The organism is Minwuia sp. (assembly GCF_048007105.1).
GTDB lineage: Bacteria > Pseudomonadota > Alphaproteobacteria > Minwuiales > Minwuiaceae > Minwuia.
This window is the reverse complement of record NZ_CP180352.1, coordinates 167,232-222,739: the sequence shown is the minus strand read 5'-3', so window position 1 is coordinate 222,739 and position 55,508 is coordinate 167,232. Positions and strand designations below refer to the sequence as shown.

Sequence of the window (55,508 nt, the reverse complement as noted above, 5' to 3'; positions counted from 1 at the left end):
CGCTCGGGATCGTAGTGATCGGTCAGCGGGAAATGCGGCGCGCCGTATCCGAAGGCCTCGCGCACGGCGATGCGTTCGGCGTCCAGCGCGTCGGTAACGGACCGGATGGCCGGCTGGGTGCCCTCGTTGTGGATGTCCCAGTGGTCGAAATGCTGGATCGGCCCCGCATTCATCAGGATCAGCGGTGGATGGATGATCGGTCCCGCATTCATCAGAGCGCCGTCCAACCCGTCGGTCAGCCGCTCTATGGCCGGATAGGCGGCCTCGAAGATCCCGAAGCCGTCATTGGCCCGGTCATAGGGGTAGACCCCGGTCGGCAGTCGGGTCGCCCGGGTGACGATGGCGACCTGCCGTTCGCCCTGCTTCCGGGTCAGATAGGGCAGGGTGCCGCTCTCCCCCAGCACCAGCGCGGCGCGGCAACCGCGGGACCTGACTGTCTCCGAGACCAGAAACGTCCCGAAACTGCCGGGCGGCAAGAGGATCGCCTGGCCGTCGGACAGGTGCGGCGCCATCGCGGCGGCGATGTCGGCCTGCGCCTGCGCCGGTCCCGGCATCAGGATCATCCCGGCGCCGGAAACCGCCTTACCGATTTCCGCGGTTGCGGCCACGGCCACGTCCCGTGTGCCCTCCGCGTCGGTCAGTTGGATCGAGCCGGCGTCGAGGACCGGCTTCAGCGCCGCGGCGTCGCGCCGCCACAGCACGGTCTCGTGGCCTTTCTCGGCCAGGTCCGCGGCGGCGGCGTAGGCGCCGTGCCCGCCGCCGAGGACGGCGATCCTCAACGGAACATGGGCGGCGGCGTGAAACCGCCCAGCAGCTGTTCCAGTTGCCTGGCGACGTGCAGCGCGGTCCGGTCCTCCAGGAAATTGGCGACGATCTGCATGCCGACCGGCAGGCCCTCGCTGGTCTGGCCGATGGGGATGACGGTCGCGGGCAGGTAGACGCCGCAGGTCATGCCGCACCAGATGATCATGTCGACATAGTCGCGCGTCTTGCCGTTGATCTCGACGGTGCGGCCCTGGAAGTCCCGGGACTGATCGTGCGGGATCGCGGCGCGGGGCATGACCGGGCAGAGCAGCACGTCCCAGTCGCCGAAGAACTGCCGCCAGGCCTCGCGAAGCTGTGCCCGCTTCTCGTTCCAGACCTGCCAGCCGGCATGGTCGATCACCGCGCCGCGGGAGAAGATCGCGTGATGGCTCCTGTCGTCCTCGGCAGGCGGCGCCTTCCGCAGCCGTTCGCGCAATCCTTCAGGCAGGCCGCCGCCGAGTTCTGCGGCCAGCAGCATGTAGTAGATCTCGTGGCTTTCGGTCATGTCGATGACCGGCCTTGCGGTGTCGCTCACCCGTGCGCCCTGTTCGGCCAGCCGCTGTCCCGCTGCGGTGATCAGATCGGCGATCTCGGTGTCGGTCTCGCAGGCGGGATCATCTGCCCAGACCGCGACGCGGTAGTCCTTCAGCGCCTCGTGGCGGGGGCCGGCCAGATCCAGCCGCCAGCCGGGGCCGTCGAATTCGTCCGGGCCTGCCATCACGTCCAGCGCCAGTTCCAGATCGGCGACCGTGCGCGCCAGCGGCCCGGCGACGCCGATATCCGCGCCGGTCAGATGGCCGGGCGGTCCGGGAATGTGGCCCCGGATCGGCACGATGCCGAAGCTCGGCTTGTGACCCGCGACGCCGCAGAAATGGGCCGGGTTGCGGATCGAGCCGCCGATGTCGGAACCGAGCTCCAGCGCACTGAAGCCGCTCGCCACGGCCGCCGCCGATCCGCCCGACGATCCGCCAGGCGCACGGGATGTGTCCCAGGGGTTGTTGGTCGTGCCGAAGACGTCGTTGTAGGTCTGCAGGTCGCCGGCCCAGATCGGCGTGTTGGTCTTTCCGTAGACGATGGCGCCGGCCTCGATCAGCCGCTCGACGGACGTGGCGTGCCGGTTCGGCCGGTGCTCGGCCAGTTCCGGTGCGCCGGCAGTGCAGGCCATGCCGACCACTTCGAACGTGTCCTTCACCGTCATCGGCAGGCCGTGCAGCGGGCCCCAGCTCTCGCCGCGCGCCGCCGCCTCGTCGGCCGCCCTCGCCCTCGCCCGTGCCGCGTCTGCGTCCAGCGCAACGACGGCATTGATGGCGCCGTTGTGGGCCTCGATCCGCTCCAGGCAGGTGTCGAGCACCGCTTCGGAACTGGTCTTGCCGCTGGCGATCTCCGATACGAGATCGACCGCGCTCTTCCACGCTGTATCGGCCATGCTTTCCTCCCCCGCAGGACACGGTTAAACCCTTGTGTCCGCCAAGCATGACGCCCGTCCGCCGCCCTGTCCATGCGAGGGAGAAGCATGACGCACCGACTGAAAGCCGAGATCTGGGTCTCCGCCTACATGAGGACGGTCAGGCTGCAGGGCGGTTTCGCCTATCTGGCCCGGCGCGGGTCGGAAGAGGCCGGCAGCGTGCTGCTGAAGGTCGAGCGGCCGGGCCGGATGACGATGGTTCTGTCGCCCGGCTACGGCATGGACGGCGAGCGGATGTGGATGCGCGCGACCGGCCCGGAGCCGGTATCGGAGACGGCGGCGGATGACTATATTCGCCGCCGCGTGTCGACCGACCCGGATCTCTGGGTGGTCGAGGTGGAGGATCAGCAGGGCCGGCATTTTCTCGCCGAGCCCGTCGAAGGGGAGAGCGAGAATTGAGCGTCAAGGCCGTGATCTGGGACTTCGGGGGCGTGTTCACGACCAGCCCCTTCGACCGCTTCACCGAGTTCGAGGCGTCGCGGGGCCTGCCGAAGGACTTCATCCGCGGCATCAACGCCACCAACCCGGACACCAACGCCTGGGCGCGTTTCGAGCGTTCCGAGATTTCCATCGACGAGTTCGACGGGGCCTTCGCCGCCGAGTCCTCAGCCAAGGGGCATGAGGTCCGCGGCAAGGACATCGTCGCGCTGCTGGGCGGTACCGTACGGCCCGAGATGGTGGAAGCGCTGGACCGGATACTCGCCGCCGGATTCCGCTGCGCCGTTATCACCAACAATGTCCGTGCGGGCCATGGCCCCGGCATCTCCGCCGACAGCAAGACCGCGGACGAGGTCGCGAAGGTGATGGCGCGGATGGAACTGGTGGTCGAAAGCTCGAAGCTGAAGCTGCGCAAGCCGGATCCGAAGATCTACCAGCATGCCTGCGACGAACTCGGCATCGCGCCGTCGGATGCGGTCTATCTCGACGATCTCGGCATCAACCTGAAGCCGGCGAAAGCGCTCGGCATGCAGACCATCAAGGTCGTGTCCGCCGATCAGGCGCTCACCGATCTGGAGAAGATCCTGGGTCTGCAACTGAGGGGGTAGCTTGAGGGTTCACTCCTGCGTCATGCCGGCTCCCGAGCCGGCATCCGGTCAAAAAAAGGCCTGGCGGCGAAGCCGCTCCGGACCCCGGCTCAAGGCCGGGGTGACGTGGTTGGCTGACGTCGATCAGTAAATCGTCTTCGCCATGTGGTCCGGATAGTTCCGGTCGTACTCGGCGCCGTCGAACGGCGCGGACTTGATCAGCGCCTGCAGCATCTGCCCCGCCGTCGGCACCTCGTCGCGCGGCACCCGGCTGGCCGGGTCCCAGAGCTTCGAACGCGCCAGCGCCTTCTGGCACTGGAAATAGACCGTCTCGACATGCAGCCGGACGACGCAGCGCGGCAGCTTGCCGTGGATCGCGTAGCGCTCCAGCAGTTCCGGGTCCACCACCAGATCGGCGGTGCCGTTGATCCGGAGCGTCTCGCCGATGCCGGGGATCATGAAGATCATCGAGGCGCGCGGGTCGCGGACAATGTTCCGCAGCGAATCCGCCCGGTTGTTGCCGCGCCGGTCCGGCAGGTGCAGCGTCTTCGGGTCGGCGATACGGACGAACTCGCCCGGCGGGTCGCCGCGCGGCGAGACGTCAACGCCCTCCGGCCCGACCGTCGCCAGCATGCAGAAGGGCGAGCGATCGATGAAGGCGGCGTATTCGGGGATCAGGTGATCGGCTTCCTTGGCCTTCGAGCGAAGCTCGATCTCGCCGTAGATCGCTTCCAGCTTGTCCATCGTGTCGATGAGTTGCATCGCCGCCTCCCGCGGTTGAAAGTGCCGGACAGCCGCGCAAGATCGGGCGGGGCCAGCAGGGGAGGCATATCATGGCGAAGGTCGAGTTTCACTTCGATTTCGGAAGTCCGAACGCCTATCTCAGCCACCGGGTGATCCCGGAGATCGAGAAGCGCACAGGTGCGGTCTTCGATTACGTTCCGGTTCTGCTGGGCGGTGTCTTCAAGCTGACCAACAACAAGTCGCCCATGGAGTGGAACAAGGGCGTCCTCAACAAGTCCGAATACGGCCAGATCGAGATGCGCCGCTTCATCGAGAAGCACCGCATCGTGGGCTTCCGCTGGAACGAGAATTTCCCCGTCAACACCGTGCTGATCATGCGCGGCGCGCTGGTCGCCGATCGCGCCGGCGTCATGGCCGGCTATGTCGAAGCCGTCTTCCGCGGCATGTGGGAGAAGTCCCTGAAGATGGACGACCCAGAGGTCGTCGCCGGCGAACTGAATGCGGCCGGCCTGGACGGCGAGGCCATCGTGCAGGGCGTCCAGGATCCGGCGATCAAGCAGAAGCTGATGGACAACACCCAGGCCTCGGTCGACCGCGGCAACTTCGGCAGCCCGACCTTTTTCGTCGGCGACGAGATGTTCTTCGGCAAGGACAAGCTGACCGATGTCGAAGAAGAGATCGTCAGGGCAGGCTAGTTGCCCGAGCCCCGGGGCATTACGCTGACGCGGAAGGCCGGAAATGGGGGGGCAGACCGGAAAATGGTTGCGATCAGGAAGATCCAGACGGATATCGTCGACAGGTTCGAACTGACGGAACTGAAGACTTTCCGGAATGCCGACGGTCTGATTTACGCCATCGTCGCTCACAACAAGCAGATGGGGTTGGTGTCGGACTCGTGGTTCGGCGCCTATGGCCCGATCGGGAACTTCAAGGCGGTACTCGAGACCATGGCTGCGGCCATCGAGCATGACGGCTACACGCTCTGGCTGGCCGATCTCCGCTATCTCTCGCAGAGCTTCTTCGAGGCCGAAGCCTATCTCACCGACGATGTGGTGCCCCGCATCCTGGCCGGGGGCCTGCAGCGCGAGGCGGTCGTCACCGCCGAACTGGACAGTCTTCCCGAGGGCTATGACGTGTTCGGGTCCGCGAACCAGGCCCTGCAACGTATTGCCGACGGACGTATCCGTGGGTTCACAGACATCGGGATTGCCCGTCGCTGGCTGCTGGCGGGCGAATTGCCGGGCTAACGGGGACGGTCCCGCGTGGCGGCATCTTCCGGAGAGGCCGCTTGATATGGTACACATGCGAACCAATTTTCGCATTCAGGTCCATCTGGCATCGGGGAGAGAGAACATGCCGACGGGTATCCGGGACAAGGTCGCCATTCTGGGCATGGGCTGTTCGAAGTTCGGCGAGCGCTGGGACTGCGACGCCGAGGATCTGATGATCGAGGCATATGAAGAGTGTCTCGCTGATGCGGGCATCGAGACCAACCAGATCGACGCCGCGTGGTTCTCCACCGCCATCGAGGAGATCCATGTCGGCAAGTCCGCGGTCCCGCTCGCGGTGGCGCTGCGACTGCCCTACATCCCGGTCACCCGCGTGGAGAACTACTGCGCCTCCGGCACCGAAGCCTTCCGCGGCGCGGTCTACGCCGTCGCCTCCGGCGCGGCCGACATCGCGCTGGCCGTCGGCGTCGAGAAGCTGAAGGACACCGGCTATGGCGGCCTGCCGCAGAACATGGCCGGCGCGGTCTCTGCGATGACCTGGGCCAACGCCTCGGCGCCGGGCTCCTTCGCGCAGCTCGCCACCGCCTACAAGAAGAAGCACGGCGTCTCCGACGACGATCTGAAGCGCGCCATGGCCCAGGTGTCGGTGAAGAGCCACGCCAACGGCGCCAAGAACCCGAAGGCCCACCTGCAGAAGGCCGTCGACACCGACACCGTTCTCAATGCCCCGATGATCGCCGAGCCGCTGGGCCTCTATGACTGCTGCGGCGTCTCGGACGGCTCCGCGGCCGCCATCGTCTGCACCACCGAGATCGCGAAGAAGCTCGGCCAGCAAGGACATGGTGACGGTGAAGGCGCTCCAGCTTGCGGTCTCGAACGGTCTGGAAGCTACCCACAACAGCTGGGATGGCAGCTACTTCATGACCACCCGCCACGCGGCGAAACGCGCCTACGAGGAAGCCGGCATCACCAACCCGCGCGAGCAGGTCTCGATGTTCGAATGCCATGACTGCTTCTCGATCACCGAGCTGGTGACGGCGGAAGACCTCTACATCTCGAAGGAAGGCGAAGCCTGGAAGGACTTCCTGGACGGCTTCTTCGATGCGGATGGCGGCGTGCCGGCGCAGATCGACGGCGGGCTGAAGTGCTTCGGCCACCCGATCGGCGCGTCAGGGCTCAGGATGCTCTACGAGATGTACAACCAGATGCTCGGCCGTGCCGGCGCCCGGCAGCTGGACAACCCCACCGTCGGCCTGACCCACAACCTGGGCGGCTTCCCGCACCAGAACGTGTCGTCCATCGCCATCGTCGGCCTGCACGGCGGGAAGTAGGAAGCATGCCCGACGACAAGCGGCGCGGTGTCGATCCCGATCTGGATCCCGATCTGATCCGGGAGGCGCGCGCCGCCGGCGTTCGCGTCATCGGCCGGTCCGCGGACGAGATCCGCGCCGCGATCCCGCTTGCCCGTCAATGGCGGGAGGAGAATGCGGCGGCGATCGACTCCTGGAACGACTGGGTCGAGAAGAACGGACTGCCACTGGAAAAGCACCGCCCGTTCTGATGCGGCAATACGCTGTCTACCGGCTGTCCGGAAGTCCATGGCCTGTTCTCGTTCTTCAATCCGACCATATTCGGCGCATGGACACGGTCGTGGTTGCGCCATTGATCGCAAGTTCGGAGCAGGTGTTTCCCGTCGGCCGTCTCCATCCGCGATTCGTTGTCGGAGCTCGGGAGTTCGTCCTCGCGGTCCAGATGCTATCACCTGTCCGCAAATCGGAACTCGGCGAAGAGATCGCGGATCTGACAGATCATTTTGCCGACATCTCGAACGCGCTCGACATGCTGTTTCACGGGTTCTGAACGGGTCGTGGATCAGGCCGCGTCGGCGTTCCGGGCGGCGACCAGCTTGCCGGAGGTCATCTTCAGCCGTTCGGTGAGGATCAGCGACAGGTTGAACAGCACCCGGCAGGCGACCTCGGGCATCTTCGCCATGGAGGCTTTCATCGTGTCCTGGGTCACGACCAGCACCTCGGTTGGCTCCCGTGCGATGACGTCGGCGGCGCGGGGTTCCTGGTTCAGGTAGGCCATCTCGCCGAAGATGCCGCCCTTGCCGAAACGCGAGAGCACGAGCCCGTTGTCGGAAACCTCGACCGAGCCGCGCAGGATGACGAACATCTCGTTGCCGATATCGCCCTTGTTGACGATGTGCTCGCCCGCATCGCAGTTGATCACGGTCGCCAGCTTCAGGAAGCGCATGGCGTCCTTGTGGTCCAGCGCGAACAGCAGCGGGATGCTGTGGTGCGGGGTCTGGTCGAGACGCCGTGTGAGGAAGCTCCACAGCGCCTCCTCATCCATCGCCGCGGGCTGAACGGCGTCACAGGCATCGGCGAAGGTGCGGCGGAACCAGTTGACCCGTTCGGAATCCGGCTGCGCGTTGCCGCGAACCCGATGGAAGGGTGAACTCACCCGTGCCAGATGCTCGACATCGCCGGTCGGCAGCACCATCGGCACGCGGAAGCCGAAGTCAGCATCCTGGAAATTGGAAGCGTAGCGTCGGTAGCCCAGCCGTTCGAACACGGCCACCTCGCCGGTGCCGGCATTGGTGAAGTCGAAGGCGCTGCCCTTGGCGCAGGCGATCTTGTAGGCCGCCGTCATCAGCAGGCTGGCGGCCTTCGCGTCGACCAGCTTCGTGTCGACCACCAGATAGTCGGTGAGCGAGACCGTCAGATCCGGCAACTCGAAGAAGGGATCGAGGCCGTAGCGTTCGCGGATATAGGCAGGCAGCTTCGACAGCGGGGCGACGATGACGCGCAGCGCGGCGGCGATCTTGCCGCCGGACTTCAGATAGACCGCCATGCCGACCTTGTCGGCGGGGTCCGTGAGTGTGCCTGCCGCGGCGTCGGCGCTGGCGAAGCTTCGCTGGCCACCGGACGCGAGCACGCGATAGCGGAAGCGGTAGATCTCCTCCCGCTCCTCGGGGCTGTTCGCGATCAGGACTTCGAGATTCGGGGCACTGGACATGCCGCAAGGGTAGGCGGCAGGGCTGAAGATCGGGTTAAGGCCCGAATCCGGCGGCGCGGCTCCTAGTCGAGGCGGAACGCGGGCATCCGGGCGCGAATCCCGCGCTGCGCCTCGAGGCGTTCGATGGCCCTGCCCAGCGGGTCCGACCAGCCCAGCAGCGTCTCGGCCTGCAGCACGCCGAAATCGGCGGCATGCAGCAGGCGCTGCGCGGTCGAGAGTTCTCGGGTATTCGACGACTGACAACCTGTCGGCCGATGGTTCGTCCAGCAGCAGCGCCAGTTCCGCGAGCGCCGCATCGATGCCGCCGGTCCGGTCGACGAGACCGAGACCGAGCGCCTGGCGGCCGGTCCAGATCCGGCCCTGCGCCGCCGCTTCCACCTGCGCCGCGGTCAGCTTGCGGTTCTCGGCCACGGCCCCCGTGAAGGCGTCGTAGATCGCGTCGATCCGGCGTGCGAGAAGGGCGCGCTGTTCCTCGCTGTAGCCCGTGAGCGGCGAGTTGATGGTCGCATTGCGGCCGCTCTGCACTGTCTCGATGCGGATGCCGTTGTCGGCCAGCAGCTCCTCGACGACCACCTTGCCGCCGATGACGCCGATCGACCCGGTGATGGTCGAGGGGTGGGCCACGATGCGGTCCGCGGTCATGGCGATCATGTAGCCGCCCGAGCCGGCGACCGATCCCATGGAGACGACCACGGGCTTCTCGATGGCAGCGATGGTCTGGGCGATGGCGTCGGAGGGCGCATAGCCGCCGCCGGGGCTGTCGACCCGCAGCAGGATGGCGTCGATCTCGTCATCCTCGGCGGCAAAGCGCAGCGTTTCGACAAGCGAGACCGCGGCGATCCGGCCGGTCTCGAGCGGACTGGCGTAGCCGTCGCCGATCTCGCCGCTGGCGGCGATCAGCGCCACCCGCCGGCCGCCGGCGTCGGCCCTGTCCAGCGCCACGGGCAGGTATTCGGCGGCGCTCACATGGGCCATGTCGAGCAGTTCGGTGAGCACCGCCCGGTGGGCCAGCCGGTCGATCAGTCCCAGCTCCAGCGCGATTTCGGGAGACCAGAAGGCCTTCTGCAACGCGGCCTCGAGCGCCTCGGGCGATCCGAGCGCCGGGCGGAGATCGACGATCTCCTCCAGCGCGGCGCGGCGGACATCGTCGACGAACTGTGTCAGCGCCACGCGCAGCTCGGGCGACATCTCCTCTTCCGCGATGACGTCGGCGGCGGACTTGAAGCGCTTGCGGCGCTCCAGTTGCGGTTCGATGCCCAGATCTTCGGCCAGCTCGCCGGCGTAGGGCATCTGCATCGCCACGCCGCCGACCGAGAAATCACCCGCGGCCGGCATCCAGATCTCGTCGAAGGCCGCCGCGAGCCGGTACCGGCTCAGGTCCCAGTTTGTCGAGAAGGCGTAGGACGCCTTGCCCGCGGCCCGCCAGACCCGCATGGCCTGGGCCAGTTGCTCGGCATGGGCATGGGGAATCTCGGCTGCCGACAGATCGATCATCAGGGCCTGGATGCGTTCGTCGCCCGCGGCGCGCCGGATCACTTCGCTCATCCGATAGAGCGACAGGCCCTTGCCGCGGACCAGGCTGAGCAAACGTCCGCTCGCCGGCTTTTCCTCCAGCCGCTCCTCGAAGCTGAGGTCCAGCGCCGCCGTCGACGGCACGTCGGGATCGCGGTCCCAGGGCGCGGCGAAGATCAGCAGAAGCACCAGGGCGATGAAGCCGAAACCGACCAGCAGCGCGAAGTACTTCAGCGCGAACCAGATGATGCGCAGGGCTCTCAGAATGGTGTCCGGTCCTCGTGTCTCACCGCGCGGGCGCGCAGCAGGTGATCGGCCAGGACGCAGGCCATCATGGCCTCCCCGACCGGCACCGCACGGATACCGACGCAGGGATCGTGGCGCCCCTTGGTGACGATTTCGGTATCGTTGCCATGGCGGTCAACCGTGGCGCGTGGCTGCAGAATGGACGAGGTGGGCTTGACCGCGAAGCGGCAGACGATGTTCTGCCCGGTCGTGATGCCGCCCAGAATGCCGCCGGCATGGTTCGACAGGAACTCGGGGCCGTCCGCGCCCATGCGCATCTCGTCGGCATTGGCCTCGCCGGTCAGAGCGGCGGCGTTGAAGCCCTCGCCGATCTCGACGCCCTTGACCGCATTGATGGTCATCATCGCCTGGGCCAGGTCAGAATCCAGCTTGCCATAGATCGGCGCACCCAGACCCGCGGGCACGCCTTCGGCGACAACCTCGATGACCGCGCCGACGGAACTGCCCTTCTTGCGGATGCCGTCGAGATAATCTTCCCAGCGGCTGGCCGTCTGCGGATCGGGACACCAGAAGGGGTTGCGGTCGACCACGTCCCAGTCCCAGGCGGCGCGGTCGATGGCGATCTCGCCGACCTGAACCAGCGCGCCGCGGATTCTGATGCCGTCGCCGAGAATCCCGCGCGCCACGGCGCCCGCGGCCACCCGGCTGGCGGTCTCCCGCGCCGACGATCGCCCGCCGCCGCGATAGTCGCGGATGCCGTATTTCTTCTCGTAGACATAGTCGGCGTGGCCGGGCCGGAACTTGTCCTTGATGTCGGAATAGTCCTTCGAGCGCTGATCGACGTTCTCGATCATCAGCTGGATCGGCGTGCCGGTCGTCTTCCCCTCGAACACGCCCGACATGATCCGGACCTGATCCGGTTCCTTGCGCTGGGTGGTGAACCGGCTCTGGCCGGGTTTGCGGCGGTCCAGGAAGGTCTGGATCGCGGCTTCGTCGAGCGGGATCAGCGACGGGCAGCCGTCCACCGTGCAGCCGATGGCGGGGCCGTGACTCTCGCCCCAGGTCGTGACCCGAAACAGATGACCGAAACTGTTGTGCGACACGGCCCGTGAACCGGTCTAGATCGCGCCGATGTCCGGTGCGTCGGCCGCCTTCATGCCGATCACGTGGTAGCCGGAATCGACATGCAGCACCTCGCCGGTAACACCCTCGCCGAGATCGCTGAGCAGATAGAGTGCGGAATTGCCGACCTGCTGGATGGTCACGTTCCGGCGCAGCGGCGAGTTCAACTCGTTCCACTTCAGGATGTAGCGGAAATCGCCGATCCCGGAGGCGGCCAGCGTCTTGATCGGGCCGGCGGACAGCGCGTTGACGCGAATCCCCTTCTGACCGAGATCGACGGCCAGATAGCGCACGCTCGCTTCCAGCGCGGCCTTGGCGACGCCCATGACGTTGTAGTGCGGCATCACCCGCTCGGCGCCGTAGTAGGTCAGGGTCAGCAGGCTGCCGCCGTCGCTCATCAGCGGTTCGGCCAGCTTCGACAGGGCCGTGAAGGAGAAGCAGGAGATGTTCATCGAGTGGCGGAAATTGTCGACCGTGGTGTCGACATAGCGGCCCTTCAGTTGCTCCTTGTCGGCATAGGCGATGGCATGAACCAGGAAGTCGAGCTTGCCCCAGCGGCTGCCGACCTCGTCGAACACCGCCTTCATGGAATCGTGGTCGGTCACGTCGCACGGCAGGATGATGTCGCTGCCGATGGACTCCGCCAGCGGCACCACACGCTTCTTCAGCGCGTCGCCCTGGAAGGTGAAGCCCAGTTCGGCGCCGGCGTCGGAAGCGGCCTTCGCGATGCCCCAGGCGATCGACCGGTCATTGGCGACGCCCATGATCAGGCCCTTCTTGCCGGCCATCAGCCCGCTCGTGTCACTCATGCGTACTCCCCCGGTTGGACGCTGCGTCCGGACCGTTTCGTCCTATATTGCAGAACTAACGCTTTGCCAAAGGCGTATGGACTGCGCAAGTCTCGTACCCGCGCCCGGCGCTTTTGCAGGAGGTTATAAGCGGTGGACCGTGAAAAGGCCATGCGATTGGCCCGCGCGAGGCTGCGCGATCTGGCGTCGCTCGGCCGCTTCGTGGGCAAGAGTTTCGTCGAGCATCGTCTGACGGAGGTCGCCGCGTCGCTGACCTTCACCTCGCTGCTGGCGCTGGTGCCGCTGATGACGATCAGCTTCCTGATCATCTCGGCCGTGCCGCAGTTCAGCGCCATGGAAGGCGAGCTGGAAAGTTTCATCTTCGGCAATTTCGTGCCCCATGCCGGGGAGACCCTGCGCGAGTATCTCGGCACCTTCCGAGGCAATGCGGGGCAACTCTCGGCCATCGGCACGATCTTCCTCGGCGTCACGTCCGTCATGCTGCTGCTGACCATCGAACGGGCGCTGAACCGGATCTTCCTGGTCAGGCGGCAGCGGCCGATCGCCATGCGCCTGCTGGCGTTCTGGGCCCTGCTGACCCTCGGTCCTGTGCTGTTCCTGGTCAGCATCTCCATCACCAGCACCGTCTTCGCCATGGCTCAGACCGGCGGGCAGGAAATCAGCGCCGCGCTCAAATTCGTGGGGCGGGTGGTGCCCTTCCTGCTCGGGCTGGCCGGCTACTGCGTGCTCTACACGGTGATGCCCTACCGCCGCGTGCGCCTGCAGGACGCGCTGATCGGCGCCGGCATCGCAGCCTTCCTGTTCGAGGCGCTGAAGTCGCTCTTCGGGCTCTACATCACGATGTTCCCGACCTACCAGGCGATCTATGGCGCCATTTCGGTGCTGCCGATCCTGCTGCTCTGGATCTACCTCTCCTGGATCATCACCCTGGGCGGGGCCGGCATCGTTGCGGCGCTGCCGGAATGGCGCGGCAATGCGGGCGTCATGGTGACCCGGGCACCGCGCGCGGGCCGGCTGGCGCTGGCCATCGAAGCGCTGAGACTGCTGAAGCAGGCGCATCCGAAGGGCGAGGACGTGCGTCCCACGGCACTGATGCACCGTATCAAGGCATCCCCTTCGGTTCTGGAAGACATCATGGCGCTGCTGGAGGACGCCGGCTTCGTCAAGGAAACCCGCCGCCACCGCTGGGTGATCGCGCGGGAGACCCGGGACCTCACGCTCTACGACCTGATGCTGGCGCTCAACCTGCAGATCCGGCAGCCGCTGATCCGCGGCGGGCCGGTGCCGGGGCTGGAGGACGTCATCGACAATGCCATCGATTCCGAGCGGCACATCTTCGGCGTCAAGCTGGACGAGGTGCTGAACAACACCGGCGGCGCGACGCCGGTCGTGCCGGAAAGCGCGGCGGTGGCCGATGCCGTCGGGTCGGCACGCCGCTTGCCGGGCGCCATCGCCGCCGTCGGTTCAGAGCCGGCCGAGCGCGACGAGAAGCAGAAGCGGCAGGCTTAGGAACGACACCGCGGTCGAGATGAGCACCGAACCGGCGACGGCGCCGGGACGCTGTTCGTAGGTCGCCGCGAACAGGTAGTTGAAGACAGCGACCGGCATCGCCGACTGGATGATGACCACGCCGCGGGCCGCACCTTCCAACCCCAGCAGTTCTGCCACGGCCAGCCCGACCCCGACGCCGCCGAACAGTCTCAGCGCCGCAACGATGGCTCCTTCGCGCAGGCTGCGGGCTTCCAGCGAAGCCAGTGAAACCCCGAGTGCAATCAGCATCAGCGGGATGGCGATGCCGCCCAGCACGTTCAGCGTGTTCCCGATCCACCCGGGCAACTCGATCCCGGCAACCAGCAGCAGGCCGCCGGCAATGCTCGCATGAATGACGGGTGTGCGTGCGATCGCCCTGAGCGAGAGCGGCCGGACACGGTCGCGATGCCGATGGTGAAGTGATAGCCGGCGATGACCGCGAAGGCGGCGATGGCCAGCGACAGGCCTTCCTGTCCGAAGGCGAACAGGCAGAGCGGCAAACCCATATTGCCCGCATTCGCCATCATCACCGGGGTCAGGAAGGCGCGGGCCGACATGCCGAGGGCCTTCAGCACCAGCAGGCCGACACCCGCGAATCCGGCGAGCGTCAACGCGGTCGCGCCCAGCATCTCGACGAAGGCGCCGGGCGTCACCTCCAGTTGCGCCAGGGTCGACAGGATCAGCGCCGGCGTGCCGACATTGGTCGCGATGGCGGTCACCGTCGCGGTATCGAAGGGCAGCTTCAGCCGTCCCCATGCCAGCCCGATCCCGGCGATCAGGAAGACGGGCGCGATGATCGCGAACAGTTCGGCGGTCATGCGCCGATGGCTATTTCTGCGGTTCCGGCGGCGTGATCTTCAGCCGGTTGATCCGGTTCCGCCGCCGCTCCAGCACCTCGAAAGTGAAGCTGTGGAAGCGGAAGATCTGTCCCGGATCGGGCAGGGTCTGGGCCTCGTAGACGACCAGGCCGGCAACGGTCGCGGCTTCCTCGTCCGGCAGGTGCCAGTCGAAGCGCCGGTTCAGGTCGCGGATCGTGACCGACCCCTCGACCTCGAAGGAGCCGTCCGGCAGCGCCTTGATGCCCGGCGTCGCCGTGTCGAACTCGTCGGAGATGTCGCCGACGATTTCCTCCAGGATGTCCTCGAGCGTGACGATGCCCTGCAGGTCGCCATACTCGTCGATGACCAGCGCGAAATGGGCCTGGCGGCGGCGGAAGGCGTTGAGCTGTTCGCGCAAGGTCGTCGTCTCCGGCACGAACCAGGGCTCGCGGGCGACCTCCTCGACGTCGATGCGGGCCGCATCGCCGCCGTTTCGGGCCAGTTCGCGGGCCAGATCCTTGGCGTGCAGGATGCCGATCACCTCCTCGCGTTCGCCGCGGAAAAGCGGGATGCGGGTGTGGCTGCTGGCGAGCGCGCTGGCGACGATCTGCTCGGGCGGATCGTCGGCATTCAGCATGACCACACGGCGGCGGTGCTGCATCACCTCGGACAGGTCGACATCGTCCAGTTCCAGGATCGAGCCGAGCATGTCCTTCGCGGTCTTGCGCACGGTCCCGTCGCGGGCATGCAGCTCGATCGTGCCCTTCAGTTCGTCCTCGACCGAGATGTCGTTGGCCGGCGTGTCGTAGGCGCCGAAGATCTTCAGCGTCGTGCGGACGACGGCCTGGATGGCGTTCACCGCAGGCGACAGCACCGGAACCAGAAAGCCGATGATCGGCGCGACGGCCAGCGCCATACGGTCGGGATTGCGGATGGCGAAAGTCTTGGGCAGCACCTCGGCGAAGATCAGCACCAGCAGCGTCATCACCAGGGTGGCGATGGCGACGGCGGCGTCGCCGACCAGGGCGATCAGCACCGTCGTAGCCAGCGAGGACGCCAGGATGTTGACCAGGTTGTTGCCGAGCAGGATCGAGCCGATCAGCCGCTCCTGTTGCTCGACCAGCTGGCTGACTTTCGCCGCCCGCTTGTTGCCGAGCCGCTCCAGATGATGCATCCGGGCCCGCGATGCCGCGGTCAGTGCGGTCTCGGAGCCGGAGAAGAACGCCGACAGCACGAGCAGAAGCAGAATCGCGCCGAGGGAGATGATGAGGGTCCATTCCATGGGTCAGGCAGCCTTGCCGGATAGATAGTCGAGTACGTCGGCGGCGGCGATGTCCCGGGTAACGAACGCTTCCCCGATCCGCCGCGCCATTATGAAGGTGAGCCGGCCGTCGCGGACTTTCTTGTCCTGGGCCATGTGATCCAGCAGCCGCTCCGCCGGGACGCCGGCGAGACCGCGGTCGGCGGGTACGGTCGGCAGGCCGACGGCGCGGAAATGCCGCCGGACGCGCTCCGCATCCTGTCCGGGGCAGAGGCCCAGCCGGACGGACATCTCGAAGGCCTGCATCATGCCGATGGCGACGGCTTCGCCATGCAACAGCGAACCGTCATAGCCGGCCTCCGCCTCCAGCGCATGGCCGAAGGTGTGGCCGAGATTGAGCAGTGCCCGGACGCCGTTCTCATGCTCGTCGGCGGCAACGATCCGGGCCTTGGCCTCGCAGCTTCGCGCCACCGCCTCGATGCGCGCCGCGCGGTCGCCGTCGATCACGGCCCGGCCATTGGCCTCCAGCCACTCGAAGAAGGGCTGGTCGCCCAGCAGGCCGTACTTGACCACCTCGGCATAGCCGGCCAGCACCTCGCGCGGCGGCAGCGTGTCCAGCGCGGCGACGTCGGCCAGCACCAGCCGGGGCTGATGGAAGGCGCCGATCAGGTTCTTGCCCTGGGGCACGTTGATCGCCGTCTTGCCGCCGACCGAGCTGTCCACCTGGGACAGCAGCGTGGTCGGCACCTGGATGAAATCGACGCCCCGGCGCAGGACGGATGCGGCGAAGCCCGCGAGGTCGCCGATCACCCCGCCGCCCAGCGCCACCACCATGTCGTCACGCCCGACCTTCGCGTCGATCAGCGCGCCGGTGAGCCTCTCCAGTTGGACGAAGCTCTTCGTCGCTTCGCCGGGCGGCAGGACGATCTCCGAACACTGGATATTCGCGGTGGCGCACCCGCTCCGGAACAGTTCCAGATGCTTGGCCGCGACGTTCTCGTCGGTCACGACGGCCACGCGGGGCCGCGTCAGCACCGTCCGCATGTGCCTGCCGGCCGCCGCCAGCAGATCGGCGCCGATGAGGATGTCGTAGCTGCGCTCGCCCAGCCCGACACGAACCGTCCGGTTCATTTGTCCGTCACTCCCAGGACTTCCATGATCCGGTCGACGACCTGATCGTGCGAATCGACGCCGCTCTCCACGGTGTAGTCCGCCTCGGCGTAGACCGGATAACGTGCGTCCATCAGTTGTTGCAGTGTCGTTGCCGCGTCGCCGCCCTTCAGCAGCGGACGGTCTGTGCGCTTGGCGCATCGGCGGACCAGCGTGTCCAGATCCGCCTTCAGCCAGACCGACAGGGCGTGGCCGCGGATCAGCGCGCGCGTGGCCTCGTTCATGAAGGCGCCGCCGCCGGTGGCGATCACGATGCCGCTGTCGGCCATCAGCCGGGAGATCACTCGGCGCTCGCCGTCGCGGAAATGCTGCTCGCCATAGGTTTCGAAAATCTCGGGTATGGTCATGCCCGCGGCGCGTTCGATCTCGTCGTCGGCGTCCACGAACCGCCGGCCGAGGCGCTGCGCCAGCCGACGTCCAACGGTGCTCTTGCCCGCCCCCATCAGTCCGACCAGCACGATCGACCGTTCCGGATCAGCGTCCCGGCTGTTCTGCGCGGCTTGAACCGGCATGACCGGTACCGTTTCCTCCACTCTATTGGCGCCGCTGCAATTGCGGCGCGCGGCCGGCGTCGATATGCTGACGGCCTGGCAAACAACAAAAACTGGTCCTTACGCCCGGCCCGGTAGCCGGTCGGCGAACAGCCAAGGGCCATAACGTCTAGACCGATGACGGCCCAAGGGAAACATCTAGCACAAAATGCGTCGCATACTCCTCGTCATGATCGCCATCATCGTCCTGCTGGTCGCCGGTGGCGTCGCCTTCGTCGCCGTGACGGACATCCCCGCTCCGACACATGAAGTCCGCAAGGTCCTGCCGGATGAAAATTTCGAGAAATAGCCGCCTCGCGGCGGCCCTGGCGGCGCTGCTGTGCGCCCTGCCGGTAGTGGCGGGCGCACAGAATCAGGGACCGCGCATTCTCCGGCCCCAGGTGCAGGAGCCGCAACCCGAGCAGCCGCGCCGCTTCGGCGACATCGAGGTCAACCGCCTCGAGGCGCCCGGCCGGGTCGCTGCGGGCGTTCTGACCGAACGCGACGGCGGCCTGCCTGCGAGCCTCTGGTCGGGATCCGACCGGGAGACGGTGGCGCTGCTTCTCCAGCGGATGCCCGGCCACTACCGGTCCGCAGCTGCGCGCGATCTGGCCCGCCGTCTGTTGCTGTCGACCGGCGAGATTGCGCCGGGCGCCGTCGATGACAACGTCCTTCTTGCCGCCCGCATGGACGCGCTGGTCCGGCTTGGCGACGCCGAGGGTGCGATCGCGCTGGCCGAAGCGGCCGGTGGCGGCATCGATTCGCAGGCGGTGGCCGAGCCGCTCGCCCGGGCCCTGTTCGCCCAGAACGAGACCGAACGCGCCTGCGACACTGTGCAGGGGCAGATCGTCCAGGGCGCTCGGGGGTTCTGGCAGCGGGCCTCTGTCTTCTGCGACCTGCTGTCAGGTCAGCGGGAATCGGCGGAGGTGATGCGGGCCGTGCTGGCGGAGACCGGGCAGAGCGATGACGCGTTCGCCCGGCTGGCCGATGCGCTGACCGACAAGCGTCCGCTGACATTCACCGCCTCGCCCGAGACCGGCGTGCTGCACGCCGCCATGCTGTCGGCGCTGGAATCCGCGGTCCTGAAGAACGCCGAACAGCTGCCGCCGCATGTCGCCCGCATGCTGGCCACGGCGCCGGGGATCGACGCCGACGGCCGCATCGCCGCCGGCGTCCGCGCTGCGCGGCAGGCCGGTCTGTCACCTTCCGTGGTGATGTTCCTGTTCGGCGGAAAGGCCGGCCCGGCCGGCGGCGAGTTCCGCGACCCGGTCGTCGCCGCCATGTCCGCGGACAGCACGGTGACGCGCGCCGAGGCGCTGCGGACGCTTTGGGCCCGGGCGTCGGAATCGGGCGACCACCAGCTTGCCGCCGCCTTCGCATCCGGACTTCTCAGGCAGCTCGAGCCGCAATCCGGCACCACCTTCCTCGCGCCCGAAGCCTTCCGCATGCACCTGCTGCTGGACGACGAACGCGGTGCGCGAAGCTGGCTGACGGCCATGAACCGGGCTGCCGCGGCCGGCGATCCGGAACTGCGCGCCGCAGCCGCCGCAACCGCACCGCTCGCACAGATCGCAGGCTTCGAGGCCGTCGACGATGCGGCACTGGAAGCCATGGCGGCCGCGGCGGCCGAGCCGGCGGACCGGCAGCGGGCGCTTCTCGCCCTCATGCTTCTGGACGCACTGGGTACGCCGGCCGGCCCAGATGTCTGGCGGAACCTGCTCGCCGCGCCTGTTCCCTCCGAAACACCGGCGCGCGATCCGGCGCTCTGGCGGCAACTGGTCATGGCTTCGGGCGGCGGACAGCTGGGCGAAGGCGTGCAGGCGGCGCTGGCGCTGACCGGAACGGACGGCCCGGCCGGGCTGGATGTCTCAACGGTTTCCACCGTCGTCGGCGCGCTGCGCCGGATGGGACTGGAGGACGCCGCCCGCCGTCTGGCGGTCGAAGCCTTCATCGGCAACGGTGGCTGAGCAGGGACCGACCGGCAGCGGGTCAGACGCCCGACTGATCGCGCTCTTTCTCGACATGATGACCGCCGAGCGGAACGCGGCGGCGAACACCGTTGCCGCGTATCGCCGCGACCTGCAGGACGCCGCCGGCTGGCTGGCCGGCAAGGGCACCGGCCTCGGGGACGCGGACAGCGACAAGCTCCGCGCCTGGCTCGCGTCGCTGTCGCGCGACGGGCTCGCCGCATCGACCCAGGCGCGCAAGCTTTCAGCCGTGCGCCGCTTCTATCGCTTCCTGTTCAACGAGCGCCTGCGTGCAGACGATCCGGCGGCTGCGCTCGACGCGCCGAAACGGGGACGGCCCCTGCCGAAGGTGCTGGGCATCGACGAGATCGGCGCGTTGCTCGACGCGGCGCGCGAGGATGGCAGCGCGCGCGGCCTGAGAATGCTCTGCCTGATCGAGATGCTCTACGCCGCCGGGCTCCGCGTCAGCGAACTGCTGACCCTGCCGTTTCCGCCGGTGCGCGGGGATCAGCGGTTTCTGATGGTCCGCGGCAAGGGGGGCAGGGAGCGCCTGGCCCCGCTCAGTCCCGAGGCGCTGGCGGCGATGGAGGACTATCTGGCCGTTCGCGGCCGATTCCTGACGAAAGGGGCGCCGTCGCCGCATCTGTTTCCGTCGCGCGGGAAGGCAGGATATCTGACACGCCAGCATTTCGCGCTCGAGCTGAAGAAGCTCGCCGTGGCCGCCGGTATCCCGCCCGGACGGGTCTCGCCGCACGTGCTGCGGCACGCCTTCGCCACCCATCTGCTGGCCGGCGGCGCCGATCTGCGCGCGCTGCAGAAGCTGCTGGGCCATGCCGACATCGCAACGACGCAGATCTACACCCACGTCCAGGACGAGACGCTGACGCGGCTGGTGGAGGACGTGCACCCGCTTGCCCGCCGGTGAGCCAGCGGCTATAGCCGGATCAACTGAATGACAGGGGGAATGCCATGAGCTTCAAGATCGTCGAACAGACCACGCCGCGCCTCAACCGTTGCGAACTGGCCGTACCCGGCTCGTCGCCGAAGATGTTCGAGAAGGCGGCGAAGTCCGACGCCGACGTCATCTTTCTGGATCTCGAAGACGCCGTGGCGCCCGACGACAAGCCGCAGGCCCGCAAGAACATCATCGAGGCGCTGAACGACATCGACTGGGGCAACAAGACCATGTCGCTCCGGATCAACGGCCTCGACACCCACTACATGTACCGCGATGTTGTTGACGTGATGGAGCAGGGCGGCGAGCGGCTGGATCTGATCATGATCCCGAAGGCCGGCACCGCTTCCGACATCTACGCCCTCGACATGCTGGTCACCCAGATCGAGACCGCCGTCGGCCGCAAGAAGCGCATCGGCTTCGAGATGATCATCGAGACCGCGCTGGGCATGGCCAATGTCGACGAGATCGCGGCCGCCAGCCCGCGCAACGAGTCGCTGCATTTCGGCGTTGCCGACTACGCCGCCTCGACCAAGGCCCGCACGACCGTGATCGGCGGCCCGAATCCGGATTACGGCGTGCTGACCGATCCGGCCGAGGACGGCAGCCGCGACTATCACTGGGGCGACATGTGGCACTACGCCGTGGCCCGCATGGTCGTCGCCGCCCGCGCCAACGGCCTGCGGCCGATCGACGGTCCGTTCGGCGATTTCTCCGATCCGGACGGCTACAAGGCGCAGGCGCGTCGGTCGGCGATTCTCGGCTGCGAAGGCAAGTGGGCCATCCATCCGAGCCAGATTGGCGGCGCCAACGAGGTCTTCACGCCCTCCGAGAAGGAAGTGAACAAGGCGAAGCGCATCCTGGAGGCCATGGAGCAGGCCCAGAAGGAAGGCCGCGGCGCGGTCGCCCTGGATGGCCGCCTGATCGACATCGCCTCGATCAAGCAGGCCGAGGCGCTGGTGAAGCAGGCCGAACTGATCGCCGGCGGCTGAGCCCGACAGAGCGCCGCGCATGTTCCTGTTCGCGGACATCTTCCGGATGATCCGCGACATCACCCGCCAGGCCGGCTGGGTGGGACCGTGGGGCGCGGCGCTCAACATCCCGCAGTTCGTGGGCGCCGCGATCTTTTTCGACCAGCCGGCCGGATGGATCGTTGCGGCCACCAATCTGCTGGCCCTGATGGTGGCCGGGCAGATCCACAGGCGAAACCCCTTCAGCCGGCTCACCAGCATCGTTCACCTCCCCTGGCTGGCACTCTGCCCGTATCTGAGCGCGGCGCTGGCCAGTGCGGAAAGCTGGCAGGCCTTCCACTGGTGGATTGCCTATACCGCCGCGACGATGACTGCCAGCCTGGCGATGGATGCCTACAATCTCCGTCTCTATCTGCGCGACCGGGGCTCGTCCTTCGCAGGCGGCTGACGACGTTTCCCTCAGGAATGACCGCGTCACGCGCAACCCGGCCGCGCCTGTTCTACCGGAAGGCGTTCCGGATCCCCAAACCTCCATGTTCGTTGCGTTTTTCGTCCTGAATCGGGGCGTGGGAATGTTTCATTTACCTCGACTGTGATAAACAGATGTCGGGGTCGATGTTCGGCGGTTCCTCTGGGATTGCCGACAGAGAGGGCGTGAAAGATGAGCCGGAGTATTGATTTCCGAAGTGCCGAGTCCGGCGCTTCCGTTGAGTCGTTCGACCAGATCGTCGATGCGTCGGGACAGTCCGCCGTGGTGGTCAACCGCGGTGCGTTCATTCTGACCGCTGACTATGCCCGTTCGGGCCCCGACCTCGTACTCACCGGCGTCGACGGCGCGAAGGTGCTGCTGACCGGCTTCTTCGACAGCGAGACGCCCCCCGACATCTACACCCTTGGCGGCGCGCAGGTGTCCGGCCATGTGGCGTCCCTGCTGGCGGGTGCGGCCGCGGACGGCCTCGCACAGGCCGGCGGTTCGCTCGGCGAGGCCGTGGGCGCGGTCGAATCCATCGAGGGCACGGTCTTCGCGACCCGGACCGACGGCAGCCGCGTGCAGCTGAACGCCGGCGATCCTGTCTATCAGGACGACGTCATCGAAACCTCGGGCGACGGCAATCTGGGCCTGCGTTTCGCCGATGGCACCACCTTCGCCATAGGCGAGAGCGCGCGCATGGTGATCGACGACTTCGTCTACGATCCCTCGGCCAATACCGGCAATGCGGTCGTCAACGTGCTGCAGGGCTCGTTCTCCTTCGTCTCCGGCGCGGTGGCGAAGACCGGCGACGACGCGCTGACCGTCTCGACCCCCGTGCTGACCATCGGCATCCGCGGCACCTACGTCACCGGACAGGGCGGTCAGGAAGGGGAGACCACCGAAGTGGTCAACCTCCCCGACGATCAGGGCAATGTCGGCTCCATCTTCGCCTTCAACCAGGCGGGCGGCGTGCTGTTGAACGACGCCTATGAGGGCACGGAAACCAACAGCCAGTTCACTGCGCCCGGCGCGCCGCGGATCTACGATCCGCAGGAAGTGAACCAGAAGTTCCAGAACGCGCTGGATTTCCTGCCGCCGACCCCGGAAGTGCGCCGCGGCGAAGCCCAGCAGGACGTTGAGACCCAGCGCCGCGACGGGGCGAACGACGGCGACGGCGATGGCGGCGGCGATGCCGAGGATGGCGCCGAGGATGAGGGTGGCGAGGGAGCCGAGGGCGAAGGTGAAGAAGGCGATGGCGGCGAGGCCGGGGACGCTGATGCCGGGGATGGCGAACCTGCTGCGGAGACAGCCCCGGCCCAGACGACGCAGACCACCCAGCCGCAGACCCAGCAGCCTGCGCAGGGCGGCAACCAGCAGGTCGCCAATCTGGTCAATCAGGCGCAGCAGCAGACCCAGCAGCAACAGCAGCAGTCCCAGCAGGCACAGCAGCAACAGCAACAGACGCAGCAGCAGACCCAGCAGCAACAGCAGGAAAACGAGCAGCAACAGCAACAGAACACGGGCGGCAACACGGGCGGTCAGGACGGCGAGGTCTCGGTCGGCTCGCCCGGCACGCCCGCAGTCGCAACCGGCACCATTCTGGCGAGCGGGGCGGGTTCGATCGCCTATTTCTTCTTCACGCTGAGCCAGACGACCAGCATCACCATGACGACAGACGGGCCGACCATCGACCCGCAGATCTTCCTGTTCAACGACGATGGCAGTCTGGACAATGCGGACTTCCTCGCAACCGATGATGATGACGGTCCGGCCGCGGGTGCCTTCAGCAACTCCCAGATCAATACGGGTGACGAGATCGGCAATCTGCCGGCCGGCAATTATGTGCTGGCCGTCAGCGACTTTTCGCTCAGCCAGCAGGAAAGCGTCGATGGCGCCAACGTCAACGACAGGACAGGTGATGTCAGCGTCATCTTCGAAGTGGGCTCGGGAACGGTGACGGTGACCAGGGTCGCGCAGCTTCCCGACGGCACCAGCCCGGTCCAGGTGGCGGCAGGCGAGGCGCCGCCGGCCACGCCTGCCGGCGAGGCCGAGGATCCGCGAGGCGGCGAGGCCGTCGAGGCCGGGTCGCCCGAGGCGCTGCTGGCGGCGGCGACTGGCGTCGCCGTGGACCTGAGCGGCGTCGTCTCCGACGCGCCCCGGATCGAACTCGTCGAAGGTTCCGCGGAGCCGTCCTCGTCCGCGATCATCGGCGAGGCACCGGCCAACCCGGATTCGTCCGACGGCGCAGGCTATTCGCTGTCATCTGCGGCTTCCGGCGGCAGCGCCATTCCGGTCGACGATTCCGGACAGCTGGCGGCCTGATCAGCCGCCGCGGTGGGACAAAAAGAGCGGGCCCCGTCCCGGGGGGATCGGTGCCCGTTCGAGTTTAGGACCCGGTTCGGGATCGGGTCCCTGATGAAACTTGGACGGGTCCGCCGTCAGCCGGCGAGACAGTCGCGGAGGGCCTTGGCGGCGGCCCGCATCATGGCGGCATAGTGGCCGGGGCCGGGCGGGATGTCTGATCCCAACGGATCGGCGACACCGACCCTTGCGCCGGTATCCGAAGCCAGTTGGTTGACGATGCGGTTGTCGTACTGCGGCTCGCTGAACAGGCAGGCGACGTTGCCGCCGGTGATCTTCGATTTCAGCTCGCTGAGACGGCGCGCGCCCGGCGCGACATCCGGGGTGATGGTGATGGAGCCGGCGGCGCTCAGGTGGAACTGGCGCTCAAAATGCTGCCAGGCATCATGGAAGACGATGAACCCGCGTCCCTCGACCGGTTCCAGCATCTCGTGCAGTTCTTCTCCAAGCGCCTTCAGTTCCTGTGTCAGCCGCTCCGCATTGGCCTGATAGCGGGCCGCGTTCTGCGGGTCGATTTCCGACAGATGCTCCGCGACCTCGGCGGCGATGACTGCGGCGTTTCCGGTCTCCAGCCAGATATGCGCTTCGACATGTTCCGGCGCTTCGCCCTTGTGGCCGTGATCGTCATGATCCTTGTGCGCGGGTTCCTTATGGCCGTGATCATGATCCTTGTGGCCATGTTCTTTGTGCCCGTGGTCGTCATGATCCTTGTCGGCGTGTTCCTTGTGCCCGTGTTCGCCATGGCCATGATCGTGGTCGTGCGCCTCGAACTCGCCACCTTCCCGCAGCGGGAGCAGGTTCATGCCGTGCGCCTTCATTATCGTCAGGACTTCGGCATTGCCGGACAGGGTCTCGAGCGGCCGTTCCAGAAAGGTCTCGATGGCCGGACCGACCCATACGACCAGGTCCGCACCGTTCAGGGCCGCCGCATCGGACGGCTTCATGGCATAGCTGTGGGGCGACGTGCCCGGCTTGAGCAGAAGGTGGGGCTCGCCAACCCCGGCCATGACGGAGGCCACGATCGAGTGCACGGGCTGGATCGAGGCGACCACCTTTGGCGTCTCGGATTTCGCTGCCGTGAATGACAGCGACAGTGCGGCGCCCGCAAGCAGGATGGTCCGGAACATCGCGATCTCCCTTCCGTTACTCTATAACACGTTATGTTATTACATTTCATTTTCCGAAGGCCGGCGCAACCGTTTTGTTTCCCGCGGCTGCAGATGTGAATGCAGCCGCCGCCGTCCCGACGCATCTGGCGCAACCGCCTTGCCTCTGGCATAGGTCGGGAAACGCGATCCTGGGGAGGATGCCCGAATGCCCATGACCAATGTCGCCGATGTCCTGCGCGGCCATGCGAAGACGAGGCCCGACGACGTCGCCACCGTGTTCCGCGACCGCTCCTCCACCTATGCCGACCTCGACCGCTACAGCAACCGGGTCGCCAACGGTCTGATCGCGCTGGGCGTGAAGCCGGGCCAGCGGGTGGCGCTGCTGACCAAGAACTGCGACCAGTTCATGGAGCTCTACTACGGCTGCGCCAAGGCGGGCGCGGTGATCGTGCCGGTCAACTTCCGCCTCGCCGGCCCGGAGATCGCCTACATCGTCAACGACGCCGGCGCCGAGGTTTTCTTCGTCGGCGAGGGCTATGCCGATCTGGCAGCCGAACAGATGGGCGCGATGCCGAAGGTGCGTGAGGTCTTCTCCCTGACCGGGGAGGGCGGCTACCCGGCCTACTTCGCGTGGCGCGACAGTCAGGACGATACCGACCCGATGATCGCCGTCGATCCCGAGAGCATCGCTTCCCAGCTCTATTCCTCGGGCACGACGGGTCACCCGAAGGGCGTGCAGCTCAGCCACCAGAGCGGTCTCAACCTCTGGCCGCTGCTGGCGGACCCCAACGAGAGCGCCTATGGCCGCTGGTCGGAGGACGACGTCAATCTGGTCTGCATGCCGCTCTATCATGTCGGCGGTCTGAACAATGCGCTGGCCGGCATGTATGTCGGCGCCAAGACGGTCATCCTGGCCGACGCGATCCCTGCCGACATCCTGCGCACCATTCCCGAGCACCGGGTCACCAAGACCTTCCTGGTGCCGGCGCTGATCCTGTTCCTGGTGCAGTCTCCGGGCGTGCGGGAGGTCGATTTCTCCTCGATGGACGAGATCTGGTACGGCGCCGCGCCGATCCCGGTCGAGCTGCTGAAGCAGGCCATCGAGATCTTCGGTCCGGTCTTCGGACAGGCCTATGGCATGACGGAATCAAACGGCGGCGGCGTCTACATGCCGAAGGAGGATCATGACCTGTCGAAGCCGGACCGGCTGAAGTCCTGCGGCAAGCCGGCGCCGGGCTATGACGTCAAGGTGGTCGACGACGACGCCAACGAACTGCCGGCCGGCGAGGTCGGCGAGATCATCCTGCGCTCCAACACGCTGATGGCCGGCTACTGGAACCTGCCGGAGGCGACGGCGAAGACCCTGAAGGACGGTTGGCTCTGGTCGGGCGATGCGGGCTTCTTCGATGCGGAGGGCTTCCTCTACATCCATGACCGGGTGAAGGACATGATCATCTCCGGCGGCGAGAACATCTACCCGGCCGAGATCGAGAGCGCCCTCTATGGCCATCCCGCCATTGCCGACGTCGCCGTGATCGGCGTGCCGGACGACCGCTGGGGCGAGGCGGTGAAGGCCGTCATCGTGAAGGCGAAGGACGCGGACCTCTCCGAAGGCGAGGTGATCGACTACGCCCGCAGCCGCATCGCCCACTACAAGTGCCCGAAATCGGTCGACTTCATCGCCGAACTGCCGCGCAACGCCACTGGCAAGATCCTGAAGCGCGAACTGCGCAAGCCCTACTGGGAAGGCCGCGATCGCGGGGTCAGCTGAGCGGTCTTTTCCGGAACCGGCCCCGATTTCCAAAGCTGTCATGCCCGCTTCATGCGGGCATCCGGTCAGTCAGATACTTGCGGCGAAGCCGCACCGGACCCCCGCATGAAGCGGGGGTGACAGTCAGAGGTCAGGCCGCAAGCGCGCCCTCCACGCCGGCGGCGATGTTCAGCAGTTCCCGGTCGCGGTTGCGGTGGCCCATCAGCATCAGCCCGACCGGCGCCTCGCCCGGCTTGTGGCAGGGCAGGCTGATGTTCGGCCGGTTCAGGAAATTGCCGGCCGAGCAGTTCCGGAGGCAGAGCAGGTTGATACGCGTGTAATCCTCGTCCGCGTCCAGTTCCGAGATGGCCGGCGCGACGATCGGCACCGTCGGCATGACCACGGCGTCGAAATGCGCCGTGGCCGCGTCGGTGGCGGCCTTCATCGCGGCATGCGCTTCCAGCAGATCGATGTAGTCGGCAGCGGAGATGTCGGCGCCGCGCCGGATGCGGCCAATCACCCGCGGATCGTAGAGATCGCCCTTCCGTTCGATAAGGTCGCGGTGCCAGGCCCAGCTCTCGGCGGCGGCATAGCCGCCATTGGCGTAGAGCGCCGGCAGTTCGTCGATCTCGGGCAGCGACAGGTCTTCCAGTTGCGCGCCCGCCTCCGACAGCGCGGTCAGCGCGGCGCCGAAGGTCCGGGCGACGGTCTGGTCCATGTCGTCGAGCACATAATTGCGCAGCACGCCGATGCGCAGGCCGCCGACAAAGGCCGGCGCCGCGCCCGCGCCCGGTCCGCCCGCCATCACGTCGTCCAGGATGGCGCAGCAGTCGGCGCTGTTCGCCAGCGGCCCGATGCTGTCGAGCGAGAAGGCCAGCGGCGTCGCCCCTTCGCGCGGCACCCGTTCGATGGTCGGCTTGAAGCCGGCGATGCCGCAGAAGGCCGCCGGAATGCGGCAGGACCCGCCGGTATCCGTGCCGATGGTCGCGGCGGCCATGCCGTCGGCGACGCTGACGGCGCCGCCCGATGTCGAGCCACCCGGGATGCGCCGGGTCTCCCTGTCCCAGGGCGAGGCCGGGGTGCCGTAATGCGGATTCAGGCCGACGCCCGAATAGGCGAACTCGGTCATGACCGTGCGGCCCAGGATGACGAAGCCGGCGCGCCGCAGCCGGTCGACGATGGGCGCATCCGCCGTCGCCGGCGAGGCGCCGGCCAGCGCCTTCGATCCGGCGGTGGTGGTGAAGCCTTCCTCGTCGAACAGATCCTTGATCGAGATCGGGATGCCGGCGAATGGCCGCGCCTCGCGGCCGGCCGTGCGTAACCCGTCGACGGCTGCCGCCTCGGCCCGCGCCCGGTCGGCATGCAGGGTCATGTAGGCGGTCGGGCCCTCGCCCTCGGCCGCCGCCGCCAGCGCCGCATCGGTCAGCGCCGCCGAACTGGTCTCGCCCGATGCCAGCGCCCCGGCCAGCGCCTTCAGCCCGCGATCGATCATCTGTGGCCCCCCTCTCGAATCTCACCGGAGGATAATGCGGGATGGGCCGGCGGGACCATGATGTTCGTCGCCCCGCCCTCCGGCTTCATACCGATGCGAGTCATTCATTCCGGAATTCCGGTGACCTCTCGACCTGGTCGTTATCGTGCCGCCGGTTCTGCAATTCCTTCCGGGCGCAAGCGCCTTCACCAGACGACAGACAGCCCCCAGTTCCGTGAATACGGAGGCGAAACAAAATCTACTCTTCAGTATTCGTTTCGGGTGAGGAAGTTTTTACTTTCTCAGGTGACGCTAGGTCAATTCAGTAACGTGCAGGAGTTCCCCCGAAACGCTGCAGGAGGCTGTCATGTCTGTTACCAAGCGTATCTATCTGATCGTCGGCCTGGTCGTTCTGACCGGGGTTTCGATCGCGTCCGTCGGCACCTGGAAGATGATGCAGGTCGGCGACGAATTGACCGAGATCGCCCGCGAGGACGTTCCCCTGATGGAGAAGGTCGCCGCGATCACCGTGCATCAACTCGAGCAGGCCATTCTGCTCGAACGGGCCATGCGGGGTGCGCAGATATCCGCAGGCACCGATTTCGATCATGACCGTCAGGCGTTTCTGATGCTCGCCAAGAAGGTCGATGCCGAGATCGAGGAAGGCCTGGAGCAGGCCCGGCACGCGCTGGATTACGCGAAGTCGGATGCCGCCCGCCAGAAGTTCGGCGACATCCTCGCCCGGCTGGAGGCGATCGCGACACAGCACCGCCGCTACGACGACATGGCCGCCGAGGTCATGACCGCCGCCGCCGGGGGCGACGCCGCCGCCATTGGTGACAGGGCCGTCGTGCTGGAAAAGGAACAGAAGGATCTCGATTCCCGGCTTGCGGGCATGCTGTTCGAGCTTGGCAAGTTCACCGAACAGTCCGCCCTTACGGCACTGGAAGACGAAACCAGCGGCATCCGGCTGATGCTGGCAATCGCCGTGCTGGGCATCGGGCTCGGCGTCGTGGTCGGGACCCTGATCGGACGCAGCGTCGCCCGCCCCCTGACGCAGATGATGTCGGTGATGGAGCGGATGACCGGCGGCGAGCGGGGCATCGATGTGCCCGCGCAGTCGCGGCGCGACGAGGTCGGCGGCATGGCCCGCGCCCTCGAGCAGTTCCAGAAGCAACTCGTCGAGGGCGAGCGCCTCGCCGAGGTGCAGCGGCTGGAGGAACGGCGGAAACTGGAACAGGCACAGAGCCGCGACCGGGCGATCCAGAGCTTCAGCGCCACGATCAACGGCATTGTCAGCGACCTTTCAGATGGCGTGAGCCAGCTGACCAGCGCGTCCGGCACGATGACCATTGTCGCCGAACAGTCCGGTACGCGCGCGACCACTGTCGCCGCCGCCGCCGAGCAGTCCTCGGTCAGCATCCAGGCCGTCGCGGCCGCCATGGAGCAGATGTCCGCCGCCATCAAGGAGATCGCGGCGCAGACCGAACAGTCTTCAGGCGCCGTGCAGCAGGCCAATGACAAGGTCGACCGCAGCAGCGCCGAGATCGAGAAGCTGTCCGTTGCGACCGACGACATCAGCCAGGTGGTCAGCCTGATTGAGGAGATCGCCGAGAAGACTAACCTGCTGGCCCTGAACGCCACAATCGAATCGGCGCGGGCCGGCGAAGCGGGCAAGGGCTTCGCTGTCGTCGCTCAGGAAGTGAAGGGCCTGGCGAACCAGACCCAGCAGGCGACGGTCACGATCACCACACAGATCGGCAACCTGCAATCGGGGGCCAGGATCGCGGTCGAGGCGGTGCGCGAGATCGGGGCCGCGATGGCTCGGCTGAACGATGTCACGGCGTCCATCGCCGCGGCCATCGAGGAGCAGAACCAGGTCACCAACGAGATCGCACAGAACATCGACCAGGTCGCTTCCGGCACCCGGGATGTTTCCGAGAACATCGTCGAGGTCACGACCTATGTCGGCGAGACCGGCGCGGCCGCCGGCCAGGTCAGCAGTACCGCCGACCGGCTGTCGGGCAATGCCGGCGTGCTCCGGAAGGAAGTGGACGGCTTCTTCGAACAGCTCCGCGTCGCCTGACCGCCATCCGCTCTTTCCCCGATAGTTCGCACGCGTACAATGGGGCGGACAACGGGGAGGAGTGCACCATGGATCTGGCGCTGACCGAAGACGATCTGGCGTTCCGCGATGAGGTTCGCGCGTTTCTGGACGAGAACCTGAGCGACGACCTGCAGGAGGCCTCGCGGCTGACCACGGGCCCCTTCGCCGAGTTCCAGTACGGCCAGCGCTGGTACGAGAAGCTGGCGTCTAAGGGCTGGTCGGCGCCGCTCTGGCCGGCCGAATATGGCGGGCCGGGCTGGACCGCGATCCAGCGCTACATCTTCGATATCGAATGCGCCGCGGCCGGCGCCCCGGTGCCGCTGGTCATGGGCACGCGCATGGTCGGACCGGTGCTGATGCATTTCGGCACGCCGGAGCAGAAGCAGAAATACCTGCCACGCATCCTCTCGGGCGAGGATGTCTGGTGTCAGGGCTATTCGGAACCGGGTTCGGGCTCGGATCTCGCCAGCCTGAAGACCCGCGCGGTGCGCGACGGCGACCACTATGTCGTCAACGGCTCGAAGATCTGGACCACCTTCGCCCAGCACGCCAACCGCATGTTCTGCCTCGTCCGCACCTCGACCGAGGGCAAGGCGCAGGAGGGCATCAGCTTCATCCTGATCGACGACTTCAAGGCCCCGGGGATCACCGTCGATCCGATCATCACCATGGCCGGCGATCACGAGGTCAATCAGGTCTTCTTCGAGGACTTGCGGGTACCGGTCGAGAACCTCGTCGGCGAGGAGAACAAGGGCTGGACGGTGGCCAAGTACCTGCTGGAGTTCGAGCGCGGCGGCGACACCTACTCGCCCGGCCTGCATGCCTCGATCCGGCACCTGAAGGCGGTGGCGGCTTCGGAGCCCGGCGGCGGCGGGGAGCCACTGATCCAGGATCCGGTCTTCGCCAGGCGCGTGGCCGAGGCGGAGGCCGAGATCATGGCGCTCGAAGTCACAGAGAAGAAGGTCATGTGCGAGGTCGCCGAAGGCAAGACGCCGGGCGCCGCGGGCTCGATCATGAAGGTCTGCGGCTCGGAATCGCTTCAGAAGACGGCTGAACTCACCGCCGAGGCCGTCGCCTATTACGGCGCGCCGCATCAGAAGCAGGCGCGGACCGTGGGCAGCAACGTCCAGCCCATCGGCCCGGACCACGCGCTGACGGCCCTGCCGCGGCACCTGAACCACCGCGCCGCGTCGATCTATGCCGGTTCCAACGAGATCCAGCGCAACATCGTCGCCAAGCTGGTGCTGGGGCTGTAGCCGGGGTCTTGGCGTCGTCCGATTATCATTTCCCGGCGGTCACCGCCGACATCGTCGCCCTGGCCGGCTCAGGGATCCTGCTGATCCGGCGGAAGAACCCGCCCTATCGGGATCACTGGGCTCTGCCGGGCGGCTTTCTCGATCCGGACGAGACCATCGAGACCTGCGCCGCCCGCGAACTGGCCGAGGAGACCGGCGTGACGGCGCACGATCTGCAGCTGGTCGGCGTCTACAGCGAACCCGACCGCGATCCGCGGGGCCGGACCGTCTCCGTCGCCTTCCTGGCCCGCTTCGACGAACAGCCGCCGGCGGAGGCGGCCGACGATGCGGCCGAACTCCACTGGTTTCCGGCGGACGATCTGCCGCCGCTCGCCTTCGACCATGCGCGGATCATTGCGGACGCGCTGAAGCTGGCCTGAGCTGACGGAACGACAAGGCCTTTGCGGACCGCAGCTTCCGGCGGCATAGTCTCATCCATGCCGATATGTGAAGCCGATCCCTGGCGCATGCAGTATTTCGAGGGCGTGGACTGCCCGGCGGACGTCAACGTTCCGACCGAGGACGGCGACGCCTGGGCCTGGTACCCCGAGTTCAAGTGGGTCTACAACAAGCTGGACGTCGCCGAGAGCCAGCATTTCGTCTGCGGGCCGCACGGCCTGATGCCGCCCGCCTTCCCGGTCTTCTCCAAGCCGGTCTTCAACATGCGCGGCATGGGCATCGGCAGCCGCATCCTCCGCACCGAGCGTGAATACAAGGCCAACCAGCGCCCCGGCCATATCTGGACCCCGGTGCTGACCGGCGAGCACATCTCGACCGATGTCGCCGTCGTCGACGGCGAGGCGAAATGGTGGCGTCACACCTTCGGCAAGCCGCTGGACGGCGGCATGTTCGACTACTGGACGGTGCTCGGCGAGGCCAATCCGGAGGTCGAGGCCTATTGCGGCGACTGGCTGCGCGAGAATCTCCGCGGCTATACCGGCATGGTCAATTTCGAGACCATCGGCGCGCGGATCATCGAGGTGCATCTGCGCTTTGCGGACCAGTGGCCGGATCTCTACGGCGGCAGGCCCTGGGTCGAGGCGCTGGTGAAGCTCTATGCCGAGGGCGTCTGGGACTATGATGACAGCGACCGCCGGACCGGCTACAGCGTCGTGCTCTTCGGCGGCCACGGGCTGCAATACACGCACCCGTCCGAAGATCTGGTCGATGAAGTGCGCGCCATGGACGGGGTGACCAGCGTGCAGGTCACCTTCCATCAGGACCGGCCGCCATCGTGGCACGCCATGCCGCCCGGCGGCTTCCGGCTGGCCATCGTCAATTGCTGGGATCTCGAGACCGGCATCAGGGCGCGGGAGAAGCTGGCGCTGAGTTTCTGGTCGACCCAGCAGCTGACGCCGTCGCGCCGCCGTCGCACTGCCGAACCGGCCTGAGCCGCGCCGCGATGGATCTCGCCTCGATCGAGGAAATCGAGAACGTCTGGATTCCGATGCGCGACGGCGTCCGGCTGGCCGCACGTCTGTGGCTGCCGCGCGATGCCCGAACCAATCCGGTTCCGGCGATCTTCGAGTTCATTCCCTACCGCAAGCGCGACTTCATGCGCTCCCGCGACGAGCCGATGCATCGCTTCTATGCGCTGTCGGGCTATGTCAGCATCCGCGCCGACCTGCGTGGGTCAGGCGATTCCGAAGGCGTGATGAGCGACGAGTACACGCTGCAGGAACTGGAAGACGCGATGGATGTCATCGCCTGGGCGGCGGCGCAGGACTGGTGCAGCGGCGCGGTGGGCATGACCGGCATCTCCTGGGGCGGGTTCAACGCGCTGCAGGTCGCGGCGATGCGGCCGCCGGCGCTGAAGGCCATCCTGACGCTCTGCGCCGCGGATGACCGCTATGCCGACGATGCCCATTACAAGGGCGGCTGCCTGCTGAACGAGAACATGCAGTGGGGCTCGATCCTGAGCCTCTACAATGCCCTTCCGCCGGACCCTCAGGTCCATGGCGAGAGCTGGCGCGACGCCTGGCTGGCGCGCATCGAGGCGGCCGAACCCTCGCCGGCGGTCTGGATGGAGCACCCGCACCGCGACGAATACTGGCAGCACGGATCTGTCTGCGAGGACTACAGCGCAATCGAGTGCCCGGTCTTCGCCGTTGGCGGCTGGGCCGACGGCTATTCCAACGCAATCCCGCGGCTGCTCGAAGGCCTGTCGGCGCCCCGGCTCGGGTTGATCGGCCCCTGGGCCCACACCTTCCCGCATGACGGCGTGCCGGGTCCCTCCATCGGCTACCTGCAGGAGGCCGTCCGCTGGTGGGATCACTGGCTGAAGGGCCATGACACCGGGATCATGGACGAACCCATGCTGCGCGCCTGGATACAGGAAAGCCTGCCGCCGGCACCGCAATACGAGACCCGCCCCGGCCGCTGGGTGGCGGAGAGCGCCTGGCCGAGCCCGCGGATAGAGCGCCAGCGGCTCTGGCTCAACTGGGGGCATCTGGCCGAGGAACCGGGCGAGATCGACGAAATCGCGTTTTCCTCCCCGCATACGCTGGGCGTGCGCGCGGGCGAATGGTGCGGCTTCGGCGCAGACGGCGAGGCGCCCCGTGATCAGCGCGCCGACGACGGCGGATCACTGGTCTTCGACACCGACATCCTGACCGAGCGTCTGGAGCTGCTCGGCGCGCCGGAACTGGAACTCGAGGTCGCCGCGGACAAGCCGGTTGCCTTCCTTGTGGCACGCCTCTGCGACGTCGGGCCGGACGGCGCGTCGTCCCGGATCTCCTACGCGATCCTCAACCTCTGCCACCGCGACAGCCACGAGACGCCTGCGCCGCTGGAACCTGGCGCATGGTACCGCGTGAAGCTGAAGCTGGATGATCTGGGACAGGCGATCCCGGTCGGGCACCGGCTGCGTCTGGGGCTGTCGACGGGCTACTGGCCGATGATCTGGCCGGCGCCGGAGCCGGTGTCGCTGTCGGTCAGGCTGGGCACGGGCCATCTCGATCTGCCGGTCCGCCCGCCCTCGGATGCGGATGCCGCCATCCGCCCGTTCGAACCGCCGCTGGCCGCGCCCGGATCGAAGACCAGGAAGCTCTATCACCTCCCGATGCGGCGGACCGTCGAGATCGACCTGACGACCAACGAGATGATCTACACGCTGAAGGGCGACGGCGGCGAGTTCGGCGGCGCCTCGCTGGCCCGGATCGAGGAGATCGACCTCGACCTCGGCTATCAGATGCTGAAGCGGTACCGCATCCTCGAGGATGACCCCCTTTCGGCGCAGACGGAGCTGTCGCAGACCGCGATCCTGAAGCGCGACGGCTGGACGGTGCGGCTGGAATGCCGGACACGGCTGACGGCGACGGTCGACGCGTTCCAGTTCACCGGCGATCTGGAAGCCTTCGAGAACGACGTGCCGGTGGGCGCCCGTCACTGGACCCGCGCCGTGCCGCGGAAGTTGCTCTAAAGTCCCGCCAAATGGGCCACCCCCGTCGGCCCGAAGGGCCGCGCGGGGGTCCGGAGCGGCTTCGCCGCAACTTCCATGGATTGACCGGATGCCCGCGCAGGGCGGGCGTGACGACCGTATTCAAGGCGAACGGACAGGGCGAATACTGGAATGCTCTAGGACGCGGACTCATAAGCGCGCAGCCATGTTCGGGTTGAAGCGATGAGGACGGCTGCGAGGTAGTTTCGGGCGGATTTCTCGTAGCGTGTTGCGATCTTCCGGAAGTGTTTGAGTTTGTTGAAGAAGCGCTCGACGACATTGCGCCGGCGGTAGAGCGCCGGATCGACGCTGCGCTGGACCTTGCGGTCGCGCTGGGTGGGAATGTGGCCGCGACCGCCCTGCGCCGCGATCAGGTCCAGCACGGCCCGGGCGTCATAGCCCCGGTCGGCCACCACGTCGCCCGTCGCCGGATGGGCGGCAAGGAGTTCCGCAACAGCCGCCTTGTCGGAGGCCTGGCCCGGGCTGAGCACCAGCGCGACCGGCAGGCCGCGCTCGTCGACCATGGCGTTGATCTTGGTGCTCAGTCCTCCACGAGAACGGCCAATGGCGTGATCCGCGCCCCCTTTTTGCCGGAGGCGGCGTGCTGGTGGGCGCGGATGATGGAGCTGTCGATGAACTGCATCGAATCCGGCGATTTCCTGGCCAGCGCTTCGAAGACCCGCACCCAGACGCCCGCCTTCGCCCAGCGGTTGAAGCGGTTGTAGACCGTGGTGTGCGGGCCATAGCGCTCCGGCAGGTCGCGCCAGGGCGAGCCGGTGCGCAGCACCCAGAAAATGCCGTTGAGAACCCTGCGGTCATCCACCCGGGGAACGCCCCGCGGCTTGTTCGGGAGCAGCGGCTCGATCAGCTCCCATTCGAAATCGGTCAGATCAAAGCGCGCCATTCCGGACCTCCTGCGATTCACCCACCAGAGTGAATCACCCAAAGAACCGAAACAGAATCCCCTTTATGGGTTCAGAACCTAGCCGCCTGCCGTTACCCGCGCGATGGCGGCGTCGACGATCCGCTCCAGCATCTTCGGATAGGCGATGCCCGCAAAACCGGCCATGAAGGCGAGCTTGCCGTCATACGCCCAGGCCGGATTGGGGTTTGTTTCCATCATCTTCGGGCGACCGTCCGCGGCGCAGCGGAAATCGAAGCGGCCGTAATCCTGCAGCCCGAAGCGCGCGAAGAGCAGCTTCGCCCAGCCGGCGATGCGCTCTCGGGTTTCGGTTTCGATGCGGGCTTCGCGGAAGGCGATCTCGGTCCAGTAGGGGGAGTCCGGATCGGCCTTGGATTCGAAGGACAGGATCGGGTTCAGCCCGGCCGGCAGCTTCGAGAAATCCACTTCCAGCGGCGGCAGGACCGTCAGGCCCGATGCCGGGTTTCCGATCAGCCCGACGCCGTATTCCGGACCGGGCAGGTATTCCTGCCAGAGTACCGCGCGGCCCGGGAGCGTTTCGTGCAGGAAGTCGAGATAGGCGCGCGCCTCCTGCGGGCTGCGGACCACGGCGTCCTTGGTGATGCCGACGCTGCCGTCGGCGGCGTTGGGCTTCAGCAGCGCCGGATAGAGATCGGGCAGGGCCACGCCGGGCGCGGCGGAGGCAAGGAAGTGTTCGCCGGGCACCTCGACGCCCAGAGACTCGGCGACCAGCCGCACGATCTGCTTGTCGAAACAGAGCACCATCGCCTGCGGCGTCGCGCCGGTATAGGGGATGTCGTGCAGTTCCAGCCAGGCCGGCAGGTTCAGTTCGCGGGTCGGCCGGTTGAAGACGCCGGTGTCGCAGAAATTCACCACCAGATCGGGCGGGTCGGCGGCCAGCCGCTCGAACAGGCCGTCATGGTCGTTGAAGACGGTGATGTCGAAGCGCTCCAGCCCCTCCAGCGCCTCGACCATCGTGCGGTGCGCCTTCAGGTCCTCCTCGCCATAGGCCGCCCCGAGCTTCGTCGGATCGCTCTCCCCATGGTCGCCGGTGATGACCGCAAGTCTCCGCATCGATCTGTCTCCGCCATTGAACGCCGATGCATTGAAGGCCGGGCGGGCCGGCGCTGGCAATGGCGGCATGACACCGGCCAGGGACGTGTCCGGGACAGGGACGGCATGAATGCGATGCGATGAATGGTGGGCGCGGCTGGGATTGAACCAGCGACCCCTACGATGTCAACGTAGTGCTCTCCCGCTGAGCTACGCGCCCCCAAGGGTCGAGGCCGGGGCGAGCCCGGCGCTGCGAGGGGCGTTCTATAGCCGGGGGCGCTGCGCCCTGCAAGCCCCAATCCGCCCGCTGACCTGCGTGGCCATCAGGCGCCGCCGGAGGGCGGCCTCACCATTGCGCCGGTTGGGATTTTCGGCAGCGGGCTTTGCTCTGTTTCGGGAATTCCCGACCAGAGAGAGGCATGCCCGGCTTCGCGCCGATATCGAGCCAACCGTGCGAAAGGCGGGCAAGTGCTGGCGCGGGAACCAGGACAATTGCCATGTTCATGCGGAACCATGGCCACGCCACCGCCGTCTCGCAAACTGACACTGAAATCACATCAATTTCGGAAGTCATACGATCGGTTAACGAAACGTCCGATAGAGTACGGGAGGAGATTGCCTTTCTGGCTGGCAATTGACGCGGGCTGCCTGCCTGCGTTGCAGCCGGGCAGGCGCCTCGGGAACCGGTCCAGGAATAGGAGACCGCCGGTGAGCATGGAATCGGAACTGGGTCCGTACGTCGACGCATTGCGCGAACGCAAGGCCCCCGTCCCGCCGATGGAACTGATCGGCTACATCAATGCGGTCGTCGAGATCGTCAAGCGTCACAACCCCAGCGGTTCGGGCGGCGGCGGCGGAATCGGCAAGGAAAGCATCGAGGAATGCGTGGCCCAGGTCGACGACTGCCTGAAGCAGATGGCGCAGTCGGCAGTCGACATCATGGACCACATCGACACGGTCATGGATGCGCCGAACATCAAGCCGGACCAGCGCGCCGCACTGCTGGCGGCGCTGGAGGCCTGCTCGTTCCAGGACATCGTCAGCCAGCGTCTGTTGATCGTGCGTCAGCATCTGAGCGGCGGACACGACAGCAAGCGCGGCATCAGCACCGGCATCAACAAGTCGCGCCGGGAGGAAGTCCACAAGGACGACCATCTTCTCAACGGTCCTGCCAGCGGCAACAAGGCAATGGATCAGGCCGCGATCGACGCCCTGCTCAACGGCTGATCCGGGCCTTCATCGACAGGACGGCCACGCGCGTCCGCCTCTGGCGGGCGCGTTTTTCGTTCTGTGGGGAAGGCAGAGGAAGACGGCAGGCCGCCGGCGGCGGCCTGGCCGTTCAGGACTGCGTGCCGGTCAGGGCAAAGATTCCCGAACCCTCGCCGCGGCACCATTCGAACTCCGGCGGCAGACCGGCAGTGGTTTCCGAGGCGCCAAGGATCAGCCGTCCCTCGCGGGAGCGGATCCGCTTGGCCATGTGGGACAGGGCCTGGGCCTTCTGCGCGCGCTCCATGTAGATCAGGGCATAGCGGCAGAAGATGATGTCCTGGCTCTGGGCCGGGACGGAGGGCTTCAGCAGATTGTCGGTCCGGAAGCGCACCATCCGGCGCAGCTCGTCGACGATCCGCCACTCGCGCGGGCCGCAGGGGCGGAAATACCGTTCGGCGTCGCCCGGGCGCAGGCCGCGCCCCATCTCGAACTCGTTGTAGACGCCCTCCGAGGCGCGCTTGATGGTTTCCTTGGAGATGTCGGTCGCCAGGATCTCGAAACGCAGGCCGGGCTGGCGCGCGGCCATCTCCGACAGCACGATCGCGATGCTGAAGGCTTCCTGACCGGTCGAGCACGCGGCGCTCCATACGCGGAGGCAGGTGCCCGGCGCAGCCGCCTTCAGCACCGCCGGCACGATGGTCGATTTCAGGCTCTCGAACGGGCGGCGGTCGCGGAAGAACGAGGTCTCGTGCGTCGTCAGACGGTCGATCACCTCGGTGCGCAGGTTTTCCGAACCGGGCCGCTTCAGGCGGTCGGCGAGGCTTTCCAGATTGGGCATGCCGTACTGGCGGGCCAGCGGCATCAGGCGCCCCTGGATGAGATAATGCTTCTCGGTCGAGAGCGTATTGCCCGATTCCTGACGCAGGATGTCGGCGAAGACCTGCAGGCTGGCGAGTGTACTGTTGCTCACTTGCAATGTTCCCGGATCAGTTTGGCGATATCGGGCACCGGCAGAACGGCGTCCGCTACACCCCTGTTGAATGTTGCGCCGGGCATGCCCCAGACGATGCTGGTGGCCTGGTCCTGAACGGCGACGATGCCGCCGGCTGCCGCGATGGTCTCGGCGCCCTCGGCGCCGTCGCTGCCCATTCCGGTCAGCACGATGGCCATGGCCCGGCGGCCATAGACCTCGGCGACGGAGCGGAAGAGCGGATTGACCGCGGGCCGGCAGTGATGCTCGCGCGGGCCGTCCCAGAGGCGGATCGTTGCGCCGGCGCCGCTCTGGGCGACCATCATGTGCCGGTCGCCCGGCGCGATGTAGACCCTGCCGCTGATCAGCGGTTCGCCGTCCGTGGCCTCGACGCAGTCAAGTCCGGTCTTGCGCGACAGGTTCTGCGCGAAGACCTTGGAAAAGTTCACCGGCAGGTGCTGCGAAATCAGCACAGGGACGGTGAGCCGCCCGCCGAGTCCGGCCAGCAGATCCGCCAGCGCCTGCGGGCCGCCCGTGGACGAGCCGATGGCGACGACGCTGCGCTTCAGGGTGATGTCGGCGGTCCGCCGCGGGCGGGGCGCCGGCGCGTCGGCCACGGGGGCCGCGGCAACGGGCTTCCGCTTCAGGGATCCGAGCGTCTTCACCTTCTCGACGATCTCGCGCCGGAAGGCGCTGCGGTTTTCACGGTCCTGCTTGGCGACGAAATCGGCCGCCCCGCGCCGCAGCGCGTCGAAGGTCACCGATCCGGCGCGCCGGCTTGCGCCCGAGACCACTACGATCTGGGAGTTGGGGCTGGTCTGCCGGATCAGCGGCAGGGCCTCGTAGCCCGACAGCACGGGCATCTCGAGATCAAGCGTGATGACATCCGCCGCGAAGGTCTTCAGCTTGTCCAGCGCCTGACGCCCGTTGGCCGCGGTCTGGACCGCTGCGTCGGCATCTTCTTCCAGCCATTGCCGGATCATGCCGCGCGGTACGACCGCGTCGTCCACGACCAGAACCTTGAGCCGCCCGTCGGTATCCGCCATGCGGGTGTTTCCGTTTCTGTCAGGAGGCCAGGTCGAGCTTCGTTGCCTGAAGCGACGGGATTTCCAGGATCTTCTTCACGTCCAGCATGATCACCAGTTCGTCGGGCCGCTTGGCGACGCCGAAGGACAGGGCGGCGACCTCGGGCCGGACGGTCGGCGGCAGCGGCATCATGACGACGTCGGAAACCGGCACGACCTCGCCGATCCGGTCGAACATCAGGCTGTACCACTCGCCATCGACCACGATCACCGTGCCGATGCCGCGGCTGCCTTCGGCCGGCTTGCCGACGGCGCGGCCGAAGCGGCGGTGCATGTCGATGGCGGTGACGATGCGGCCGCGCAGGTTGATCAGGCCGGCGACTTCCGGCGGGCCCAGCGGGACCCGGGTCATCGCGCCCTGGGCAATGACGTCGTTGACGGTCAGGATCGGCAGGCCGAAGACCTGGTTTCCAAGATGGCTGGTGATGATGCTTTCGCAGCCGGCCATCTTCTGATCGATTTCGCTGACTTCCTTTTTCACGCCGCCATCTCCTCGTCGTCGCGCAGGACACTGTTGATCGTCGAAAGCAGGCGTTCCTTGTCCAGCTTGGCCACGTAGCCGGAGAACCCTGCCGCCTTGCCGCGCTCACGGTCGGCGTCGGTGCAGTGCGAGGTCAGCGCAATCACCGGAACCGCGTGGGCGTTTTCGTGCTTCTTGAGCTGCGCCAGCAGCTGGTAGCCGTCCATGCCGGGCATCTCGATGTCGCTGACGACGACGTCGACCCTGTTGCCGGCGTCGAAGTGCTTGAGCACATCATCCGCCGAACCGACCACCGTCATCGCGTAGCCGTGGCTGGCCAGCAGCGGACCGACCAGATTGCGGAAGAAGGCGGAGTCGTCGACCAGCAGCAACTGCATGCGGCGTTCCTTCTCCTCGGTCGGGGCGGCGGCGTAGGGATCCTGATCCTCGCTGAAGAGGTCCGGATAGACCGCCCGCAGGAAGTAGGCGATGTCGAGCACCTCGGTGGCCTTGCCGTTGACGATGGCGGTGCCGATGCAGCTCTCGTGGTGCGAGTCGGACGCGACGCGGATCTCGCAATCCTCGATGTCCAGAATGCTCTCGACGACCAGGCCCAGATAATTTTCGTGATCGGAGAAGACGATGACCTCCAGGCTCCGGTCCCTCGGCGGCATGCCGCAGCTGGTGGTGACCAGCGGCATCAGCTTGCCGAGATACTGGATCATGCACTTGTCGTTCAGCACCTCGATCTTGTCGGGTTCGACCCGCTCCAGCCTGTCGACCAGCGACAGCGGCACCGCCTTCGGTGCGGCGCCCTCGGCGCGGAAGGCCAGCAGCGTGGTCGTGCGCTCCTTGCGCGGGCCTTCGTGCTCCTCGGCTTCCTGCCGGTCAGCGTTCGCCAGGCGCATCGTGGTGGCCAGACCGTTGGGATCCAGGATCATGATGACCTTCCCGTCGCCAAGGATGGTATTGCCCGAGAACATGCGGATGTCGCGCAGCAGCGGGGCCACCGGCTTGACCACGATTTCCTCGGTGTCGAAGACCTCGTCGACGATGACGCCGAAATGCTGCGACCCGACCTGGCAGACCACGACGAAGCCATTGTCGCGGACTTCGCCCTCTGTCAGGGCCAGGGTGCCGTCCAGATGGATCAGCGGCAGCAGACGCTGGCGCAGGCGCAGGATGCTGGAACCCTCGATCTTCTCGATGCTGTGCTGGCTGCTCTCGTTGATGCGCACCAGCTCACGGATCGAGATCTGCGGGATGGCGAACTTCTCGCCGCCGCATTCGACGATCAGCGCGGAGACGATGGCCAGCGTCAGCGGGATCTTGATCTTCAGCTTGGTGCCGAGACCGCGGGCCGAACTCGAGGTCGATCGAACCGCCGATCTTCTCGATGTTGGTGCGCACGACATCCATGCCCACGCCGCGGCCAGAGACCTTGCTGACGGCTTCGGCCGTCGAGAAGCCGGGTTCGAAGATGTAGCGGTGCAACTGCCGGTCATCCATGGCCTCGGCCTCGGCGGCGCCGACCAGGTTGCGCTCGACAATGCGCTTGCGGATGGCGTCGGCGTTCAGCCCGGCGCCGTCGTCGCTCAGCTCGATGACGATGTGACCGCCCTCGTGGCGGGCGGACAGGCGGATGGTGCCGGTCTCGTTCTTGCCCTTCGAGCTGCGGATCGCCGGCGTCTCGATGCCGTGATCGGCGGAATTGCGGACCATGTGGGTCAGCGGGTCCTTGATCATGTCCAGGACCTGACGGTCGAGTTCGGTGTCGGCGCCGTCCATCTCCAGCTCGATCTTCTTGCCGAGCTCGATGCCCAGGTCGCGCACGATGCGCGGCAGCTTGTTCCAGGCGTTGCCGATCGGCTGCATCCGGGTCTTCATGACGCCTTCCTGCAGCTCGCTGGTGACCTGGCTGAGGCGCTGGAAGGGGATGTTGAAGACGCTGTCGGATTCGTTGCGGACCAGCTGCATCAGCTGGTTGCGGGTCAGCACCAGTTCGCTGACCAGGGTCATCAGCTGTTCGATCAGATCGACGCTGACGCGCAGGCCCTGAACGCCGCCGCGCGCGGGCGTGCTGGCCGAGGCGGTCTCGGCCGCATCCTGTGCGGGCTCGGAATCGGCGGCGGCTTCCACCGGCTTCGTGGCCGGCGCCGGAGCGGGCGCCGCCTTCGGCGCCACGGGTTCGTCATCGCCCCGGAGCGAATCCAGCGCCTCGCTGGCGGTCTTGCCGCTGGCCAGGATGTCGGCGAGCGTGGCCACCAGGGGGTTGGATGCCTCCTCGACGGTCTCGGGGCCGTCGCCTTCGGCGGTCTCGACCACCTCGAGACCGCGGGCGGGTGCCTCTTCGGCCTCGTCCTCTGCAGCGGTCTCTTCCATTTCGTCGGCTTCCGCGCCGTCGTCGTCGGTTTCGGCCTCGGCTTCAGCTTCCGCATCGGCGGAGCCGCCGCCCTGGGCGTCCTCGGCGACCTTGTCCAGCCGCGCGATCAGGTTGGACACATCGACCTCGGGCTCCTTGCCGTCGGCCTGGATCGCGTCGAGGAAGATGCGGATCTGGTCCATCGCCTCCAGAACGGCGGTGATCACCGCAGGGTCGGGGCGGATGGTGCCGTCGCGGACGAGGCCCAGAAGGTTTTCGGCGGCATGGGCGACCTGGCCCAGACGCTCGAGATTGATGAAGCTGCAGGTGCCCTTGATCGTGTGGACGATCCGGAAGAGCTGATCGATGGTGCCGGGCTGGTCGGGGTTCTGTTCGAGACCCACGAGATCGAGCTCGACCTCGGCCAGCGACTCCATGGTCTCTTCGATGAAGTCGACAATCAGATCGTCCATCGGGGCGTTTCCTTGTTCTGGTTGATCGCGCGTTGCGGCTGTCGGCTCAGGAGCTGACGCCGAAGGAGGCAGCGATCTTCTGCTGCAGGGTCTGGGCGGTGAACGGCTTGATCACGTAGTTGGTGACGCCGGCCTCGCGCGCCTCGCGCACGTTCTCCACCTTCGATTCGGCGGTGACCATGATGAAGGGCAGGGACTTCAGGCGACGGTCCGACCGCACTTCCTTCAGGAACTCCAGGCCGGTCATCGGCTGCATGTTCCAGTCCGAGATGATCAGGTGGACTTCCTTGCGGCGCAGCGTGCGCAGTGCCGATTCGCCATCCTCGGCTTCCTCGATGTCACGGAAGCCGATCTCTTCCAGCTGGCTCCGGATGATCCGCCGCATGGTCTTGAAGTCGTCGACGACAAGAACGGACGGCACGAAATTCATGTTGGACATAGCAGGCCTTCCGACAGTCTGTGGTATTCGCGAACTCGCGTGCTGATACCTTTTTGTCGGATTTGCCTTAAAGAACCGTATACGGAACGAGGCCCCGCATCGTGGCGTTTCCGCGAAGTCCTTCGCATTTACTGAAGTTTAACCGCCCGGGCCGACCATACCGGCCAAACTATCAGCAATGCTGTCCGGCGTTCTGGCCGGCGAGGACACGCCAGATGGAATTCACCAGGTTCAACTTCGACAACAAGATCTTCTCGATTCCGGGTGCGTTCATATTCGGCAACGGCCATGACCGTGAGCCGATGCTGAGCGTCCAGATGGGCGACCTGAAGGCCGCGCTGCCCATTCCCGGCGTCTGCCGCGAGTTCGGAATCGAACAGGGCACGCCCGACCACAAGCTGCTGGAACTGGCGGCCAAGGCGCTGAACTACGTCAAGTACATCTCGCCGGGCGACCAGATCCCGAACGAGATCCTGAACGGGACCGCGTCCTGGGCGCTGGAAGACCACCATCTGGAATACGCGAAGAACCGTCTGCTGCTGTCGCTCGCCGCCTGGGCATCGGGCCAGTCGCTGAAGTCGAAGGATCCGGTGAAGATCTGCGAGATGCTGGAGTCGCCGGAAGTGAAGACCAACCTGCAGCAGGGCTTCGAGCGTGCGGCGACGGAACTGAAGCTCGAAGGCGGCCGCGAGGCAGTGATGGCGCTGGTCGACCAGGTGGCGCGGGAACGCGCCTATGTCGTCAGCCTGCGCGAATACTACCAGTGGATCCTGGCGCTGCCGAACAACCTGAAGCGGGCCCAGGCCATCTTCCGCGAAGACCGGCACAGCCTGGAAGTCGCCGTGCGCGTCTATCAGCTGGCCGCCATCACGGTGAAGGACTACCACAAGCGTTTCGACGCCTTCGACGCGCAGCTCGACGAGCCGCGTTCGGTGCTGCGGAACCTGCCGGCGACGATCGATTTCATCCGCGATACCCGAGACGACCTCCACCGCGATACGCTCTGGTGGAAGGACATCGAGGAAGAGTGGAAGGACCCGCCCTTCGGCAAGCCGAAGACGATGCGGAAGAACATCTCCGACATCTACGCCTTCCTCGCCCAGCACTTCATGCCCGAATAGGGGCCGATCGGGCCCGTGCGCCGGTTGACAGCGCACCCGGGCCCGACTACAAGCCGCCGCTCGGAATGTCAGAACAGGCCGCAGGGTCTTATTGCTCGTGCGCCGACGGAGACGATTGAAATGAAGGTCCTCAGCTCGCTGAAATCCGCCAAGACGCGCGACCGCAACTGCCGTGTCATCCGTCGCAAGGGACGCGTCTACGTGATCAACAAGCGCAACCCGCGCATGAAGGCGCGTCAGGGCTGACGTTGCGTCCGGCGGCCGCCGTGGGCGCGCCGGATACCGTGCTGTTCGACCTCGGCAACGTCCTGGTCGACTGGAATCCCCGACACCTCTACAGGAAGCTCTTCGCCGGACGTCCGCGCGAGATGGAGCACTTCCTGACCCATGTCTGCAATGCGGCGTGGAACGAACGCCACGATGCCGGCGTGCCCTTCGATGAGAATGTCGCCGAACTGGCCGCCCGCCACCCCTGGTACCGGACCGAGATCGAAGCCTTCTGGACCCGCTGGCCGGAGACCATGAAGGGCGAGATCGCCGGTTCCGTCGGTCTGCTGGAGCGGCTATCCGACGCAGGCGTCGCCGTCCACGCTCTGACGAACTGGTCCGCCGAGACCTTTCCCCACGCCGAGAATGCTTTCCCGTGGCTGGACCGCTTCGGTCATGTCGTCGTCTCGGGCCGCATCGGGATCAAGAAGCCGGATCCCGCGATCTTCCACCATGCCGCCGAAACCTGCCCGCTGGAGCCGTCGCGGACCCTGTTCGTCGACGATTCGGCGCGCAACATCGCCGCGGCGACTGATCTCGGTTTCCACGCGCATCACTTCCAGGGTCCGGGCGGACTGGAGGATTGCCTGAAAGGGCACGGTCTGTTGTAGGCTCGGCGACGGGGAACATGGGAGCCGATCCATGAAGATGCCGGAACCTGACAAGGCCGCTTTCGAGAAGCGCAGCGATCTGATCGCCGAATTCCGGTCCTTCCTGCCCGCCGACAGCGTCGTGGTCGACGAGGCGGCGCTGAAGGCCTTTGAATGTGACGGCCTGACGGCCTACCGCCAGCCGCCCATGATCGCCGTGCTGCCGGAGACGACGGAACAAGTCGCCCGTATCCTGAAGCTCTGCAAGGCGAACAACATCAAGGTTGTGCCTCGCGGCTCCGGCACTTCGCTGTCCGGCGGCGCATTGCCGCTGGCGGACGGCGTGCTGCTGGCGATGGGCAAGTTCAACCGCGTGCTGGATCTGGACTACGCCAACCGCGCCGCCGTGGTGCAGCCAGGCGTCACCAACCTCGCCATCAGCCAGGCGGTGGAGGCGGAAGGCTTCTACTACGCGCCCGATCCATCCAGCCAGATCGCCTGTTCCATCGGCGGCAATGTGGCGGAGAATTCCGGCGGCGTGCATTGCCTGAAATACGGCCTGACGACCAACAACATCCTTGGCCTGGAGATCGTCACCATCGACGGGGAGGTGATTCGCCTCGGCGGCAGGCATCTGGACGCGGACGGCTACGACCTGATCGGCGTGCTGACCGGTTCGGAGGGGCTGCTCGGCGTCGTGACCGAGGTGACGGTGCGGATTCTCCGGCAGCCGGAAGTCGCAAGGGGTCTGCTGGTGGGCTTCAACACCGTCGCGGAGGGCGGCGAATGCGTGGCGAAGATCATCGGCGCCGGGATCATTCCCGCCGGCATGGAGATGATGGACAAGCCCGCCATCCATGCGGCGGAGGCCTTCTGCAACGCCGGTTATCCGCTGGATGTCGAATCGCTGCTGATCATCGAGCTGGACGGCCCGGCGGCCGAGGTCGAACACCTGACCGAGATCGTCCGCGAGATCTGCGCCGGCTGCAATTCGGTGTCGGTCAAGGTCAGCGAATCCGAGGAAGAGCGGCTGAATTTCTGGGCCGGCCGCAAGGCCGCCTTCCCGGCGGTCGGGCGCATTTCGCCGGACTACTACTGCATGGACGGCACGATTCCGCGAAACCGGCTGCCCGAGGTGCTGGTCCGCATGAACGAGATGAGCGAGAAATACGGGCTGCGGGTCGCCAATGTCTTCCATGCAGGCGACGGCAATCTGCATCCGCTGATCCTCTACGACGCCAACGTGCCGGGCGAACTGGAGCGGGCGGAAGATTTCGGCAACGACATTCTCAAACTTTGCGTCGAGGTTGGCGGCGTACTGACCGGGGAGCACGGCGTGGGGGTCGAGAAGCGCGACCTGATGGGGGAGATGTTCACCGAGATCGACCTGAAGCAGCAACAGCGGCTGAAATGCGCCTTCGACCCCGACGGTCTGCTCAACCCCGGCAAGGTCTTTCCGACGCTGCACCGCTGCGCCGAACTCGGCCGCATGCACATCCACGGCGGCAAGATGCCCTTCCCCGACCTCCCGCGGTTCTGATGCCAGCGATCTCTGGCGCCATAGGCCGCGCACGCAAGCTGCGCGGGAATGCAACGGATGCAGAAAGGCGGCTTTGGCGGCAACTGCGCAATCGCCAGCGTTCCGGGGTGCGGTTCCGCCGTCAGCACCCGATCGGGCCCTACATTGCCGATTTCTGCTGTCTCGAAGCGAAGCTGGTGATTGAGCTGGACGGTGGTCAACATGCTGCCCAGGCGGTGCGAGACGAGGCCCGTACACGCTGGCTTGCCTCAGTCGGGTATCGTGTCATCCGGTTCTGGAACAATCAGGTGAACGAGAATCTCGAAGGCGTCATTTCTGAGATCGATTCCGCATTGGACGGAGCCGAACCTTGATGCTTGCCGCGAGATTCACCTCCCCCCTTGAGGGGGAGGTCGGTGCGCAGCACCGGGAGGGGGGTGAGGCCGAAGGCCATTTCGGCTTCGCCGATTCACCCCCACCCCGGCCCTCCCCCCTCAAGGGGGAGGGAGCTGGAGCGTTGCGCCTATGACTGGGGCCTTCAAGCCGTTGAACGAGGAACACCTGCGCGAGTGCGTGGCCTTTGCGGCTGCGGGCGGGGAGGCGCTGGATGTCACCGGGCTGGGTAGCAAGCGCGGGCTGGGGCGGCCCTCCGGGTCCGCGAAGGTCCTGGACCTGTCCGCATTCGCGGGCATCCGCCTCTACGAGCCCGAGGAACTGGTGATGACGGCAGGCGTGGCGACGCCGCTGGAGGAGATCGAGGCGGCGCTGGCCGCGAAGAACCAGTGCCTGATGTTCGAGCCGCCGCATCTGGGCCGGCTCTACGGCGCCGAGCCGGGTGGCGGCTCCATCGGTTCGGCCTTCGCCTGCAATCTGGGTGGGCCTCGGCGTTTCAAGGCCGGCGCGGCACGCGACCATCTGCTGGGCTTCCGCGGCGTTTCCGGGCGAGCCGAGATCTTCAAGTCCGGCGGCCGTGTGGTGAAGAATGTGACCGGCTACGACCTGTCGAAACTGGTCTGCGGCAGCCACGGGACGCTGGCGGCCCTGTCGGAGGTCACCTTCAAGGTGTTGCCGGCGCCGGAAAAGACCTGGACGGTGCTGGTCTTCGGCCTGTCGCTGGAAGCGGCTGTTGCCGCCATGTCCGAGGCCGCAGGTTCGCCGCACGAGGTTTCCGGCGTCTGTCATCTGCCCGGCGACGTCGCCGTGGAGTTGGAAGTCGATCTGGTCCGCGATCCGGAGACATCGGTCACGGCGTTCCGGGTCGAAGGTCCCGGGCCGTCGGTGGAGCACCGCGCCGGGGCGTTGAAGGCCGCCATGAGGGACCGCGGCGCGGTCGAGGAACTGCACAGCCATCGCTCGGGAGCCTTCTGGCGGGAAGTGCGCGACGTCCAGCCGCTGCTGAGACGCGACCGGCCGGTCTGGCGGGTGTCGTTGCCGCCGTCCGACAGCGGACGTTTCATCGGGGCGGTATCGGCGGTCCTGCCGGTCAGCGCCTTTCTGGACTGGGCCGGCGGGCTCGCCTGGCTGGCTGTCGACAAGGCGGACGACGGCGGCGCTGCCGTCATTCGCGCCGCGCTGGGCGAAGGACACGCCACGCTCTACCGCGGCAGTGACGCGCTTCGCGCATCGGTGCCGGTTTTCCAGCCGCAGCCGGACCCGGTCGCGGCGCTCACCCGGCGGATCAAGGAGGGCTTCGACCCGAAGGGCATTCTCAATCCCGGCCGCATGGTGGAGGGCGTCTGATGCAGACCTCCTTCAGTCTCGCGCAGCTGGCCGATCCGGCCATCGAACGCTCCAACGAGATCCTACGGTCCTGCGTGCATTGCGGCTTCTGCACCGCCACCTGTCCGACCTATGTGACGCTCGGCGACGAGCGCGACAGTCCGCGCGGCCGCATTTACATGATCCGGGAGATGCTGCAGGACGGCGGCGCGCCGGACCCGAACGTGGTCACCCATATCGACCGCTGTCTCTCGTGCCTCAGCTGCATGACCACGTGTCCGGCCAGCGTGCACTACATGCATCTGGTCGATCACGCCCGGGCCCATATCCAGGAGCATCACCGCCGCCCGATCATGGACCGGGCGCTGCGCCGCCTGCTGGCGATGCTGCTGCCCTATCCGAACCGGTTCCGCCTGGCGATGATCGCTGCGATGGCGGGCAAACCTTTCGCCGGTCTGTTCTCCGGGCGGCTGAAGGCCATGCTGGAACTGGCGCCAAAGGGACTGCCGTCGCCATCCGCCGTCGACCGGCCGCAGACCCACAAGTCGCAGGGCGCGCGGCGGAAGCGCGTGGCGCTGCTGACCGGCTGCGCGCAGCAGGTACTGAACCCGGCGATCAACGAGGCGACGGTGCGGCTGCTGACCCGGCTCGGCTGCGACGTCGTCGTGGCGAAGGGCGCCGGCTGCTGCGGGGCGCTGACCCATCACATGGGGATGGAGGATCAGGCCTTCGCCAGCGTGAAGGCGAATGTCGCCGCATGGTCGCGCGAGGCCGATGGCGAGGGTCTGGACGCCATCATCATCAACGCCTCCGGCTGCGGCACGACGGTCAAGGACTACGGCTTCATGCTGCGCAACGACCCGGCATGGGCCGAACGGGCGGCGAAGGTGTCGGCCCTGACGAAGGACGTGACCGAGTTCCTGACCGACCTGGAACTGCCCGAAGACGCTCGGGCGCCTGAGGATCTGGCCGTGACCTATCACTCGGCCTGTTCGCTGCGCCACGGCCAGAAGATCGTCGAGCCGCCCAAGGCCCTGCTGCGACAGGCCGGTTTCCGTGTTTCCGAACCGGCGGAGCCGCATCTCTGCTGCGGTTCGGCCGGCACATACAACCTCATGCAGCCGGAGATCGCGGCGCAACTGAAGGCCCGCAAGCTGGCCAACATCGAGCGCACGAAGCCCGACGTGATCGCCGCCGGCAATATCGGCTGCATGACCCAGATCGCCGATGGCGGCCCGGCGCCGGTCGTGCACACCGTCGAACTGCTCGACTGGGCCACGGGCGGCCCGAAGCCGGCTGCGCTGGGCTAACCCGTCTTCACGAACAGCTTCCGCACCATCGTCAGCATTTCGGCCCGGTAGGCCTCGTCGGACATGCCGCAGTCGCCTGTCATCTGCCGCCAGTTCTGGTAGCTCAACAGCGTCCAGAGCAGGTCCGTCGCCCGCTCCGGGGGCCAATCGGGGGCGAGATCGCCGTCGCGCGCCAGCGCCACGATCGCCGCCTCGCAGCCTTCCCGCATGTCCTGCATCCGTTTGCTCCAGGCCTCCCGCGCCTCCGCATCTGTCTCGGCCAGGGCGATCAGCGTGCGGGCGGAATTGTCGATCCGCGGCAGATAATGGCTCCAGGCCGTGACGAAGGCGTCGAGGCGCTCCCGGCCGGTCTTCGCGGCCCGGCTGGGCGCCAGTTTCGCCTCGGAGCCGGTGATCCGGTCCAGGTGCCGTGTGGTCTCGATCAACAACTCGGCTCTTGAGGCGAAATGCAGATAGAGGGCCTGGCGGCTGACGCCGGCCTTCCGGGCGATGTCGGACATGCGCAGCGCGCCGCCGGCTTCGAGCAGGCTGAGCGCCGCCTGCAGGATTCTCTCTCGGGTCGGGGAAGTATCGCTTGACATGGTGTCAAGATGCCCATATTTGACAGCGTGTCAATTGACACAGTGTCAAGTCAAGGGAGACAGATATGAAAGTGACGGTTTTCGGAGCCACGGGTCAGGTCGGACGGCAGGTCATCGCGCAGGCGCTGGCCGAGGGACATGCGGTGACCGCCTTTACCCGCGACGGCCGCAAGTTTCATCGCGAAGAGAAGGGATTCCGCGTCGTCGAAGGCGATGTGCTGGATCCGGCAGCGGTCCGTGCGGCGGTCGAAGGGGCCGATGCGGTGATCTGCGCCCTGGGCGTGCCGCTCATGAACGCCAGCGGTCTCAGGGCCCGCGGCACCCGGACCATCATTGCCGCCATGCAGTCGGCCGGGGTGAAGCGCCTGATCTGCCTGTCCTCGCTCGGCGTGGGCGACAGCCGGCGCCGGATGCCCCTCTTTCACCGCATGGTGGTGTTCCCGCTGGTGCTCCGGCGGGTGCTGGCGGACCACACGGTTCAGGAGGCCGCGGTCCGGGAAAGCGGGCTGGACTGGACCATCGTGCGGCCCGGCCATTTTCTGGACGGCGGACTGACCGGCTACTACCGCCATGGCGAAGCGGTGCTGCGGAACCCGGGCAAGGCGGGCATTTCACACGCGGACGTTGCAGATTTCCTCGTGCGTCAGGTTGCGGACGCGGAATACATGAACCAGGCGCCGGCGGTCTCGTACTGATGAGCCGGCCCACGAACCGGATACAGGGTTGCCGAAACGGCATCTCTGTATCCGGTTCAACTTTGTTGGGAATTGAATATACTTTTGTTGCCGGAATGAGTTCCGGTTCAGCTTTCCTTAAGGGAACGGGCCGTAAGAATCGCCCATGTTGGAACGGATATCGGAATTCCTTCTGTCGGTCGGGGGCTACACGCCACACGGGTACTGCCTCGCCTGGAATCCGCCTGTTCTGTATACCCACATCGTTTCCGACCTGCTGATCTTTGCCTCCTACACGGCGATCCCCGTAGCGATGCTGGTCTTCTGGCGGAAGCGCACGGATCTGGGGCAGTTCAAGCCCGCGCTGGCGCTCTTCTTCACCTTCATCCTGTTCTGCGGCCTCACACATCTGGTCGCCGTGATAACCCTCTGGTACCCGGTCTACGGTCTTCAGGGCGCCGTCAAGGCGGTGACCGCCGTGGTCTCCCTGGGCACGGCAATCGTCGTCTGGCCGCTGCTGCCGAAGCTTCTCGCCATTCCGGCGCCCTCGGAACTCGAGACTGTCAACGCCAGCCTGCGCACCGAGATCGAACAGCGGCGTCATGCGGAAGAACAGTTGCGGGTCGCGCTGGATGAACGCGAGAACGAAATCCGCCGGCGCACGGCCGATCTGGCGATATCCGAGGCCCGGTTCAGGGCCTTCGCCGCGGTCTCGGCCGACTGGTTCTGGGAGACCGATGCTGACGGTCTCGTCACTCATGTCAGCGAGAAACTCGGCGAGCTGACAGGCATTCCCCAGGAAGAGTGGATTTCGAGCAATCCGATCTCGGTCCTCTCGAAGCTTTCTGATCCCGAGACAACCCTTGCGTTCAAGGGTCTTGTGTCCAGGCGGGAGCAGTTCCGTGGCTTCGGCATCTGGGCGGACTTCCCGACCGGAAGGCGCCACTTCACAATCAGCGGCGAGCCAGTATACGCCATTGACGGCGCGTTCAAGGGCTACAGGGGCGTCGGGGCCGACACGACGGAGCGCGAGGAATCGCAGCAACGGATTGCGCGCCTCAACGAACGGTTCCGGCTCAGCATCGAAGCGGCGCCGAATGCCATGATCATGGTCGACAGCCTTGGTCGGATCGCCATGGTCAACCGGCAGGCGGAGCTCATGTTCGGCTACGTCAGGGAGGAAATGCTCGGCAACTCCGTCCACATGCTCCTGCCCGAACGACTTCGGGAGAAGCATCGGCGTCTGATGTCACAATACATGGCCAAACCCGAGCAACGCTCCATGGGGCTGAACTCCGAACTCACCTGCCGTCACCACAGCGGGCGCGAAATTCCGGTCGAGATCGGCCTCAACCCGGTCGTCGCCGACGATGGCGATTATGTCATCGCCTCGATCATCGACATGAGCGAGCATCGGCGGGCGAACGAGGAGATTCGGCAGGCCCGCGAGGCGGCCGAGCGGGCCAGCCGCGCCAAGTCGGCCTTCCTCGCCAACATGAGCCACGAACTCCGCACCCCACTGAACGCCATCCTCGGCTTCTCGGAAGCCCTGAAGGTGAACATGTTCGGCCCGGTGGGCAGCGACAAGAATCAGGAATATGTCGATGACATCCATTCTGCTGCTGGCCACCTGAAGTCGCTCATATCGAACGTGCTCGATCTCTCGCGCATCGAAGCGGGCAAGGAAGCCGTGGACCTCTCGGTATTCGACGTTGCCGAGGCAATCGACGATTGCATCACAATGGTCGGCGGCCTCGCACAGCGCCGGGACATCAGGGTCGTTGACCTGGCCGTCCGCGGCACCGAGGTGTGTGTCGACAGGCGGCACCTGCTGCAGGTCCTGATCAATGTGACCGGCAACGCGATCAAGTACTCGAATCCGGGCGGAACCGTTGAGCTCTCGCTGGATACATTGGGCGACGAGATCGCAGTGATCCAGATTTCCGATGACGGTCCGGGCATTCCGCCCGAGGACATTTCCAGGGCGCTGTCCGCGTTCGAACGTCTTGGCGGAATCTACGAAGCGGACAACGGCGGGACAGGCCTTGGCCTGCCGATCTCCGTTCAATTGATGGAAATGAACGGTGGATCGCTGGAACTCGTCAGCGAACCCGGAAAGGGCACGACGGTAAGCCTGTCGATGCCCGTCGCCGGCGAGGGCGACCAGCAGAAATCTGGCACCATCGTCGATTTCCCGGACCTGCGCTGCTAGGGGACGTCCCGCGGCCGTCAGGCCGCGGCGTTGACCTCGATGCCGTTCTGGCGGAAGAGCTCTTCCAGCTCACCGCTCTCGGCCATCTCGCGGACGATGTCGCAGCCACCGACGAACTCGCCCTTCACATAGAGCTGCGGGATCGTCGGCCAGTCGGAGTATTCCTTGATGCCCTGGCGGATTTCCATGTCCTCCAGAACATTCATCGAGCCGAACTTGACCCCGAAATAGCTGAGGATCTGGACCGTCGCCGCGGAGAAGCCGCACTGCGGAAAGACGGGCGTGCCTTTCATGAAGAGCATCACGTCGTTGGCCTTCACGGCTTCGTCGATACGATCCTGGGTCACCTGATCCATATTCAATCTCCTGTTGCGGCGCCGGTCAGGCCGGGGCCGATGTCTGCAGGGCCAGGGCGTGCAGTTCGCCGCCCATGCGCCCGCGCAGCGCCTTGTAGACCATCTGGTGCTGCTGCACCCGCGACTTGCCTTCGAAGGCCGAGGAGATGACGTGCGCGGAGTAGTGATCGCCGTCCCCCGCAAGGTCCGTGATCGTTACCTGCGCGTCCGGCAGGGCCTCCCGGATGAGGCTTTCGATGTCGCCCGGGTCCATTGCCATCTCGTCTCTCCCTTCAGGCCACGGCCGCCGAGGCGGCGCTGTTGGCCATCCAGGCGGGAAGCGTGGTCTCGTGAGCCCTCCGCAAATCGGCGACGGATATGGTGAAGAGCCCTGTGACTGTCAACTCGGCCCCACCGCTCTCGCCGATCTCCGTGGCAGGGACGCCAGCTGCGGCCGCGCGATCGAGAACGCCGACCGCATCGGCTGCCGCAATCACGTATCGTGCCTGATCCTCACCGAAGAGAAAAGCGTGCGCCTCGGCGGTCGGTTCCGGCAGCGTCACGGTGGCGCCGCGGTCCCCGGCGATGCACATGTCGGCCAGCGCCAGGGCCAGTCCGCCATCCGAGAGATCGTGGCAGGCGGCGACGGTGCCGTCCTGGATCAGGCCACGGACGAAGTCGCCGTTGCGGCGCTCGGCCGTGAGGTCGACCGCCGGCGGCGCACCCTCTTCGCGGCCAAGAATTTCGCGCAGATAGAGGCTCTGTCCCAGATGTCCCGCCGTGTCGCCGATCAGGATCAGGCTGAGCCCGTCGCCGGGCAGGGCGACCTTCACCATCTTCGACCAGTCCTTCAGCAGTCCGACGCCGCCGATCGCCGGCGTCGGCAGGATGCCCTTGCCGTTGGTCTCGTTGTAAAGCGAGACATTGCCCGAGATGACCGGATAGTCGAGGGCGCGGCAGGCCATGCCCATGCCCTGGATGCAGCCGGCGAACTGACCCATGATCTCGGGGCGTTCGGGATTGC

Annotated in this window: 53 protein-coding genes, 1 tRNA gene and 2 pseudogenes (2 of these 56 cut by a window edge); 30 read left to right on the top strand and 26 right to left on the bottom strand. The window is 66.5% G+C overall.

The genetic code is table 11. The annotated features are described in order from the left end of the window. Window positions 1-779, bottom strand: a pseudogene (locus ACMVY4_RS01075) (NAD/NADP octopine/nopaline dehydrogenase family protein) (it extends 300 nt beyond the left edge of the window). Next, window positions 776-2,230: an amidase gene (locus ACMVY4_RS01070; RefSeq protein WP_416898360.1), complete on the bottom strand. Its 1,455-nt coding sequence runs from the start codon at window positions 2,228-2,230 to the stop codon at window positions 776-778. The pseudogene ACMVY4_RS01075 and the gene ACMVY4_RS01070 overlap by 4 nt, the downstream one beginning before the upstream one ends. A gap of 87 nt (window positions 2,231-2,317) precedes the next feature. On the opposite strand from ACMVY4_RS01070, the gene ACMVY4_RS01065 reads away from it, so the two are divergent. Beyond that, window positions 2,318-2,668, top strand: coding sequence for a DUF1491 family protein (locus ACMVY4_RS01065; RefSeq protein ID WP_416898359.1), 351 nt, complete (start codon window positions 2,318-2,320; stop codon window positions 2,666-2,668). After that, window positions 2,665-3,315: an HAD-IA family hydrolase gene (locus ACMVY4_RS01060; RefSeq protein WP_416898358.1), complete on the top strand. Its 651-nt coding sequence runs from the start codon at window positions 2,665-2,667 to the stop codon at window positions 3,313-3,315. The genes ACMVY4_RS01065 and ACMVY4_RS01060 overlap by 4 nt, the downstream gene beginning before the upstream one ends. Before the next feature lie 123 nt (window positions 3,316-3,438). On the opposite strand, the gene ACMVY4_RS01055 is transcribed toward ACMVY4_RS01060, so the two are convergent. Beyond that, window positions 3,439-4,056 (bottom strand): pyridoxamine 5'-phosphate oxidase family protein, encoded by a 618-nt coding sequence (locus tag ACMVY4_RS01055; protein WP_416898357.1) that lies wholly within the window; start codon window positions 4,054-4,056, stop codon window positions 3,439-3,441. Between the two features lie 68 nt (window positions 4,057-4,124). Here ACMVY4_RS01055 and ACMVY4_RS01050 point away from each other — a divergent pair, with 68 nt between their 5' ends. From ACMVY4_RS01050 to ACMVY4_RS01030, 5 genes and pseudogenes are all read left to right on the top strand, one after another. Beyond that, window positions 4,125-4,733 (top strand): 2-hydroxychromene-2-carboxylate isomerase, encoded by a 609-nt coding sequence (locus ACMVY4_RS01050; RefSeq protein ID WP_416900385.1) that lies wholly within the window; start codon window positions 4,125-4,127, stop codon window positions 4,731-4,733. 63 nt (window positions 4,734-4,796) lie between these two features. Continuing rightward, window positions 4,797-5,285, top strand: a complete 489-nt coding sequence (locus ACMVY4_RS01045; protein WP_416898356.1) for a hypothetical protein — start codon at window positions 4,797-4,799, stop codon at window positions 5,283-5,285. Window positions 5,286-5,391: 106 nt separating this feature from the next. Beyond that, window positions 5,392-6,598: pseudogene (locus ACMVY4_RS01040) on the top strand (acetyl-CoA acetyltransferase). Window positions 6,599-6,603: 5 nt separating this feature from the next. Beyond that, the gene (locus ACMVY4_RS01035; protein ID WP_416898355.1) at window positions 6,604-6,828 is read left to right on the top strand and encodes a type II toxin-antitoxin system CcdA family antitoxin; all 225 of its coding nucleotides are present in this window, start codon (window positions 6,604-6,606) and stop codon (window positions 6,826-6,828) included. Then, on the top strand, window positions 6,738-7,127 hold the full coding sequence (locus ACMVY4_RS01030) for a CcdB family protein (RefSeq protein WP_416898354.1): 390 nt from the start codon (window positions 6,738-6,740) through the stop codon (window positions 7,125-7,127). Before ACMVY4_RS01035 ends, ACMVY4_RS01030 begins: the two co-directional genes overlap by 91 nt. Before the next feature lie 12 nt (window positions 7,128-7,139). Here the strand turns inward: ACMVY4_RS01030 and sppA are convergent, their stop codons facing one another. The 3 genes from sppA to fabI form a co-directional block, all read right to left on the bottom strand. Then, entirely contained in the window at window positions 7,140-9,989 is a 2,850-nt protein-coding gene (gene sppA, locus ACMVY4_RS01025) for a signal peptide peptidase SppA (RefSeq protein WP_416898353.1), read from the bottom strand. Window positions 9,990-10,060: 71 nt separating this feature from the next. After that, window positions 10,061-11,149 carry a chorismate synthase gene (gene aroC / locus ACMVY4_RS01020; protein ID WP_416898352.1) on the bottom strand — a complete coding sequence of 363 codons (1,089 nt, stop codon included), beginning with the start codon at window positions 11,147-11,149 and terminating at the stop codon, window positions 10,061-10,063. Between the two features lie 15 nt (window positions 11,150-11,164). Further along, window positions 11,165-11,977: an enoyl-ACP reductase FabI gene (fabI, locus tag ACMVY4_RS01015; protein ID WP_416898351.1), complete on the bottom strand. Its 813-nt coding sequence runs from the start codon at window positions 11,975-11,977 to the stop codon at window positions 11,165-11,167. 150 nt (window positions 11,978-12,127) lie between these two features. Between fabI and ACMVY4_RS01010 the strand changes: the two genes are divergently transcribed. Then, window positions 12,128-13,486 carry a YihY family inner membrane protein gene (locus tag ACMVY4_RS01010; protein ID WP_416898350.1) on the top strand — a complete coding sequence of 453 codons (1,359 nt, stop codon included), beginning with the start codon at window positions 12,128-12,130 and terminating at the stop codon, window positions 13,484-13,486. On the opposite strand, the gene ACMVY4_RS01005 is transcribed toward ACMVY4_RS01010, so the two are convergent. Genes ACMVY4_RS01005 through ACMVY4_RS00985 form a run of 5 tightly spaced genes read right to left on the bottom strand, consistent with a single transcriptional unit; the run spans window position 13,442 to window position 17,268 of the window. After that, window positions 13,442-13,849, bottom strand: coding sequence for an AEC family transporter (locus ACMVY4_RS01005; protein WP_416900384.1), 408 nt, complete (start codon window positions 13,847-13,849; stop codon window positions 13,442-13,444). The genes ACMVY4_RS01010 and ACMVY4_RS01005 overlap by 45 nt on opposite strands. Then, a complete protein-coding gene (locus tag ACMVY4_RS01000; protein WP_416900391.1) occupies window positions 13,786-14,325 on the bottom strand; it encodes an AEC family transporter in 540 nt (179 codons plus the stop codon). Before ACMVY4_RS01000 ends, ACMVY4_RS01005 begins: the two co-directional genes overlap by 64 nt. Before the next feature lie 10 nt (window positions 14,326-14,335). Continuing rightward, complete coding sequence (locus ACMVY4_RS00995) at window positions 14,336-15,607, bottom strand: HlyC/CorC family transporter (RefSeq protein ID WP_416898349.1); 1,272 nt, start codon at window positions 15,605-15,607, stop codon at window positions 14,336-14,338. Between the two features lie 3 nt (window positions 15,608-15,610). Next, window positions 15,611-16,717, bottom strand: a complete 1,107-nt coding sequence (gene aroB / locus ACMVY4_RS00990; RefSeq protein ID WP_416898348.1) for a 3-dehydroquinate synthase — start codon at window positions 16,715-16,717, stop codon at window positions 15,611-15,613. Continuing rightward, entirely contained in the window at window positions 16,714-17,268 is a 555-nt protein-coding gene (locus ACMVY4_RS00985) for a shikimate kinase (RefSeq protein WP_416898347.1), read from the bottom strand. The genes aroB and ACMVY4_RS00985 overlap by 4 nt, the downstream gene beginning before the upstream one ends. Before the next feature lie 187 nt (window positions 17,269-17,455). On the opposite strand from ACMVY4_RS00985, the gene ACMVY4_RS00980 reads away from it, so the two are divergent. From ACMVY4_RS00980 to ACMVY4_RS00955, 6 genes are all read left to right on the top strand, one after another. Continuing rightward, the gene (locus ACMVY4_RS00980) at window positions 17,456-17,596 is read left to right on the top strand and encodes a hypothetical protein (protein WP_416898346.1); all 141 of its coding nucleotides are present in this window, start codon (window positions 17,456-17,458) and stop codon (window positions 17,594-17,596) included. Further along, window positions 17,577-19,253 carry a hypothetical protein gene (locus tag ACMVY4_RS00975; protein ID WP_416898345.1) on the top strand — a complete coding sequence of 559 codons (1,677 nt, stop codon included), beginning with the start codon at window positions 17,577-17,579 and terminating at the stop codon, window positions 19,251-19,253. The genes ACMVY4_RS00980 and ACMVY4_RS00975 overlap by 20 nt, the downstream gene beginning before the upstream one ends. Continuing rightward, complete coding sequence (locus ACMVY4_RS00970) at window positions 19,246-20,178, top strand: site-specific tyrosine recombinase XerD (RefSeq protein WP_416898344.1); 933 nt, start codon at window positions 19,246-19,248, stop codon at window positions 20,176-20,178. The genes ACMVY4_RS00975 and ACMVY4_RS00970 overlap by 8 nt, the downstream gene beginning before the upstream one ends. Window positions 20,179-20,222: 44 nt before the next feature. Then, complete coding sequence (locus ACMVY4_RS00965) at window positions 20,223-21,200, top strand: HpcH/HpaI aldolase/citrate lyase family protein (RefSeq protein ID WP_416898343.1); 978 nt, start codon at window positions 20,223-20,225, stop codon at window positions 21,198-21,200. Between the two features lie 19 nt (window positions 21,201-21,219). Then, window positions 21,220-21,627: a hypothetical protein gene (locus ACMVY4_RS00960; protein WP_416898342.1), complete on the top strand. Its 408-nt coding sequence runs from the start codon at window positions 21,220-21,222 to the stop codon at window positions 21,625-21,627. Between the two features lie 213 nt (window positions 21,628-21,840). Then, a complete protein-coding gene (locus ACMVY4_RS00955) occupies window positions 21,841-23,973 on the top strand; it encodes a DVUA0089 family protein (protein ID WP_416898341.1) in 2,133 nt (710 codons plus the stop codon). Window positions 23,974-24,089: 116 nt separating this feature from the next. Here ACMVY4_RS00955 and ACMVY4_RS00950 read toward each other — a convergent pair whose 3' ends face one another. After that, window positions 24,090-25,139, bottom strand: coding sequence for a zinc ABC transporter substrate-binding protein (locus tag ACMVY4_RS00950; RefSeq protein ID WP_416898340.1), 1,050 nt, complete (start codon window positions 25,137-25,139; stop codon window positions 24,090-24,092). Window positions 25,140-25,326: 187 nt separating this feature from the next. On the opposite strand from ACMVY4_RS00950, the gene ACMVY4_RS00945 reads away from it, so the two are divergent. Next, entirely contained in the window at window positions 25,327-26,892 is a 1,566-nt protein-coding gene (locus ACMVY4_RS00945) for a fatty acid--CoA ligase (protein WP_416898339.1), read from the top strand. A gap of 130 nt (window positions 26,893-27,022) precedes the next feature. Here ACMVY4_RS00945 and ACMVY4_RS00940 read toward each other — a convergent pair whose 3' ends face one another. After that, window positions 27,023-28,363 (bottom strand): amidase, encoded by a 1,341-nt coding sequence (locus ACMVY4_RS00940; protein ID WP_416898338.1) that lies wholly within the window; start codon window positions 28,361-28,363, stop codon window positions 27,023-27,025. A gap of 346 nt (window positions 28,364-28,709) precedes the next feature. On the opposite strand from ACMVY4_RS00940, the gene ACMVY4_RS00935 reads away from it, so the two are divergent. The 5 genes from ACMVY4_RS00935 to ACMVY4_RS00915 all read left to right on the top strand — a co-directional run bounded on the left by ACMVY4_RS00935 (window position 28,710) and on the right by ACMVY4_RS00915 (window position 35,165). Further along, complete coding sequence (locus ACMVY4_RS00935) at window positions 28,710-30,428, top strand: methyl-accepting chemotaxis protein (RefSeq protein WP_416898337.1); 1,719 nt, start codon at window positions 28,710-28,712, stop codon at window positions 30,426-30,428. A 68-nt stretch (window positions 30,429-30,496) separates the two neighbouring features. Continuing rightward, entirely contained in the window at window positions 30,497-31,705 is a 1,209-nt protein-coding gene (locus tag ACMVY4_RS00930) for an acyl-CoA dehydrogenase family protein (RefSeq protein ID WP_416898336.1), read from the top strand. Between the two features lie 8 nt (window positions 31,706-31,713). After that, the gene (locus ACMVY4_RS00925) at window positions 31,714-32,124 is read left to right on the top strand and encodes an NUDIX domain-containing protein (RefSeq protein ID WP_416898335.1); all 411 of its coding nucleotides are present in this window, start codon (window positions 31,714-31,716) and stop codon (window positions 32,122-32,124) included. 57 nt (window positions 32,125-32,181) lie between these two features. After that, window positions 32,182-33,135, top strand: a complete 954-nt coding sequence (locus ACMVY4_RS00920) for a hypothetical protein (protein ID WP_416898334.1) — start codon at window positions 32,182-32,184, stop codon at window positions 33,133-33,135. Window positions 33,136-33,146: 11 nt separating this feature from the next. Continuing rightward, window positions 33,147-35,165, top strand: a complete 2,019-nt coding sequence (locus tag ACMVY4_RS00915) for a CocE/NonD family hydrolase (protein WP_416898333.1) — start codon at window positions 33,147-33,149, stop codon at window positions 35,163-35,165. A 155-nt stretch (window positions 35,166-35,320) separates the two neighbouring features. Here ACMVY4_RS00915 and ACMVY4_RS00910 read toward each other — a convergent pair. From ACMVY4_RS00910 to ACMVY4_RS00900, 3 genes are all read right to left on the bottom strand, one after another. Beyond that, window positions 35,321-36,087 (bottom strand): IS5 family transposase gene (locus ACMVY4_RS00910; protein ID WP_416898332.1). Its coding sequence is split into 2 segments (ribosomal slippage): window positions 35,321-35,763 and window positions 35,763-36,087, totalling 768 coding nucleotides; the frame shifts between segments, so codons are not numbered across the junction. A gap of 78 nt (window positions 36,088-36,165) precedes the next feature. Then, window positions 36,166-37,179, bottom strand: coding sequence for a D-alanine--D-alanine ligase family protein (locus ACMVY4_RS00905; protein ID WP_416898331.1), 1,014 nt, complete (start codon window positions 37,177-37,179; stop codon window positions 36,166-36,168). A gap of 124 nt (window positions 37,180-37,303) precedes the next feature. Continuing rightward, window positions 37,304-37,378: transfer RNA gene (locus tag ACMVY4_RS00900), tRNA-Val, on the bottom strand. Window positions 37,379-37,866: 488 nt separating this feature from the next. Here ACMVY4_RS00900 and ACMVY4_RS00895 point away from each other — a divergent pair. Continuing rightward, window positions 37,867-38,385 carry a hypothetical protein gene (locus ACMVY4_RS00895; protein WP_416898330.1) on the top strand — a complete coding sequence of 173 codons (519 nt, stop codon included), beginning with the start codon at window positions 37,867-37,869 and terminating at the stop codon, window positions 38,383-38,385. 112 nt (window positions 38,386-38,497) lie between these two features. Here ACMVY4_RS00895 and ACMVY4_RS00890 read toward each other — a convergent pair whose 3' ends face one another. From ACMVY4_RS00890 to ACMVY4_RS00865, 6 genes are read right to left on the bottom strand one after another with little or no spacing between them, the layout of a single operon-like run. Then, window positions 38,498-39,337, bottom strand: a complete 840-nt coding sequence (locus ACMVY4_RS00890) for a CheR family methyltransferase (protein WP_416898329.1) — start codon at window positions 39,335-39,337, stop codon at window positions 38,498-38,500. Then, window positions 39,334-40,383: a chemotaxis-specific protein-glutamate methyltransferase CheB gene (cheB, locus tag ACMVY4_RS00885; RefSeq protein WP_416898328.1), complete on the bottom strand. Its 1,050-nt coding sequence runs from the start codon at window positions 40,381-40,383 to the stop codon at window positions 39,334-39,336. The genes ACMVY4_RS00890 and cheB overlap by 4 nt, the downstream gene beginning before the upstream one ends. A 19-nt stretch (window positions 40,384-40,402) precedes the next feature. After that, complete coding sequence (locus tag ACMVY4_RS00880; RefSeq protein ID WP_416898327.1) at window positions 40,403-40,903, bottom strand: chemotaxis protein CheW; 501 nt, start codon at window positions 40,901-40,903, stop codon at window positions 40,403-40,405. After that, on the bottom strand, window positions 40,900-42,123 hold the full coding sequence (locus ACMVY4_RS00875) for a chemotaxis protein CheW (RefSeq protein ID WP_416900383.1): 1,224 nt from the start codon (window positions 42,121-42,123) through the stop codon (window positions 40,900-40,902). The genes ACMVY4_RS00880 and ACMVY4_RS00875 overlap by 4 nt, the downstream gene beginning before the upstream one ends. Window position 42,124: 1 nt before the next feature. After that, window positions 42,125-43,717: a chemotaxis protein CheA gene (locus ACMVY4_RS00870; RefSeq protein WP_416898326.1), complete on the bottom strand. Its 1,593-nt coding sequence runs from the start codon at window positions 43,715-43,717 to the stop codon at window positions 42,125-42,127. A gap of 46 nt (window positions 43,718-43,763) precedes the next feature. Next, window positions 43,764-44,156, bottom strand: a complete 393-nt coding sequence (locus ACMVY4_RS00865) for a response regulator (RefSeq protein ID WP_416898325.1) — start codon at window positions 44,154-44,156, stop codon at window positions 43,764-43,766. Window positions 44,157-44,371: 215 nt separating this feature from the next. Here ACMVY4_RS00865 and ACMVY4_RS00860 point away from each other — a divergent pair, with 215 nt between their 5' ends. From ACMVY4_RS00860 to glcF, 7 genes are all read left to right on the top strand, one after another. Next, a complete protein-coding gene (locus ACMVY4_RS00860) occupies window positions 44,372-45,277 on the top strand; it encodes a hypothetical protein (RefSeq protein ID WP_416898324.1) in 906 nt (301 codons plus the stop codon). Between the two features lie 120 nt (window positions 45,278-45,397). Continuing rightward, a complete protein-coding gene (gene ykgO, locus ACMVY4_RS00855; protein ID WP_416898323.1) occupies window positions 45,398-45,523 on the top strand; it encodes a type B 50S ribosomal protein L36 in 126 nt (41 codons plus the stop codon). A 20-nt stretch (window positions 45,524-45,543) separates the two neighbouring features. After that, window positions 45,544-46,155: an HAD family hydrolase gene (locus ACMVY4_RS00850; protein WP_416898322.1), complete on the top strand. Its 612-nt coding sequence runs from the start codon at window positions 45,544-45,546 to the stop codon at window positions 46,153-46,155. A 31-nt stretch (window positions 46,156-46,186) separates the two neighbouring features. Beyond that, complete coding sequence (locus ACMVY4_RS00845; protein ID WP_416898321.1) at window positions 46,187-47,674, top strand: FAD-linked oxidase C-terminal domain-containing protein; 1,488 nt, start codon at window positions 46,187-46,189, stop codon at window positions 47,672-47,674. Continuing rightward, window positions 47,674-48,027, top strand: coding sequence for an endonuclease domain-containing protein (locus tag ACMVY4_RS00840; protein ID WP_416898320.1), 354 nt, complete (start codon window positions 47,674-47,676; stop codon window positions 48,025-48,027). Before ACMVY4_RS00845 ends, ACMVY4_RS00840 begins: the two co-directional genes overlap by 1 nt. A gap of 151 nt (window positions 48,028-48,178) precedes the next feature. Then, entirely contained in the window at window positions 48,179-49,393 is a 1,215-nt protein-coding gene (locus tag ACMVY4_RS00835) for an FAD-binding protein (RefSeq protein ID WP_416898319.1), read from the top strand. Beyond that, a complete protein-coding gene (gene glcF, locus ACMVY4_RS00830) occupies window positions 49,393-50,682 on the top strand; it encodes a glycolate oxidase subunit GlcF (protein WP_416898318.1) in 1,290 nt (429 codons plus the stop codon). The genes ACMVY4_RS00835 and glcF overlap by 1 nt, the downstream gene beginning before the upstream one ends. On the opposite strand, the gene ACMVY4_RS00825 is transcribed toward glcF, so the two are convergent. Further along, a complete protein-coding gene (locus ACMVY4_RS00825; RefSeq protein WP_416898317.1) occupies window positions 50,679-51,263 on the bottom strand; it encodes a TetR/AcrR family transcriptional regulator in 585 nt (194 codons plus the stop codon). The two genes, glcF and ACMVY4_RS00825, sit on opposite strands and share 4 nt — an antisense overlap. A 65-nt stretch (window positions 51,264-51,328) precedes the next feature. On the opposite strand from ACMVY4_RS00825, the gene ACMVY4_RS00820 reads away from it, so the two are divergent. Beyond that, the gene (locus ACMVY4_RS00820) at window positions 51,329-51,958 is read left to right on the top strand and encodes an NAD(P)-dependent oxidoreductase (protein WP_416898316.1); all 630 of its coding nucleotides are present in this window, start codon (window positions 51,329-51,331) and stop codon (window positions 51,956-51,958) included. A gap of 145 nt (window positions 51,959-52,103) precedes the next feature. After that, window positions 52,104-54,149 carry a PAS domain S-box protein gene (locus ACMVY4_RS00815; RefSeq protein ID WP_416898315.1) on the top strand — a complete coding sequence of 682 codons (2,046 nt, stop codon included), beginning with the start codon at window positions 52,104-52,106 and terminating at the stop codon, window positions 54,147-54,149. Between the two features lie 17 nt (window positions 54,150-54,166). Here the strand turns inward: ACMVY4_RS00815 and grxD are convergent, their stop codons facing one another. The 3 genes in view from grxD to purL are tightly spaced (at most 25 nt apart) and all read right to left on the bottom strand, a layout consistent with a single transcriptional unit that may run on beyond the window. Continuing rightward, a complete protein-coding gene (grxD, locus tag ACMVY4_RS00810; protein ID WP_416898314.1) occupies window positions 54,167-54,505 on the bottom strand; it encodes a Grx4 family monothiol glutaredoxin in 339 nt (112 codons plus the stop codon). Window positions 54,506-54,530: 25 nt separating this feature from the next. Further along, complete coding sequence (locus tag ACMVY4_RS00805) at window positions 54,531-54,764, bottom strand: BolA family protein (protein ID WP_416898313.1); 234 nt, start codon at window positions 54,762-54,764, stop codon at window positions 54,531-54,533. A gap of 13 nt (window positions 54,765-54,777) precedes the next feature. Further along, window positions 54,778-55,508, bottom strand: partial view of a phosphoribosylformylglycinamidine synthase subunit PurL gene (gene purL / locus ACMVY4_RS00800; RefSeq protein ID WP_416898312.1) — the 3' end only. Its footprint extends 1,498 nt past the window's final position; the window shows 731 of its 2,229 coding nt (coding positions 1,499-2,229); its start codon lies off the right edge, out of view; it ends in the stop codon at window positions 54,778-54,780.

What these genes read in the sequence shown, in the direction of transcription:
- ACMVY4_RS01030 (WP_416898354.1), top strand. Translation starts at nt 6,738, where the DNA reads ATGGCGGGAGGAGAATGCGGCGGCGATCGACTCCTGGAACGACTGGGT.
- ACMVY4_RS00835 (WP_416898319.1), top strand. Translation starts at nt 48,179, where the DNA reads ATGACTGGGGCCTTCAAGCCGTTGAACGAGGAACACCTGCGCGAGTGC.
- ACMVY4_RS00975 (WP_416898345.1), top strand. Translation starts at nt 17,577, where the DNA reads ATGAAAATTTCGAGAAATAGCCGCCTCGCGGCGGCCCTGGCGGCGCTG.
- ACMVY4_RS00805 (WP_416898313.1), bottom strand. Translation starts at nt 54,764, where the DNA reads ATGGCAATGGACCCGGGCGACATCGAAAGCCTCATCCGGGAGGCCCTG.
- grxD (WP_416898314.1), bottom strand. Translation starts at nt 54,505, where the DNA reads ATGGATCAGGTGACCCAGGATCGTATCGACGAAGCCGTGAAGGCCAAC.
- cheB (WP_416898328.1), bottom strand. Translation starts at nt 40,383, where the DNA reads ATGGCGGATACCGACGGGCGGCTCAAGGTTCTGGTCGTGGACGACGCG.
- ACMVY4_RS00865 (WP_416898325.1), bottom strand. Translation starts at nt 44,156, where the DNA reads ATGTCCAACATGAATTTCGTGCCGTCCGTTCTTGTCGTCGACGACTTC.
- glcF (WP_416898318.1), top strand. Translation starts at nt 49,393, where the DNA reads ATGCAGACCTCCTTCAGTCTCGCGCAGCTGGCCGATCCGGCCATCGAA.
- ACMVY4_RS00930 (WP_416898336.1), top strand. Translation starts at nt 30,497, where the DNA reads ATGGATCTGGCGCTGACCGAAGACGATCTGGCGTTCCGCGATGAGGTT.
- ACMVY4_RS00820 (WP_416898316.1), top strand. Translation starts at nt 51,329, where the DNA reads ATGAAAGTGACGGTTTTCGGAGCCACGGGTCAGGTCGGACGGCAGGTC.
- ACMVY4_RS01000 (WP_416900391.1), bottom strand. Translation starts at nt 14,325, where the DNA reads ATGACCGCCGAACTGTTCGCGATCATCGCGCCCGTCTTCCTGATCGCC.
- ACMVY4_RS00955 (WP_416898341.1), top strand. Translation starts at nt 21,841, where the DNA reads ATGAGCCGGAGTATTGATTTCCGAAGTGCCGAGTCCGGCGCTTCCGTT.
- ACMVY4_RS00950 (WP_416898340.1), bottom strand. Translation starts at nt 25,139, where the DNA reads ATGTTCCGGACCATCCTGCTTGCGGGCGCCGCACTGTCGCTGTCATTC.
- ACMVY4_RS00935 (WP_416898337.1), top strand. Translation starts at nt 28,710, where the DNA reads ATGTCTGTTACCAAGCGTATCTATCTGATCGTCGGCCTGGTCGTTCTG.
- ACMVY4_RS00980 (WP_416898346.1), top strand. Translation starts at nt 17,456, where the DNA reads ATGCGTCGCATACTCCTCGTCATGATCGCCATCATCGTCCTGCTGGTC.
- ACMVY4_RS01010 (WP_416898350.1), top strand. Translation starts at nt 12,128, where the DNA reads ATGCGATTGGCCCGCGCGAGGCTGCGCGATCTGGCGTCGCTCGGCCGC.
- ACMVY4_RS00960 (WP_416898342.1), top strand. Translation starts at nt 21,220, where the DNA reads ATGTTCCTGTTCGCGGACATCTTCCGGATGATCCGCGACATCACCCGC.
- ACMVY4_RS00995 (WP_416898349.1), bottom strand. Translation starts at nt 15,607, where the DNA reads ATGGAATGGACCCTCATCATCTCCCTCGGCGCGATTCTGCTTCTGCTC.
- ACMVY4_RS01045 (WP_416898356.1), top strand. Translation starts at nt 4,797, where the DNA reads ATGGTTGCGATCAGGAAGATCCAGACGGATATCGTCGACAGGTTCGAA.
- ACMVY4_RS00965 (WP_416898343.1), top strand. Translation starts at nt 20,223, where the DNA reads ATGAGCTTCAAGATCGTCGAACAGACCACGCCGCGCCTCAACCGTTGC.
- ACMVY4_RS00915 (WP_416898333.1), top strand. Translation starts at nt 33,147, where the DNA reads ATGGATCTCGCCTCGATCGAGGAAATCGAGAACGTCTGGATTCCGATG.
- aroB (WP_416898348.1), bottom strand. Translation starts at nt 16,717, where the DNA reads ATGAACCGGACGGTTCGTGTCGGGCTGGGCGAGCGCAGCTACGACATC.
- ykgO (WP_416898323.1), top strand. Translation starts at nt 45,398, where the DNA reads ATGAAGGTCCTCAGCTCGCTGAAATCCGCCAAGACGCGCGACCGCAAC.
- ACMVY4_RS00815 (WP_416898315.1), top strand. Translation starts at nt 52,104, where the DNA reads ATGTTGGAACGGATATCGGAATTCCTTCTGTCGGTCGGGGGCTACACG.
- ACMVY4_RS00940 (WP_416898338.1), bottom strand. Translation starts at nt 28,363, where the DNA reads ATGATCGATCGCGGGCTGAAGGCGCTGGCCGGGGCGCTGGCATCGGGC.
- ACMVY4_RS00845 (WP_416898321.1), top strand. Translation starts at nt 46,187, where the DNA reads ATGAAGATGCCGGAACCTGACAAGGCCGCTTTCGAGAAGCGCAGCGAT.
- ACMVY4_RS00920 (WP_416898334.1), top strand. Translation starts at nt 32,182, where the DNA reads ATGCCGATATGTGAAGCCGATCCCTGGCGCATGCAGTATTTCGAGGGC.
- ACMVY4_RS01070 (WP_416898360.1), bottom strand. Translation starts at nt 2,230, where the DNA reads ATGGCCGATACAGCGTGGAAGAGCGCGGTCGATCTCGTATCGGAGATC.
- ACMVY4_RS00840 (WP_416898320.1), top strand. Translation starts at nt 47,674, where the DNA reads ATGCCAGCGATCTCTGGCGCCATAGGCCGCGCACGCAAGCTGCGCGGG.
- ACMVY4_RS00945 (WP_416898339.1), top strand. Translation starts at nt 25,327, where the DNA reads ATGCCCATGACCAATGTCGCCGATGTCCTGCGCGGCCATGCGAAGACG.
- ACMVY4_RS01035 (WP_416898355.1), top strand. Translation starts at nt 6,604, where the DNA reads ATGCCCGACGACAAGCGGCGCGGTGTCGATCCCGATCTGGATCCCGAT.
- ACMVY4_RS01065 (WP_416898359.1), top strand. Translation starts at nt 2,318, where the DNA reads ATGACGCACCGACTGAAAGCCGAGATCTGGGTCTCCGCCTACATGAGG.
- ACMVY4_RS01055 (WP_416898357.1), bottom strand. Translation starts at nt 4,056, where the DNA reads ATGCAACTCATCGACACGATGGACAAGCTGGAAGCGATCTACGGCGAG.
- ACMVY4_RS00825 (WP_416898317.1), bottom strand. Translation starts at nt 51,263, where the DNA reads ATGTCAAGCGATACTTCCCCGACCCGAGAGAGAATCCTGCAGGCGGCG.
- ACMVY4_RS00905 (WP_416898331.1), bottom strand. Translation starts at nt 37,179, where the DNA reads ATGCGGAGACTTGCGGTCATCACCGGCGACCATGGGGAGAGCGATCCG.
- ACMVY4_RS00860 (WP_416898324.1), top strand. Translation starts at nt 44,372, where the DNA reads ATGGAATTCACCAGGTTCAACTTCGACAACAAGATCTTCTCGATTCCG.
- ACMVY4_RS00985 (WP_416898347.1), bottom strand. Translation starts at nt 17,268, where the DNA reads ATGCCGGTTCAAGCCGCGCAGAACAGCCGGGACGCTGATCCGGAACGG.
- ACMVY4_RS00870 (WP_416898326.1), bottom strand. Translation starts at nt 43,717, where the DNA reads ATGGACGATCTGATTGTCGACTTCATCGAAGAGACCATGGAGTCGCTG.
- fabI (WP_416898351.1), bottom strand. Translation starts at nt 11,977, where the DNA reads ATGAGTGACACGAGCGGGCTGATGGCCGGCAAGAAGGGCCTGATCATG.